The sequence below is a fragment of the Dyella flagellata genome (genome assembly GCF_030160275.1).
In the GTDB taxonomy this organism is placed as follows: Bacteria; Pseudomonadota; Gammaproteobacteria; order Xanthomonadales; family Rhodanobacteraceae; genus Dyella_B; species Dyella_B flagellata.
The window spans coordinates 1-56656 of sequence record NZ_BSOA01000049.1 but is presented as its reverse complement, the minus strand read 5'-3'; the positions used below and the strand labels follow the sequence as shown (position 1 = coordinate 56656).

Here is a 56656-nt window from a genome sequence, read left to right as displayed (position 1 = left end):
TTCGAACACCGCGTCAGGACGGTCCTTGAGGTGTACTGGGAATTTGGCGGGCTCCGGATCGAGGCCGACGCAGACCAGGGAGTTGCTGCGGGTCCATGCGGCTTGCAGGGAGGCCATGAAATGCATCGAATCTCTCCGGGGTCTTGCCTGATTGAGCCCCTCTCCGGCAAGGAGAGGGGCTGGGAGCGCATTAGGCCAGTTTCTTGTACTTCACGCGATGCGGCTTCGCAGCTTCGTCGCCGAGGCGACGCTTCTTGTCCGCTTCGTATTCGTTGTAGTTGCCGGGGAAGAATTCCACGTGCGAGTCGCCTTCGAACGCGATGATGTGCGTGGCGATGCGGTCAAGGAACCAGCGGTCATGCGAAATCACCATCGCGCAGCCCGGGAATTCCAGCAACGCGTCTTCCAGTGCGCGCAAGGTTTCGATATCCAGGTCGTTCGACGGTTCGTCCAGCAGCAGTACGTTGCCGCCTTGCAGCAGCGTCTTGGCCATATGCAGGCGGCCGCGTTCACCGCCGGACAGATTGCCGACGATCTTCTGCTGATCGGTGCCCTTGAAATTGAAGCGGCCGATATAGGCGCGCGACTGGATCTCAAAGTTGCCGATGGTGAGGATGTCCGAGCCGCCCGAGACTTCCTGCCACACGTTGTTCTTCGCATCGAGCGCGCCGCGTGACTGGTCGACGTAGGCGAGCTTGACGGTATGACCGATCTTCACTTCGCCGTTGTCAGGCTTCTCGACGCCGGTGATCAGCTTCATCAGCGTGGATTTGCCGGCGCCGTTCGGACCGATCACGCCGACGATCGCGCCCGGCGGCACCTTGAACGACAGGTCGTCGATCAGCAGGCGATCGCCGAAGGATTTGGTGACGCTCTTGAATTCGATCACTTCCTGGCCAAGGCGTTCGCCCGGCGGAATGAAGATTTCGTTGGTTTCGTTGCGGCGCTGGTATTCGACCGCGTTCAATTCCTCGAAGCGGTTCAGGCGCGCCTTGCCCTTGGACTGGCGACCCTTGGCGGCCGAGCGCACCCACTCCAGTTCCTTCTCGATCGCCTTCTGGCGCGATTTTTCCTGCTGCGCTTCCTGCTTCAGGCGCTGGTCCTTCTGCTCCAGCCACTCGGTGTAGTTGCCTTTCCACGGAATGCCACGGCCGCGGTCCAGTTCCAGGATCCACTCGGCGGCGTTGTCCAGGAAGTAGCGATCGTGGGTAACGGCCACCACCGTGCCCGGATAATCCTGCAGGAAGTGCTCCAGCCACTCCACCGATTCGGCGTCCAGGTGGTTGGTGGGCTCGTCCAGCAGCAGCATGTCCGGCTTGGACAGCAGCAGGCGGCACAGCGCCACGCGGCGCTTCTCGCCGCCGGACAGCGGACCGATCTTGGCGTCCCACGCCGGCAGGCGCAGCGCGTCGGCGGCCACTTCCAGCTGGCGCTCCAGCGCGTGCGCGTCGTTCACGGCCAGGATGTTTTCCAGCTGCTGCTGCTCAGCGGCGAGCTTGTCGAAATCGGCGCCTTCCTCGCCATAGGCGGCATAGACCTCTTCCAGCCGCTTCTGCGCGTCAAAGATCACCGATACGCCTTCTTCCACCGCCTGGCGCACGGTCTTCTCCGCATCCAGCTCCGGCTCCTGCGCCAGGTAGCCGACCTTGATGCCCGGCTGCGGCCGGGCTTCGCCCTGGAAGTCCTTGTCGACGCCAGCCATGATGCGCAGCACCGTGGACTTGCCCGCGCCGTTCAAGCCCAGCAGGCCGATCTTGGCGCCTGGGAAGAAGCTCAGCGAAATATCCTTGATGATCTGGCGCTTCGGGGGAACGATCTTGCTGACCCCGTTCATGGTGTAGATGTATTGCATGCTGGCTCCGTTGGCGTGCGCGTGGCCGCCCACGTGGACGGACGACGCGCAAGGGCGTGATGGGCGTAGGTATAAGCTCCTTAGTATAGCGGCTTATGCCTAGGCGCCGGTGACAGTTAAGGCGCCTTCGGCCGCCTTATTGGAAGCCGTTGGTCACGTGTTCGCCACTTTTCGCCGCCACGAGGCCACACTTTGCCGCCAGGCTGTCGGGCCATGCGAATCAGACCGATGGCGGGCGCCGCCCGAACCAATACCTTGGGCATGCTGCTGGCCTGGGACGAGCAGGCCGGCCATTGGGCACGGACGCGTGGCCGGGGCGCCGTCGCCATGCACGAATTCATTTGTTTCGGGTTGAAGCAGGCTGCTGCCTGCCTGTTCGGCGGCAGCATGGTGCTGTTGCTTGCGCTCAGTTGGGCGTTCTATCCCCCGGATGCGGCGCTGGCTCGCTACGACTTCCTTACCCTTGCCGCGCTGGCGATCCAGTGCGTGTTGATCGCCAGCCGGCTGGAAACCATCGAGGAGGCGAAGGTCATTTTGCTGTTCCATGGGGTGGGCACCGCGATGGAGATATTCAAGACCTCGATGGGTTCGTGGATCTATCCGGAACCGTCGCTGTTGCGCATCGGCGGCGTGCCGCTGTTCAGTGGCTTCATGTATGCATCGGTGGGCAGTTACATCGCGCGTGCCTGGCGTTTGTTCGATTTCCGCTTCACGCGGCATCCGCCGCTCGCCGCAACGGCGTGGCTGGCAGTTGCGATCTACCTGAATTTCTTCGCGCATCACTTCCTGCCCGATATGCGCTATGTGCTGTTTGCCGCTGTAGCACTCATGTTCGGGCGCACCTGGGTGTATTTCCGTATCCGCCAGGTGCATCGGCGCATGCCGCTGTTGCTGGGGTTCGTGCTGGTGGCCCTGTTCATCTGGTTTGCCGAGAACATCGGCACCTTCACTGCGGCATGGCGCTACCCCATCCAGCACCATGGCTGGCGAATGGTGCCGTTGTCGAAACTGGGGGCCTGGTTTTTGTTGATGATCATCAGCTACGTGATGGTCGGTGCAGTGGCGCGACCTACCGAGCACCGTGAAAACGGCAGGTCTTGAACGCCATCACGGTTTCCCCGATGCGGTGATCACGATTCCACCCTTTCCTCCAGGGAATTGCTATTTGTGCATTGATCGGTCATCCGAATCCCGGTTTTGATGGACCGCCGGTACAAGCCCGGCACCTCACTCTCCTACCAGGGGTACATCGCATGCTCAACAAGACCTTCGCTCGGCAGTCGCTGCGGCGTGGCGGCAAGATCCTCAGCGGAGTGCTGGTCGCCGCGCTGGCCAGCCTCGGCACCAACGCTAGTCACGCCGATCCGATCATCGTCTCCCCCAACCCCGGCGTGGTTTGCGGTTTCGATTCCACCATCGTATCGAACTTCAACGGCACGCCCATCGCGGCCGGCAACTCGCTGTGGTTCAACAGCGTGTTCAAGCTGCAGAACGCACCGAACAACGGCACCCCGGTCAATGTGTACTTGAACAATGCCTCGGTCACGTTCCAGGACAAGAGCGGCAACACCTACACGGTGCATGTACCGAACGCGAAGGTAACGTTCGATCCGGTGGCGACCACCGCGAGCACCAGTTTCGATTCGTACAGCAATACCTGGGTGACCGTCGTACCGTTCGGCCTGGGCGGCAATACGTTTCTCGATGGTGCGGCATTGCCGCTCGCCAGCAATCTGCCTGGCGGCATCAATCCCGTTTCCTGGAGTGGGCAGGTCACTTCCGATACCGCCGGCATCACCGTCGCGTGGCAATGGGCGACCGCGGCGTATACCAATTTCTCCGCCAATTACAGCCTGCTGGACGTGAAGCCGGTCGACAGCAACCAGGCCAGCGTGTACGCAAACTCCGATCACGCCGGCACACCTGAAGCCTACAAACCGTTTGTCATCGGCGGTGCTCGCGGCGGCGGCGGTTCCAACTGGACCGGCTCTTACAGCGGCACCATGAGTCAGAGTTGCCAAGCCGGTACGGCAACCACCGGCGGCGGCAGACCGCCCGCCTGATCCAGCAGTAAGTCCCGTCCGGTATGTTTCCAACGGCGAGTCCGGTTACATGCCGGACTCGTTTAGGCGGATTTGCGCGCAGATGATGCGTGATTCACGCTGGCCGCGCCGTGGCCCAAGTTCGTGCTCCCACAAGCAAAGTATTGAAAAAGCTACCTTATTCCTGCTGGCTTGGCCCAGCTGAGGCGTGGCATGTTGATTTGCAAGCAAAGCTGCAAGTCACGCGGTTTTTCCCGGTGCGGGCGTGTTGGCGAAAAGTGGGCGGTCATGCTGGTGGGTGGCCGACTACACCACCTGCCATTACACTTTCAAGTCTAACCCCCGTCCCACGCTATCCCACGAGGCCCGAATGTTCCCGAAGCAGCAAACGATTGCCGGCTATGACGAAGAGCTGGCCAAGGCCATTGCCGACGAAGCCCGCCGCCAGGAGGACCACGTCGAGCTGATCGCTTCGGAGAACTACGCCAGTCCGCGCGTGCTGGAAGCCCAGGGTTCGGTGCTCACCAACAAATACGCCGAAGGCTATCCCGGCAAGCGCTATTACGGCGGTTGCGAATACGTGGACGTGGCCGAGCGCCTGGCCATCGAGCGCTTGAAGAAGCTGTTCGGCGCCACTTACGCGAACGTGCAGCCGCATTCCGGCTCGCAGGCCAACCAGGCGGTGTACTTCGCGCTGATCAATCCCGGCGACACCATCCTCGGCATGAGCCTGGCGCATGGTGGCCACCTCACCCACGGCGCCAAGGTGAACCTTTCCGGCAAGATCTACAACGCCGTGCAGTACGGCGTGAACGAAGACGGCCTGGTCGATTATGACGAAGTCGAGCGCCTGGCCGTCGAGCACAAGCCAAAGATGATCGTGGCCGGTTTCAGCGCCTATTCGCAGGTCATGGACTGGGCGCGCTTCCGTGCCATTGCCGACAAGGTGGGTGCGTATCTGTTCGTGGACATGGCGCACGTTGCCGGCCTGATTGCCGCCGGCGTGTATCCCAGCCCGCTGCCCCACGCGCACGTGGTCACTTCCACCACGCACAAGACTCTGCGCGGTCCGCGCGGCGGCATCGTGCTGGCCAAGGATCCGGGCGAAGAGATCGAGAAAAAACTGCAGTCGATCGTGTTCCCCGGCATCCAGGGCGGCCCGCTGATGCACGTCATCGCCGCCAAGGCGGTGGCGTTCAAGGAAGCGCTGGAACCGTCCTTCAGGGAATACCAGGCGCAAGTGGTGAAGAACGCCAAGGTCATGGCCAAGACGCTGATCGAGCGCGGCTACAAGGTGGTCTCCGGCGGCACCGAAAACCACCTGATGCTGATCGACCTGATCGGCCGCGAAGTGACCGGCAAGGACGCGGAAGCCGCATTGGGCAAGGCGCACATCACCGTCAACAAGAACGCCGTGCCGAACGATCCGCGTTCGCCTTTCGTCACCTCCGGCCTGCGGGTGGGGACGCCAGCCATCACCACCCGCGGCTACAAGGAAGCCGATGTGGTCGAGCTTACCCATTGGATTTGCGACGTACTGGACGCACCTGGCGATGAAAGCGTGATTAAAGCCACGCGCGAGAAAGTCTCCGCCCAGTGCAAGAAATTCCCCGTTTACGGCTAAGCCAAGGCATCTTCGACCAACGTGCATTGCCCCTTTTGCCAGCATGAAGATACCCGCGTGATCGATTCACGCCTTGCCGACGACGGCGCCACCGTGCGCCGCCGTCGCGAGTGTCCGCAGTGTGGTGAGCGGTTCAATACGTTCGAAACGGCCGAGCTGAAACTGCCGGCGATCGTGAAAAGCGGCGAACGGCGCGAAAGCTTCGATGAGCGCAAGCTACGTACAAGTTTTGAGCGGGCGCTGCAGAAGCGGCCGGTAGCAAGCGATGACGTGGATGCCGCGGTGCGTGCGGTGATCGATGATCTGCGCAAGAGCGGCGAGCGCGAAGTGCCGTCGCGCCACGTGGGCGAGCTGGTGATGCGCGAGTTGAAGAAGCTCGATCAAGTGGCGTATGTGCGCTTCGCTTCCGTCTATCGCAAGTTCGAAGACGTGCATGCCTTCCGCGAAGAGATCGAGAAGCTGGAGCGCGATCTGCCGGGGCTGGAGAATTTGCAGCTTTCGTTGCTGGGTGAAGCCGGGGCGGCGGCAGCAAAGCGGGGACATCGCAAGCCCTGAGGTCCGTAGGCCGGGATGGCAATCCCAGCCTACTCACTGCCACTTCCTGTTATCCGCTCAAGCTACCCTTTGCTGGCTGTCCAAGCTCTCCAGCCATGCCTCATCCGATCCTTCCTCGACGCCTTCGAACAGGAAGGTGGACAGATACCGTTCGCCCGTATCCGGCAACATCGCCAGGATTACACTGCCTTGCTCGGCCTTTTCCGCATACTGAAGCGCGGCGGCCACGGTGGCCCCGGCGGAAATGCCGACAAAAATGCCTTCTTCCTTCGCCAGCCGCCGCGAGGTGTCACGGGCCACCACTTCATCCACCGGCAAGTCGATGTCGAACACCTCGCGGTTGAGCACCTCGGGTACGAAATCCGGCGTCCAGCCCTGGATCTTGTGCGGCTGCCACGGTTTGTCCTGCAGCATGGACGCGCCAGCCGGTTCGGAGACCACGATTTTCACGTCCGGGCGCGCCAGCTTGAGCATCTCGCCTACGCCGGTGAGGGTGCCGCCCGTGCCCCAGCCTGTCACGAAGGCATCGAGCCGCTTGCCGGCGAAATCGCGCAGGATTTCCGTTGCGGTGGTATTGCGGTGATAAGCCGGATTGGCCGGGTTCTGGAACTGTCGCGGCAGAAACCAGCCATGCTGTTTGGCCAGTTCCTCTGCGCGCCTTACCATGCCACTGCCACGCTCGGCAGCTGGCGTCAGGATCACTCTGGCGCCGTACGCGCGCATCAGCTTGCGACGTTCCACCGAGAAAGTCTCGGTCATGGTCGCCACGAAGTTGTAGCCGCGTGCCGCGCACACCATGGCCAGTGCCACACCCGTGTTGCCCGAGGTGGCTTCGACCACCGTATCGCCCGGCTTGAGCAAGCCTTTCTTTTCTGCGTCCAGGATGACCGCAATGGCCAGGCGGTCCTTGACCGAGCCACCCGGGTTGAAGGCTTCCACCTTGGTGTAAAGCGTCACGTGCGAAGGTGCCACGCGATGCAGACGAACGATGGGTGTATTGCCGATGGTGTCCAGGATGTTGTCGTAGATCATGGCTGCAACCCTTCCGCAAGATAAGATCTGCAGGCTACTCCCGATTTCCTCGCCGCGACAAATGCCATCCGCTCGCGCCCACTGACCATCTTGCATATCCATATTCAGAAGCTTCCATGACATCTTCCGGCGTCGATGCTATGCACATGGCGCAGGCGCTACGCCTGGCCGAACAGGGGCTTTGCACTACCCAGCCCAATCCACGCGTGGGCTGCGTCATAGCCCATGGCGAACGTGTGGTAGGGCAGGGCTGGCATGTGCGCGCGGGTGAGCCGCATGCCGAAGTGTATGCATTGCGTGAAGCGGGGGAGCAGGCACGAGCGGCCACCGCTTATGTCACGCTGGAGCCGTGCGCCCATCACGGACGTACCCCTCCTTGCGCCGATGCGTTGATCGCCGCCGGCATCGGGCGGGTGGTCATTGCCGCGGAGGATCCGTTTCCGCAGGTGGCCGGGCAGGGCATCGCCAAGCTGCGCGCCGCGGGGATCGCCGTGGAAAGCGGCCTTATGCGAGAGGCGGCACGGGAGCTCAACCTGGGCTTTTTCAGCCGGATCGAGCGCCATCGCCCCTGGGTACGCGTGAAGCTGGCGATGAGCCTGGACGGCCGCACCGCGCTCGCCAATGGCGAGTCGAAATGGATTACCGGTGAAGCTGCCCGGGCGGATGTGCAACGCTGGCGTGCGCGAAGTTCGGCCATCCTCACCGGCATGGGTACGGTGCTGGCTGACAATCCGCAACTGACGGTGCGGCTGCCTGTAGGGGAGTCGTCCCGCGGGTCGTTTTTGCCCACGCGGGTGATCCTCGATCGCCATCTGCGCACACCGGCCGGCAGCCATGTTCTGGACGGCCAAACACCTACCCTCGTTTTGCACGCCGCGTCGGCGGAGGCCACCGATGAGCGCTTTGCAAAAGTGGAGCGCATCGCCATGCCGGAGCTAGGCGATGCGCTCGATCTTGAGGCTATCCTCAGCCTGCTCGCCGAACGCCACTGCAGTGAATTGCACGTGGAAGCGGGTCCTACGCTCTGTGGCGCATTGTTCGCGGCAGGGCTGGCCGATGAGCTGCTGCTCTATATCGCTCCCATCATGCTGGGCGATCGCGCACGTCCATTGATGCATCTGCCCCCCTTGGCTGAGATGGCTTCGCGCTGGAAGTTGCGAGTGGTCGACCAGCGGCAGATCGGCAATGACTGGCGTTTGCAGTTGCGCCTTGCCTGAGTGTCATCGGGCGAAGCGTGTAGGCTGGGATGCCAAGCCCAGCTTTCCACACGGCATCTCGATGCTGGGATTGTCGTCCCAGCCTGCGCGCTATTTGGCGAAGTCGATGCCGATTTTCCCGAAGTGACGGCCGGCAAGCATGTGCTCGAACGCGGCGGGAAGTTCTTCAAAGCCGTAGGTCTTGTCGAGTACTGGTTGCAGCCGGGTGGCTTCGAGGGCGGCGACCATGCGTTCATGCTGCTCCAGTGAGGCGACCGAAATGCCTTGCACGTGCACACGCTTGAGGATTATCTGCGTGAGTGGGATCTGTGCATCGAGGCCACCCAAAAATCCCACCACCCCGACAAAGCCATGCATGCGTACGGCATCGAGCGATTGCGCAAAAGTCGACGCGCCGGCGGTTTCGATGACAGCATCCACGCCAATACCGGCAGTGATTTCGCGCACCGCGGCGCCCCACTGCGGCGTTTCGCGGTAATTGATGCCGACGTCCGCACCTAGCGCCTTGCCACGGGCCAGTTTTTCATGTCTGGAGGAGAGCAGGATTACTTTCGCGCCGCGCAGCTTGGCCAACTGCAAGGCGAACAGGGATACGCCCCCAGTTCCCAGCAACAGCACTGTCTGACCGGTGGTGATGTGCGCTTGCTCCAAGGCCTGCCACGCGGTGAGCGCAGCGATCGGCAGCGTCGCCGCCTGCAGGCTGTCCATATGCGAAGGTGCATGGGCGAGCGAGTACGCGTCGAAACAGGCCAACTCGCGCATCACGCCTTCGGCCGGGCCGCCGATTTCCTTGGCATCCCATTCCGGTCGTATGGCCCCGGCGAGCCAGCGCGACTTGTAGAACGTTGTAACGCGATCGCCCGGCTTGAAGCGCGTGACGGCTTCGCCGACCTCCAGCACCGTGCCCGCACCATCGGAGATCGGCACGATGGGCAAGGTCACGGCGCGGTAGAGATTGCCGCTCACCAGCAGGTGATCGCGGTAATTGAGCGAGGCCGCTTCCATCCGCACCAGTACTTCATTGGGCTTGGGGCGGGGCGCGGGCAAGTCGACGGGCTTTAGGTGATCGAGTCCGAAAGCAGTGAGCTGGATGCTGCGCATGGCGGTGTTCCTTGGGTTGGGATGGCGTCATGCTCCTACTTTCATCTAAGAATGATAATCTCATGCAAATACATATCTTTTATTCGTTTTATGAATAAATCATTCGAACTGACGCCGACCCGCCTCAGGGAACTTCGTGGTTTTGCCGCAGCCGCGCGCCTGTTGAATTTCTCGCAGGCGGCACGTGTGGCGGGCTGCACGCCTTCGGTGCTCAGCCGACGCATAGCCGCGTTGGAAAAGGCCACCGGCAGCGCGCTGTTCCTGCGCACCACGCGGCGCATGACGCTGACCGCGCGCGGCGAACAACTGCTCGCTTATTGCGAGCGGCTGGAAACGGTGATGGCCGAACTCGCCGTCAATCTGCGCCCTAGCTCGGGCGAGTTGGCCGGTCGGTTGTGCATGCACTTGCCCGCTTCGTATGGGCGCACGTGCATTGCGCCCTTGCTGGCCGAGTTCATGCGTAGCCATCCGCAGGTGCGGATCGACGCGAGTTACGACGATACCTATGTCGATCTGGTTGAGGCGAAGGTGGATCTGGCCTTGCGTGTGGGCAAATTGGCCGATGCCAGCTGGGTGGCGCGGCGGGTAGGGACGATGCGTCGTTATCTGTGTGCGGCGCCTGATTATCTGGCTTCAGCGCCGCCGTTGAACGATCCGTCCGATCTGAAACAGCATCGCTGTGTCGCCTTCAGCAGCTTGCGTACCGGCACCTTATGGCAGTTCATGCGGCAGCGACAGCGGCGCTCGGTGCGCATCGAGCCAATACTGACTTGCAACGATTCACAAGCCGTGCGCGACGCCATCCTGGCCGGGGTCGGCATCGGCATCCAGGGCGATTACATGGCGGACGGCCTGGTGGCAGAAGGACGCCTGGTCGAGGTGCTCACCGATTGGCCGCCCAGCAGTTCGCCGATTCATCTGCTGTGGCTACCCGGGGCGGATCGTGCCCCGGCCGTGCGCAGCCTGATCGATTTTCTGGTGCACGCGCTTACGGGCGAGTGACGCAGTGTTCCTCCCGGGTGAATAACGGGGAGCCGGTCAATCGGTGCTAAACTCCCCCGGCCGATTTTGGCACTTACAACAAACGTCTTCAGGGCGGGGTGTAATTCCCCACCGGCGGTAGGGGTCGCAAGACCTGAGCCCGCGAGCGCTTTCGTGGTCAGCGAAAGGTCAGCAGATCCGGTTCAATGCCGGGGCCGACGGTCATAGTCCGGATGAGAGAAGACGGCAGCATGCATCGCGCAAGCGGTGCGCGTGCCTTATGCCTTGGGGCGTTCCCACATCCGAGTATTCGTGGAGAACGTTCATGTCCATGCCTTTCCATCCTGTTCCAAGCACCTTCCTGGCGGAGGTGCGCTGATGTTTACCGGCATCATTCAAAGTGTTGGCCGCGTCGCGCGGCTGGAGCCGCGCGGCGGCGACGTGCGCTTGCACATCGATACGGCGCAGCTTGACCTTTCAGACGTGCAACTGGGCGACAGCATCGCGGTGTCTGGCGTGTGCCTCACCGTAGTCACACTTCATTCGGGCGGTTTTTCCGCCGATGTTTCCAATGAGACGCTGTCGCTCACCACACTGGGCAAGCACCAGGGTGGCGATCCGGTGAACCTGGAAAAAGCCCTGCGGCTAGCGGATCGTCTGGGCGGCCACCTGGTGTCCGGCCACGTCGACGGCGTGGGCAAGGTAGTTGCCATCACGGCCGATGGGCGTTCGCAGCGTTGGACCTTCGAAGTGCCGGCACAGCTTTCGCGCTACATCGCATCAAAGGGATCCATCTGCATCGACGGCACCAGCCTTACCGTCAATGAAGTGAACGGCGATCGGTTCGGGGTCAACCTCATTCCCCACACGGTGGAACATACCGCGTTCCATGCGAGGCGCACGGGCGATGTGGTGAATATCGAGGTCGACGTGATTGCCCGTTACGTCGAGCGTCTGATCGGCGGCGAAGCATCGCGGATCGACGAGGCATTTCTCAAACAACACGGTTTTGCGTGAGTCCTCAAGGAGCAGCACATGGCATTCAATACCATTCCGGAAATCCTCGAAGACATCCGCGCCGGCCGCATGGTCGTGATCCTCGATGACGAAGATCGCGAGAACGAAGGCGATCTGATCATGGCCGCGCAAATGGTGCGGCCCGAAGACATCAACTTCATGGTGCGCGAAGCGCGTGGCCTGTTGTGCCTGACACTCACCGAGCAGCGCACACGCCAGCTCGGCCTGCGCCCGATGGTGAGCGACAATACCTCGCCGTACCACACCAACTTCACCGTCTCGATCGAGGCGGCCGAAGGGGTCACCACCGGCATCTCTGCGCACGATCGCGCGCGCACTATCCAGGTGGCGGTGAAATCGGACGCCAAGCCGCAGGATCTCGCGCAGCCCGGTCATATCTTTCCGCTCACCGCGCAGCCCGGTGGTGTGCTGACGCGTGCCGGTCACACGGAAGCAGGCTGCGACCTTGCTGCGCTGGCTGGGCTGGAGCCGGCGGCGGTGCTGATCGAAGTGCTGCATGAAGATGGTTCGATGGCGCGCCGTCCCGAGCTGGAGGTCTTTGCGAACAAGCACGGACTGAAGATCGGCTCCATCGCTGACCTGATCCGCTATCGCCTGGAAACGGAAAAGACCGTGCAGCGGGTGTATGAGGAAGAAGTGCAGACCGAGTTTGGGGCCTTCCGCCTGGTGGCCTATCGCGATGCGATCCGCCACGGCCTGCATTTCGCCCTGGTGCGTGGCAGCGTGAATGACGGCCAGCCGGTACTCAGCCGCGTGCATGTGCGCAATACCTTGTCCGACGTGCTGCATCTGAAGCGCGAGGACCTGGGCATGACTGTTACGTCCGCCTTGCGCCGCATTGCGGACGAGAATCGTGGCGTATTGCTGGTGCTGTCGGGCGAGGACACGCCCGAAGCGTTGTTGCGTCGCCTCAATCGGCAGCCCGCTCCGCAGGAGCCTAGCGATCAGCACCAGCAATGGCGCCAGCTCGGCCTTGGCGCGCAGATCCTCACTGACCTGGGTGTGCATCACCTGCGCGTGCTGGGCACGCCGCGCAAGCTGGTGGGCTTGGCGGGGTTCGGGCTGGAAGTCGCCGAATACGCCGAATAGCGCGTGGATCGCCAACCCCTCTCCCCACGGGAGAGGGGTTGAAGTCCAAGCGCCATTCAGGGGGCGACCCGGCGGCCGCAAGGATCGTAAGGCCGGCTGGCCATATTCATCACTGCCACACGCTTTGCTTCGTGGCATCCTTCGTCCGGTTAAAACCAAACGAAGGGATCAGGATGAAGCTCGCCCACCTGCCGCGCACCGCCGCTTTTGCCCGCACCGCCTTGTTCACAGCGCTTTCGCTGACCGGCCTGACGCCGGCGCTCGCGCAGCAGGCCGCTTCATCCCCGGACCAGCGCGCCGCCCAGTTGCTCAAGCGTATGTCGTTGGAAGACATGCACCATATGGTGCAGAGCTACAACAACATGATGTCCCTGCAACAACCGTCCGGTGGCATCGGTGCGGCGGGCTACGTGCCGGCACTGCCGAAACTTGGCATTCCCGCTTTGCAGGAGAACGACGCCAGCATCGGGGTGCACAACTATCCGATCGACCAGGGACCGGGCAAGCAGCCGGCCCACGTACGCGGCGAAGCGGGCAACGCCACACCGCTGCCTTCGACGCTTGCCCTTGCTGCTACCTGGAATCCTGAGATCGCCTATGCCGGTGGACGCATGATTGCGGGCGAGGCGCACGATCAGGGCATCAACGTGTTGCTGGCCGGTGGTATCAACCTTACGCGCGAGCCTCGCGATGGACGCACCTTCGAATACCTCGGCGAGGATCCGCTGCTCGCGGCGCGGATCGACGGTGGCGAAATTCGCGGGATCCAATCGCAGCACGTGATTTCCACCATCAAGCACTACGCCTTGAACGACCAGGAAACCAACCGCCTTACGGTCAACGCCAACATCGACGAACGCGCCATGCGCGAATCGGACCTGCTCGCGTTCGAACTGGCCATCGAAGACGGCCATCCGGGTTCGGTGATGTGCGGCTACAACAAGGTCAACGGCGTGTGGGACTGCTCCAGCAAGCACCTGCTGGAAGACATCCTCAAGGACGATTGGAAATACCCGGGCTGGGTGATGACCGACTGGGGCGCCGATCATGGCGTGATGGATGCCATGGCCGGCACCGACCAGGTCTCCGGCATCGATGCGGGCAGCGGCTTCAGCCTGGGGCAGACGTCGAGCAGCTTCGGTGCGCCGCTACTCAAGGCGATCCAGAAGGGCGACATTCCGCGCAGCCGCCTGGAAGACATGACGCATCGCATCCTGCGCTCAATGTATGCAGTGGGCTTGTTCGAGCATCCGCCGGTGACCAAGCCGCTCGATGCCGAAGCCGACGCGCAGGTGGCGCAGCATGCGGCCGAACAGGCGATCGTGCTGCTAAAGAACGATCGCGATCAGCTGCCGCTGCACAAAGACGTCAAGACGGTGGCGATCATTGGCGGTCACGCCGATGCCGGCGTGTTATCCGGTGGCGGCTCCGCGCAGGTATGGCCGATCGGTGGCCCGGCCATCCCGGCGGTCAAGGGCCCGGATTGGCAGTGGAAAGTCTACGATCCCTCTTCGCCGATGAAGGCGCTTCAGAAATTGCTGCCGAACGCCAAGATCAGCTATGACGACGGCAGCGATCCGGCCAGGGCCGCGGCTCTCGCAAAATCGTCCGACGTGGCCATCGTATTCGCCACACAGTGGACCTGCGAAGGCGTCGATCTGGCGGATCTCGCGCTGCCTGACAAGCAAGACGCCCTGATCGACGCTGTCGCCTCCGCCAATTCGCATAGCGTGGTGGTGTTGGAAAATGGCGGGCCGGTAAAAATGCCGTGGCTGTCGAAGGTGGGCGCGGTGGTGGAAGCCTGGTACCCCGGCGCGCGTGGAGGTGAGGCTATAGCGGGTGTGCTCACTGGCAAGGTGAACCCATCCGGCCGCCTGCCCGTCACCTTCCCGCAGGACGAACAGCAGCTGCCGCGCCCGCGGATCACCCAGGCGCAGGAAGTCGACTACAACATCGATGGCGCTGCCGTCGGTTACAAGTGGTTCGACAAGAACAAGCTGCAACCGCTGTTCCCGTTCGGGTTCGGTCTTTCGTATAGTCACTTCGACTACAGCGACTTGCATGTGAGCACACAGGGCGATCGCGTCATGGTCAGCTTCAAAGTGAGCAATGCCGGCCAGCGCGAAGGCATGGATACGCCGCAGGTTTATGTGAGCTTGCCGGGCGAAAGCGGCGAAGCACCTCGCCGGCTTGCTGGTTTCCAGAAGCTGGCGCTGAAACCGGGACAGAGCCGAACAGTAACTGTCACGATCGATCCGCGCCTGCTGGCGACGTTCGATGTGCCAGGGCATCGGTGGACAATTGCCGCCGGAAGCTACCCGATCCAGGTCGGCCATTCGTCGCGAGACTTCGCGTTGAACTCAGCAGCGACGGTCGCTGCGGCGACGATTGCGCCCTGATGGATGGAGTCACGATCCCGCCTCAGCCTTGTCATGGCTGTTCCCCGTTGGCTTGGGTCGCATGATATAGAGTGCTTCCCTTGCCAACGGAATGCCGAAACGAGACGTGCATGCCAGCTCCCCCGTCCTGTCAAATCCGCCTGATCGCGCCTTCCGGCTACCCCCACGACCGTGAAGCCATGACGCGCGGCGTGCAGCGCTTGCGCGATGCCGGTTGCACGATGGATGGCTTGGAGGTGATCGATCGCACCGAGTTGCGTTATGCCGGTAGCGATGCTCAGCGCATGGCCGACATCAACAGCCTGGCAACACTGGATACGTTGCCGGATATCGCGCTGTCGATCCGCGGCGGTTACGGGGCAACGCGCTTGCTGGAGCATCTACGCTACGACGCTTTGCGCGAGCGCCTGACCGGCCAGCCTTGCGTGCTGGTCGGGCACAGCGACTTCACCGCGTTGCAGATGGCGCTGTATGCGAAAAGCGGGCTGGTCACTTTCGGTGGGCCGATGTTGGGGCCGGATTTCGGCGCGCACCGGCTGAGTCCGCTGACCTGGCGGCATTTCTGGCGCACGCTCAGCGCGCCGCATGGCAACGCGAGCTGGGATTGCGGGGAAACCGAGGAGCTGGCCGTGGAAGGGCCGTTGTGGGGCGGCAATCTCGCCATGTTGTGCAGCCTGCTGCAAACACCGTACTTCCCTCGCATCGAGGGCGGCATCTTGTTCGTGGAAGACATCGGCGAGCCGCCGTTCCGCATCGAGCGGCTGCTTTACCAGCTCCATCTTTCGGGCGTACTGAAGCAGCAGCGGGCGCTGATCCTGGCCGACTTTAGCCACTGCCGCCCGGCCCCGTACGACAACGGCTATGACCTGGCCGATGGCTTCAAGCAGATCCGTAGCATCGCGGGTATCCCGGTGCTTTCGGGCATGCCGTTCGGCCACGAAGCGGACAAGTTCACCCTGCCGTTCGGCGTACCGGCGCGCTTGCGCGTGGTAGGGCGGCGGGCCAGCCTGGACTTTCACGGCTATCCCCATCTACGCCAGGCCCACGAGCCCTCCATGGCCTGAACCTCCTGGGCTGGGACGGCATCCCCAGCTCTCAGGCGGTTTGCGTACGGGCTTTTTCGCTCCCGCCTACGCCCCCAGGTCCTCTGCAAGATGAGCAGTTCCGCCCGCAAACCCGTAAAATAGCGCGCTTGCAGCGGGCCAAGCGCCGCCCATCCACAGGAATTGAAGCCGTATGAACATCATCGAAGGCGATTTCGCCACGCCCAAGGGCCGCTTTGCCATTGTCGCCGCCCGCTTCAACGGCTTTGTGGTCGAATCGCTGGTGGCCGCCGCACGCGACACGCTGGTGCGTCATGGCGTAGGCGAGGATGCCATCGATCTGGTCCGCGTGCCCGGTGCATGGGAACTGGGTTCGACCGCGCACAAACTGGCGCACTCGGGCAAGTACGCGGCGGTAATCGCCCTTGGCGCAGTGATACGCGGCGGTACGCCGCACTTCGATTACGTCGCCGGCGAATGCGCCAAGGCATTGGCGCAGGCGGCGCTGAGTTCCGGCGTGCCGGTGGCGTTCGGCGTGCTCACCACCGACAACATCGAACAAGCCATCGAGCGTTCCGGCACCAAGGCCGGCAACAAGGGCGCCGACGCTGCGATGGTCGCCCTTGAGATGGTCAATCTGTACGGAAAGCTGTAATGCACCCGCGTCCCGAAGGCATCGATCTCGCCGCGCGCTCGCGCGCCCGCCGCCGCGCCCTGCAGGCTGTGTATGCATGGCAAATGAGCGGCAGCTCGATGAAATCAGTGATCGATCAGTTCCGTCACGAGCAGGACATGGAAGTGGCCGACCTGGAGTACTTCGAGGACCTGCTGCGTGGCGTGGAACAGCATCTGGCCGAGCTGGACGAAGCGCTGGCGCCCTACATCGATCGCGACGTGGAGCAGATCGATCCGGTGGAGCGTGCGGCGTTGCGACTGGCGGCCTACGAGCTGAAGCATCGGTTGGATGTGCCGTATCGCGTGATCATCAACGAGGCGATCGAGGTGACCAAGCGCTTTGGTGCGGATCACGGTCACAGCTATGTGAATGGCGTGCTGGACAAGCTGGCGGCGCAGGTCAGGGACGTCGAGAAAAAGGGTTGAGCCAATGGTTTCGTAGGCGGGGGTGCCACCGCTGCGCCCCGCATGGAAACATTGGCATCCGCGCCTTCGCCTACCGTAGCAATCAGTAGGGAAACCGATGGAATTCTCCCTCATCGACCGCATCCGCAAGCTCACCGCGCAAGGGCGTGACGATGTGCGCCTGGGTATCGGTGATGACGCTGCGCTGCTAGCTGTACCCACGGGCCAGGAACTGGCCGCAGCCATCGACACCATGGTCGAAGGCGTGCATTTCCCATCCGGCACTGCGGCGGCTGACATCGGCTGGAAAGCGCTCGCGGTCAATCTTTCCGACCTCGCCGCCATGGGCGCTACGCCGGCCTGGGCGTTGTTGGCGTTGAGCTTGCCGAATGCGGATGCGGTTTTTATCGATGGCCTTGCTACCGGTTTCGCGCAGCTCGCCCAGCATTATCGGCTTGCGCTGGTAGGCGGCGACACTACGCGCGGCGCGCTGACGATCAGTGTGGCAGTACATGGGTTCGTGCCGCCTGGAAAAGCACTCACCCGTGCAGGTGCGCGAGTGGGTGACACGGTGCTGGTCACCGGCACACTGGGTGATGCAGCAGGCGGATTGGAATTGATACAGCGAAAGCACGGTCGCGACGACGAGCAAACAGCCTATCTGGTTGAGCGCCTCAACCGACCCATGCCGCGAGTTGCAGCGGGCCTTGCCCTGCGTGAACGCGCAAGCGCATGCATTGACGTTTCCGATGGCCTGCTCGCCGATCTTGGCCACATTTGCACATCCAGCCGGGTCGGGGCGGAGATCGAGACGGCCTTGTTGCCGCGTTCGCCGGCCTTGCTCGATCTGTTCGGCGATGCTGCCTCGTGCGAATTCGCACTGGCCGGCGGTGACGATTACGAGTTGTGCTTCACCGTGCCGCCGCAACAGGTGGCGGCCGTGCAGGCGGATCTGGCCAGGCTGGGTTGCAGCGCTACGTGTATCGGCCGCATTGTCGAAGGCAAGGGTATCCAGATACTAGATCGCGAAGGACGTCCGTTGGCTCCGGGCCGCCAAGGTTGGGATCACTTCAGCGCATGAATGAACGCAAGGTTCTCACTCAAACGCAACGGCGCGCGCTGCTTTCGACGCCAACCGGCTGGCTTGCCTGTGGTTTCGGTTCCGGCCTTGCGCCCGTCGCGCAAGGCACCTTCGGCTCGCTCGCTGCGATTGGGCCGTGGCTGCTGCTGCGTCAGGGCTCGTTGTCGCTCAATCTGCTGGTAATCGTCATTGGCTTTGCCATCGGAGTGTGGGCCTGCGATGTCGCAGGTCGGGCATTGGGCGTGGACGACCATCGTAGCCTCGTGTGGGACGAATTCATCGGCCAGTGGATCGCCTTGCTGCCCGCGCTGTTGGCGCCATGGTGGGCGGTGGCGGCCGGCTTCGTGCTGTTCCGTCTGTTCGACGTGTGGAAGCCGTGGCCGATTCGCTACCTGGACAAGCATCTGAAGCGTGGGCTTGGTGTGATGATGGACGACGTGGTCGCCGGGATCTTCGCAGCCATCGTGCTGAAGCTGCTGCTGGCCTACGTGTGAGGCATGGCAAGCGGAGCCCGGTGAGCTGCCGCTTACTGAAGGTCGCGTGACCTTGTTATCGTAGGGGTCTCTACAAAGCATACGGGTGAGCGCCATGGGCATGGCATGGACGAAAGGGCTGGCGGCCTCGGCGGCGATATCTTTGTTCGCACTGACTTATGCGGCGCACGCACAAAATGCATCGCAAGCCGGTGGCGCAGATGGCTCGACTTATCTTACGCAGCACTTCAGTTTCGACTCGCTCAACCTCGACGTGCAGGCGGCGATCACTCGTGCGAATCTCGCGCCGGTGCCGTTCGCAAAAATCACGCTGCGCACGAGCGACTCCGTAAGCTCGCCGGAGCAGGCCAAAGCTTCGAGCTACACCACTGAGATCGCGCTGGAAAACGCCGGGCATGGTTTGGTGCGGCGTGTGCAAGCGATACAAGACAACAAGGCCAGCACGATCGCAACGCGCCTGGACCTTAGCTACCGTGGCTACTTTTCGTTCCTCTCGCAGGGCATTTCTCCGCAGGCCAAGAGCATTCCGCCGGTGCAGGAAGCGCGCAAGGTGTTGCGCTTCGATAGCGGCACTAGCGGTCACATAGCGTTCGTCTATCTATACGGCAGCACGGGGTCGCCGAGCTTCCAGGATCCGGGGCAGTTCCTGTGCGACAGCGGCAAGAGCTATAGCGCTTCGCAACTGAATCCGTCGATCCAAGGCCAGGCGCTTGAACTCAATTGCCGTGTCATCGACAGCAACGGCATCGAAACCGACAAACTCACGCTGGCTTATCTTGATAAATATGCCGTGGCTGTAACGCTGCGCGCCCATAATGGTCAGCGTACGGTGGATAGCACCATCGTTGATTTCAAGGTTCAATGACGGCTCGCCCTAACGCGTAATGGGAGTTCACCATGCAATACCGCCGCCTTGGTCGCACTGGCTTGCAGCTGTCCGCGCTGTCCTTCGGCGCCTGGGTTACCTTCGGTCGCCAGGTGGGCCGATCGGATGCGCGCGAACTGTTGGCGCTGGCCTGGGACCGGGGCGTCAATTTCTTCGACAACGCCGAGACCTACAACCACGGCGAGGCCGAACGCCTGATGGGCGACGTGCTGGCGGACCTGCGTTTTCCGCGCGATAGCTACTGCGTATCGAGCAAGGTGTATTTCGGCGCGGCAGAGAAACCGCGGCCGACGCAGCGCGGCTTGTCGCGCAAGCATGTGATCGAGGCCTGCCACCAGGCGCTGGAGCGCTTGCGCGTGGGGCATCTGGATCTTTATTTCTGCCATCGTCCCGATCCGGAAACGCCGATCGAGGAAACAGTGGCTGCCATGGACACGCTGATCCGCCAAGGCAAGGTGCTGTACTGGGGTACCAGCGAATGGCCGGCCGCGGCCATTCACGAAGCGCATCGCATCGCACAAGCTATGCACATGTACGCGCCGGTAGTGGAGCAGCCGCAATACAACTTGCTGCATCGCGAACGCGTAGAACAGGAATACGCACCGCTGTACGCCAGTTACGGCATGGGTACCACGATCTGGTCGCCGCTGGCGTCAGGCTTGTTGAGCGGCAAGTACAACCAGGGCGTTCCGGAAGGCTCGCGCCTGACGCAACCGGGTTACGAATGGCTGCACGACCTGGTGCTGGGCGAGGGTGGCGAACGCGTGGAAAAAGTGAAGCGCCTGCCGGCCATAGCCGCGGAAGTCGGGGCTACGCCAGCACAGCTGGCGATTGCATGGTGCCTGGCCAATCCGAACGTCTCGACCGTGCTGCTAGGCGCAAGTCGAAGGGAGCAGCTGGAGCAGAACCTGGGTGTGCTGGAATTGTTGCCGCGTTTCGATCTGGCGCTGAAGGAACGGATCGAGCAGGCGCTGGCCTGAACCTACGTTACTGGGGGGCTGATTTCGCCCGGCGTGGCGAGCTTGACTGATAAATGAGAATCATTATCATTCAAGCGTCCCCCTGACGATGGAGTTCAGCCATGTCCACGAGCGGTACGCTACTTACTCTTTCCCGCTTACAGCCACCGCCGACGCTGTCCCATCCGGACGGCGTCGCCATGACCCCGCCGGTGCGCCGCATTTCCAGCCAGCGACTGCTGGCCGGCGAGCGCGAACTGGTGATCCAGCATTTGGGCAGCGAATACCATCTGCGCCTCACGCGCAACGGCAAGCTGATCCTGACCAAATAAGGCGCCCGCGCCGCCCAAGTCTTACCACCCGTTCCGCCAGCCCGTTTACGCCAGCCGGGTCTTCATGCAGGAGATCGCCATGTTCGGCTGGCTTGCCACCCGTTCCTCTTCCCCTTGCCGCCGTGCAGCACGCGCTGTCGTATCACGGCGCGCAAGGCGCATCACTCCTCGGGCATTGATCGACATATTGCCCGGACTCGGCAGCGTGCTCTATCTCCAGGCTGTATCGAACACGGCGATGCCGACCGCCTTGCCGCCAGGCTTGCTGGTGATGCAGCACAGCTTCGCTCCCTTGCTGGACGTGCACTGGCTGGTCGCCATCAGCGCGGTCACCGATGATGGGCCGCGTGAATGGTGCGATTGCGTCGATTCGCTCGGCCGCACGCTGGCACGCTGGCATCTGTTGCCCGATACGGACTACCTCGCCTGGGACGCGCTGGCGGCATCCTGCAAGGCGAATGCCGATGCAGTTTTCCACACGCAACCTCTGAGGCCGCAGTACGCCAGGGTGATGAATTTCCGGCTGCGTGAGTTTGCTGGCTTGCTGTTGCTGGAGCGGGGTGCTTCCGTTGCGCTGTCGCCGCTTGGCGAGCGCATCGCCGGGCGCATCGCACAGGCCGAGTCCGCCGTCCTGCAGCCGTAGCGAATGCCGGCGTCTGTCCGCTGTCCGGCGAGTGTCCGCGGACAGCCGCAAGGATCATGATTGTAACTTTAAGTTACTGATCCTCTTGAATTAATTTGGCATTCGCGGGCTGGCACGCGGATTGCTGATCATGGGTGGGGGCCGCACTGTCCGCGGCCAAGGACCACACCATGATTCGTGACACTTCCGCCCAGGACCGCCTGATCCAGGTCAAGCCCAGTCCCAAGAAGAAACTCTTGTGGATCGGCGGGGCCGTGGCCGCCGTGATCGTCCTGGCCTTCTTTGCGCCAGCTGTCACGCGTCTTTTTTCCGCCGATTCCTCGGTCAGCGCTTCGCGATTGGCGTTCGCCACCGTGCAGCGCGGGCCGTTCGTGCGCGACATCGCGGCCGAAGGGCAGGTGGTCGCGGCGGTGAGTCCTACGCTGTACGCCACTTATGGCGGTGCCGTCACGCTGAAAGTGCACGCCGGCGATACGGTGAAGAAGGGCCAGGTGCTGGCGCTGATCGACAGCCCCGAACTGGTCAACAAGCTCGCCCAGGAGCAATCCAACGCCGATGCGATGGAAGTGGACTATCTGAGCGCCCAGATCGCCGCGCGCACCAACCAGTCGCAAATGCAGAAGGCGTACGACAACGCCAAGATCGACGAGGAAACCGCGGCACGCGATTTTGACCGCTATGAAAAAGCCTACCAACTCGGCGGCGTGCCACAGATGGACGTGGACAAGGCCAAGGACACGCTGAACAAGGCGAAGATCACCCTGGCGCACGCGCAGGCCGATCTCAATCTCGGCAACGACACCGGTACTTTCAACGTCAAGGCCAAGAAGCTCGCGCACGATCGTCAGGTGCTGATGGTGCAGGACCTGCAGCGACAGGTCGATAACCTCAATGTGCGTTCGCCGGTGGATGGCCAGGTCGGCCAGTTGTTCATCGCCGAACGTGCGACGGTCGCCAAGGATGCGCAACTGGTCAGCGTGATCGATCTTTCCGCCCTGGAGGTGGAAGTGAAGGTGCCGGAAAGCTTCGCTCGCGATCTCGCTGTGGGTATGGGCGGAGAAATCAGCGGCAACGGCAGCACCTGGAAGGGTATCGTCAGTGCGATTTCGCCCGAAGTGGTCAATGGCGAAGTGGCAGCGCGCGTGCGCTTCGATGGCGGCACGCCCAAGCAACTACGCCAGAACCAGCGCCTGTCCGTACGCATCCTGCTAGACCATCGCGATAATGTACTGACGGTGCAGCGTGGCTCGTTCGTGGACGAATCCGGCGGCAGCTATGCCTATGTGGTACGTGACGGCATTGCCACCAAGACGCCGATCCGCGCAGGCGAGAGCAGCATCGACAAAGTGGAGATTCTCGATGGACTGAAGGAAGGCGACAACATCGTGATTTCCGGTACCGACAATTTCAAAGGCGCACAGCGCGTCGTAATAAGCCGTTGACAGCCAAACCCAGAAGGAATGACACCCATGCTGAAAATGACGCATCTCTCCAAGGTCTATCGCACCGAAGTGGTGGAAACCTATGCGCTTCGCGATTTCAACATCGACGTGAAGGAAGGCGAGTTTGTAGCCGTGACCGGTCCATCCGGCTCGGGCAAGACCACCTTTCTTACGATCGCGGGCTTGCTGGAAACCTTCACCGGCGGTACCTATCACCTGGACAATCTTGACGTCAGCAATCTCGACGACAACGCACGCTCGAAGATCCGCAACGAGAAGATCGGCTTCATCTTCCAGGCCTTCAACCTGATTCCCGATCTGAATGTGTTCGACAACGTGGAAGTGCCGCTGCGCTACCGCGGCATGAAGGCGCCGGAACGCAAGGAGCGCATCATGGGCGCGCTGGAGCGCGTGGGTCTGGCCTCGCGCGCCAAACACTATCCGGCGGAACTATCCGGCGGTCAGCAGCAGCGCGTCGCCATCGCACGTGCACTTGCCGGCAGCCCGCGCTTGCTGCTCGCCGACGAACCCACCGGCAACCTGGATACGCAGATGGCCCGTGGCGTGATGGAGCTGCTGGAAGAAATCCATCGCGACGGCGCGACCATCGTGATGGTCACGCATGATCCGGAGCTGGCCGCGCGTGCGCAGCGCAACGTGCACGTTATCGATGGTCAGGTAGTGGACCTGGCAGAGGACCCGCGTTTCCACACCGCGTACGCCGCAGCGGCCGGACAAGTGCGTGGGTAACCAAAACTCCCTCCCCTGCTTGGCAGGGGAGGGGCAGTTCGCGGCAAGAACGGGGAACGCGCGCCGAACATCGGCAGCGTAAAAACTTTCAGCGATACGAGACACCTCTAACCATGCTCGCCTATTACCTCCAACTTGGTCTGCGCAGCCTCCGGCGCAACCCCATGCTCACGGCGCTGATGGTCATGGCGATCGGGTTTGGCGTATCGGCTTCGATGATCACCTACTCGGTGTTTCGCGCCGTATCCGGCAATCCGATACCAGACAAGTCTTCACGGCTGTTCGTACCACAGATCGACAGTTGGGGGCCGGGGCGGAACGAAAAGGGCGATCCGCCGGGCGCCTTGAACTACGTTGACGCGATGGCCTTGACAAGGGCGCATCAGGCTTCGCGCATGACGCTCATTTACCAGGTCGGGTTGTCAACGCTGCCCCGCGATGCCGACAGCGTGCCGATCGCTACCGAGGGTTATGCCGTAACGGCCGACTTTTTCACCATGTTCGATGCGTCGTTTCTCTACGGCAGCGGCTGGAGTACCGCCGATGACGATAGCCGCGCAGCCGATATCGTGCTTAGCGATGGCTTTAATCAACGCATGTTCGGGGGCGCCAACAGCGTCGGGCGGAAGATTACCCTTTCCGGGCATGACTACCGCGTCGTTGGCGTGACCAGGCACTGGGACCCATCGCCGCGTTTTTACGTTGCATGGATGGGGGCCGAATTCGACAATCCGCCTGATTACTACCTATTGCTCAACCGTGCGCTCGACCTGCAAATCGACAACGATGGCAGGAACAGCTGTCGCGGCGCGATTACCTACAAAAACTGGGGCGAATTCCTGCAAAGCAACTGCGTGTGGCTGATGCCATGGGTGGAGTTGGACACCTCCAGTGACGTTGCTCGCTATCGCAGCTTCCTTGAAAGCTATTCGGCCGATCAGCAGCGCGCGGGCCGTTTCGGCTGGGCGCCGAACGTGCGCTTGCCCGATGTGATGCAGTGGCAGGAGGTCCAGCATTCCGTTCCACCGGAGAGCCGTATTTCGCTGATCGTGGCCATGAGCTTTTTTGCCATCTGCCTGGTCAACACGATCGGCCTGCTGCTGGCAAAGTTCATGCGCCGCGCCGGCGAGATCGGTGTGCGTCGCGCGTTGGGCGCGACCCGGCACGAAATCTATGCGCAATATCTGGTCGAAGCCGCAGCAGTCGGACTGGCCGGAGGACTGCTGGGGCTGTTGCTCACAGCAGTGGGCATGTCGGGGGTGGGGCTGCTGTTTGAACCGGAGATTGCGCGGCTTGCGCATCTGGATGTGTCCCTGATCGGGCTAACCCTGGTGGCCGCCGTCTTCGCCACCATCGCGGCTGCGTTCTATCCAGCTTGGCGCGCCGCGCAGGTGCAGCCGGCCTGGCAACTGAAATCCAACTAAGGCGGGGAGAGTTCATGCATATTCAGCCCATTCTCGTCGCGCTGCGCCGTCACAAGGCGGGTACGGTCCTGATCGCATTGCAGATCGCTTTGACGCTGGCCATCGTCTGCAATGCCCTGTTCATTATCCATGAGCGCGTCGCGCACATCAGCGAGCCTAGCGGTGTGGACGAGGCCGATCTGTTTGTGATCGCGAACCAGTGGGGAGCGCAGTACTCCACACAGGAGACCGTGGAAAGGATCCAGCAGGACATCGCTACGCTGCGGCAATTGCCAAGTGTCCAGGAAGCTTCCGCCGCCAATAGCTATCCGATGAGAGGCGTAGGCTGGGATAACTTCATCACCATGCAACCGGATCAGCGCGCCCCGACCAGCGACGCGGCCTATTTCACCGGCGACGAAAACTTTTTGCGCACGCTCGGCGTCAAGCTGATCGCCGGACGTGACTTCCGGCCGGAAGAAGTGCAAAACATGGGCTTGAGGCAGAACGTCGCTACGCCCGTCGCCATCATCACCAAGGCGATGGCCGACAAACTGTTTCCCAAAGGTGAGGCGCTCGGCAAGACGTTCTATGCGATGACCAGCACGCCCATCACCGTAATCGGCATTGTGGACGTGCTGCATCGGGGCGATGTCAGTACCTGGAGCGCACCCTACGCGGGCGAATCGATGGTGGTGCCGATTCGGTTGGCGGTTCCCTCGGGGCTCTTCTACATCGTACGCGCCAAGTCCGGACAACTTGCCGCGGCAATGCGTGAAGCGCCGAAGGCGCTGTATGCGGAAAATCGCATGCGCATAATCGATCCCAAGGACGGTTTGCTCAGCTTCGCCCAAGTGCGTCATCGCGCGTTTGAAAGAGATCGTGGCATGGCAATCCTGATGGGCATCATTTGCGTGGTGCTGCTGGCCATTACGGCGGCCGGCATTGTCGGACTCACCAGCTTCTGGGTGGGGCAGCGGCGCCGGCAGATCGGAGTGCGTCGGGCATTGGGTGCCACGCATCGCGATATCCTCAATTACTTCATGACGGAAAACCTGCTGATCAGCCTGGGCGGCCTGGCGATCGGCGTGCTACTGGCGTTCGGCCTCAATCTCTGGCTGGTCACCCGCTTCACACTGGCCATGTTGCCGCTGACTTACGTATTGGGTGGCGTCGTCATCTTGTTGTTGTTGGGGCAGGGAGCAGTGTTTGCTCCAGCGCTGCGCGCATCGCGCGTCCCTCCCATCGAGGCGACACGTCCGGCATGAACATGCATCTGCTCGGGCAAGGGGCCGTGGGCGCCTGCGCTACGCGCACAGCGTGTAGCGCCTGTGGAGGCGACACGTTGGGTATGAAGGGCACGCTCGCAAGAGCGATGAATTGAAACGGGGAGGCAGCATATGCTGGGCTATTACCTTGATCTTGCAGTACGCAGTCTGAAACGAAGCCCGGGTCTTACCGCGCTGATGATACTGATCGTCGGTTTTGGTGTGGCCGCTTCCATGACCAGCTATTCGGTGTTCCGCGCGGTATCGGGCGATCCGATTCCCTGGAAGTCCTCGCGGCTGTTCGTGCCGCAAATCGACATCTGGGGGCCGAAAGGGCATTCGGACGGATCCAGCGGCAACGAGCCACCGGAAGCGCTGGACTACACCGATGCAGTAGCTTTGATGCGCGATCACCGCGGCAAATACCAGTCGGCGATGTATCGCGTTTCACCCTCGGTCGTTCCGCCCGATCCGCACATGCATCCGATCAACGTCGGCGGGCATGCGGTCTACAGCGAATTCTTCAGCATGCTCGACGTGCCGTTCCAGTTCGGCGGTGCATGGGGTGCCGATAGCGATGCGCAGCACGCCTCGGTGGTGGTGATCAATAGCAAGCTCAACCAGAAGCTGTTCGGCGGCGCCAACAGCGTGGGCAAGACCGTCAACATCGACAGCAAGGACTATCGCGTCGTAGGCGTGCTGGACAATTGGAATCCCAAGCCGACGTTCTTCGACGTGGTCAACACCGGCGGATTCACTACCGGGCAAGAGGATGTGTTCCTGCCCTTTACCCGGGCCATCGATGTCGGCATGGGTAACGATGGCAATACCAATTGCGCGGAAGTTCCCACGGGCTCAGGTTTCGTCGGGCTGCAGCAGTCGTCCTGCGTGTGGATCGCGTATATGGTGCAACTGGACGACAAGGCGGCGGTGTCCGCCTACAAGGATTACCTGGATGGCTATTTCCGCGATCAGAAGGCGTCCGGACGCTTCAATTGGGCCTTGAACAACCGCTTGCGCGACCTGCCGGCGTGGCTGGAGTCCGAGCATGTGGTGCCGAGCGACACCAAGATATCGCTGCTGGTGGCTTTGGGTCTGCTGATTGCCTGCCTGGTGAATACGGCCGGCTTGCTGCTAGCGAAGTTCCTGCGCCGCAGTTCCGAAATCGGCGTGCGCCGAGCTTTGGGCGCGCCGCGCATGGCCATCTATGTGCAATTCCTGGTCGAAGCCGGCACGGTCGGCCTGTCCGGAGGCTTGCTCGGCCTATTGCTGACCTGGGTGGGCATCCATGGCGTGAGCTGGGTGCTGCCCAAGGAAATCGCTTCCCTGGCACGCGTTGATTTGAGCCTGTTGGCGCTCACCCTGGCGATCGCGGTTCTTGCCACGATGCTGGCCGGCCTTTACCCCACCTTCCGTGCCTCGCGCGTACAGCCCGCGTTGCAGCTGAAAACGAACTAAGGAGACGCCGTCATGTCCTTGCCCCCCATGATCGCAGCATTGCGCAAGCACAAGGCCGGCGTGGTGCTGATCGCGCTGCAGATTGCCTTGACGCTGGCTATTGTCTGCAACGCGGTCTTCATCATTTATGCGCGCATCCAGAACGTGCAGCGACGGACCGGTCTGGATGAAACCAATCTGTTCCTGGTCACCCAGCAATGGGTGGGGGCGCCGAGCGGCGACAGTCCGGCCGACCTTGAGAAACTGGACACGATGTTGCGCGAGGACCTCAATGCTCTAGGCTCGATGCCGGGCGTCGAGTCCGTAACGCCCGTCAATTCGGTGCCGTTGTTTCCATCGAGCTGGAATGGCTCGGAGTCATTGAAGCCGGGCACCGATATGCGCGCGGGTAACGCACGCACGACCTTCTATTTTGGCGATGAGCAGCTGCTGAAGACGTTTGGCCTGCATCTGGTTGCCGGGCGTAACTTCACCGCGGCGGACGTGGCTCACAAGGCGCTGCGTGATTCTAGCGAGCCCAATGTCATCATCGTCACCAAGCCGCTGGCGGACAAGTTGTTTCCGCAGGGTGACGCGCTCGGCAAGGCCATTTACCTCGACGGTAGCAATACGCCGAGCACCATCGTCGGCGAAGTGGAACGTCTGCAGGTGCCCTCCGTGGGCAGTTGGGCCAGCAGTTTCGTATGGAACTCCACCATCGCACCGCTTCGCATGAATAGCAATTTCTCGCGCTATGCGGTGCGTACCAAGCCAGGGCGGCTCGAAGCGGTGATGCGTGCGGTGCCGTCAAAGTTGTACGCCGTCAATGCCATGCGCGTGCTCGATGACGACAGCGTCAAGTCATTCAAGGACATTCGTGCCGAGGCCTATCGCGCGGACATCGGCATGGCGGTGCTGATGGGGGTGATCTGCCTGATCCTGCTGGCCGTCACGGCGGCAGGCATTGTGGGCCTCACCAGTTTCTGGGTCGGCCAGCGCCATCGCCAGATCGGTGTGCGCCGCGCATTGGGAGCGCGCAAGATCGACATCCTGCATTACTTCCAGATGGAGAACCTGATGATCGCCGGCGGCGGCGCTCTGGTCGGCATAGTCCTGGCGGTCGCCTTGAACCGGGTACTGATGAGCAAGTTCGAAATGCAAAGCATGCCGGCCTACTACGTACTGGCCGGGCTGGCCGTGGTGGTGGCGCTGGGGCAGATCGCGGTGTTCGTGCCGGCGCGGCGTGCTTCGAACGTGCCGCCGGTGGTGGCGACGCGCTCGGTGTAGCGGACCCAAGGGACCGGCGAAAAGGAGCGTCCATGTTGTCCTATTACTTCCACCTGGCGATACGCAGCCTCAGGCACAACAAGGTGCTTACCGGCTTGATGGTGCTGGCGATCGCCGTCGGCATCGGGGCAAGCATGACCACGCTGACGGTCATGCATCTGTTGTCGGGCAATCCGTTGCCCGGCAAGAGCGACGTTCTTTTCTATGCACAGGTCGATCCGAACCCGAACGGTGCGGCCAGCCGTCATCAGGAGCCGCCGGACAAGCTGGATTATCAATCGGCTATCGACTTGTGGAGCAAACACAACGCGGATCGCCAGGCATTGGTCGTGGAGAGCCCGGTGAAGCTGTCGGCCCCCGACGTCAAGCGTCCTCCATCCATGGGGATGTTGATGTCCACCACGGCGGATTTCTTCACCATGTTCGACGTGCCGTTTCAGTACGGTGGTTCGTGGACCGGCGAAGATGATGCACGGCGAAGCCGGGTCGCGGTGATTTCCTCGGAGCTCAACGACAGGCTTTATGGCGGCGTCAACAGTGTGGGGCGAACGCTGCGGCTGCGTAACGACGATGTTCGCATCGTGGGTGTGCTCAAGCCGTGGCGTCCAGCGCCGCAGTTCTACGACGTGGCCGGCGGCCGCTTCAGCCAGGGGCAGACGGCCGACTACTATGCGAAGCCCGAAGATGCTTTTACGCCCTTCTATACCGGACTGGAGGTCAACGATGGCCATTTCGAACAGTTCAATTGCTGGGACGCTCCCAAGGTACCTGGGCATCTGATGGGTGCGGGTTGCGAATGGATCGGCCTGTGGGTAGAGCTCGATTCAAAGGCCAAGGTGACCTCGTATAGGTCGTTCCTTGCCAATTACGCTGCACAGCAGAAGGCATTGGGCCGGATCAGCTATGCGGACAATACGCGATTGCGCGATCTGATGGACTGGCTTCAGTTCAATCAGGTAGTGCCCAGCGACGTGCGCTTGCAGGCATGGCTGGCGCTTTCCTTCCTGGTGATTTGCCTGTGCAACACCGTCGGTTTGCTGCTGGTGAAGTTTCTGCGCCGTAGTGGCGAAATCGGCATACGCCGTGCATTGGGTGCTTCGCGTCGGCAGATTTTCGCCCAGTGCCTGATCGAGGCAAGCGTGATCGGCGTATTCGGTGGAGCCGGTGGATGGTTGCTTACGCTGGTTGGTTTGGGGCTGGTGCGCCGGCAGCCCGTGGCTTATGCGGACCTCGCGCATCTGGACGTTTCGATGTTCGGCCTGACGTTCCTGCTTGCCGTGTTGGTAAGTGCGTTCGCGGGCACTTTGCCGGCATTGCGCGCAAGCCGCATTGCGCCCGCATTGCAACTGAAGACGCTATGAGGTTGGCATGATGCAGATTCGACCGATACTGGCGGCCCTGCGTCGCCACCGCATTGCGACGTTCCTGATTGCCTTGGAGATCGCTCTGGCATGCGCGGTGTTGTGCAATGCCTGCTTCTTGATCGTCAATCGCATCCACGCCATGCATGTCGTGAGCGGCGTGGACGAAAAGTCGCTGGCCTATCTGGTCCTGGACGGTTACGACCGCGGCCGCACAAACGATCTGAATGCGCGCATCATCGCGGGTCTTTCAGCCATACCAGGCGTGAAGGGGGTCGGTGTTCTCAACACCATACCGTTTGGCGATAACAGCAGCATAAACGGCATCACCATCGATCCCGCGCGTCAGCGTTACAGCCACGAAATCAACACCTATATCGGTGACGCTGCAAGCTTGCGCGCGCTGAACCTGCGCCTGGTGGCAGGTCGCATGCCGACGACCGATGACTATCGGTCGATAGCGAACGGATTCGTGCCAAGGGATTCGATGGTGCTGATCACCCGTTCGCTGGCCGATTCCGTGTGGCCGGGAGAGAATCCCTTGGGCAAGGATTTCTGGTGCATCGATTTTCATTTCCGGGTGATTGGCGTGGTCGATCATCTCACCATTCCGGAGCCGGAGAGCCGGGCAGCGGCCGGACGCGATTTTTCGGCCTTCGTTGCCGCCACGCCAGGCAACGAAATGGGTGGCGGCTACGTGATCCAGGCCGACCCACGTGAGCTGCCGCGTGTTTTCCGCGAGGTGATGCTGGCGATCCCGAAAATCGCGCCGGAGGTCGTTGTCGACCACGACGGTAGTGGATTGCTCAGCGATTTGCGTGAGCGCTACTTCCTTAACGATCGCGCCATGGTCGGCATACTGCTTGGCGTGATTGCCGCACTAATGCTGGTGACGGCATTGGGCATCGTTGGCCTGGCAAGTTTCTGGGTGCAACAGCGCCGCAAGCAGATTGGCATTCGCCGCGCCATTGGTGCGACGCGTGGCGACGTACTTCGTTACTTTCAGATCGAAAATTTCCTCATCGTGACGATGGGCATTCTGTTCGGCGTCTTGCTGGCCTATACCTTGAACCTGGTGCTGATGAAGGCTTACGAGGTCACCCATCTGCCAGCCGCTTACCTGGTGACGAGCGCCATCGTGCTGTGGCTGCTCGGCCAGCTCGCCGTACTGGGCCCGGCCCTGCGTGCAGCGGCGGTACCCCCGGTTGTGGCGACGAGATCCGTATGAACGACCGGACGACATAAACTGAAGAGGAAGCAATAAGAATGCGATTCACATGGCTGTTGCCCATTGTTGCACTGGTGCCGCTGCTCGCTATGGCCGCAACATCTGAGGTTGTTCCGGCACAAGACAAGGGCGAGACGATGACCCGCACGGAGGTCACGCGGATCATCGCCAATGCAAACCGTATCGTGGCGCCCAACGGCGTCCAGGAGCTGGTGAAAGTACCCATCAATGGTATCGATCAGTGGCTCTCGATTCGCGGCCGGGATCGCCGCAATCCGATTTTGCTGGTACTGCACGGTGGTCCCGGTTCGCCGAACATACCGGACGATTACCTCTATCAGTCGCCGTGGGAGGACTATTTCACGGTAGTGCAGTGGGACCAGCGTGGCGCCGGCAAGACCTATGCGGCGAATGCCGAGCAGCAGATGGCGCCCGGCATGACCGTCGAAGGCATGACGGATGACGCCGCCCAAGTGGTGCAATATCTGCGCACACGCTTTGACAAGCAGAAAATTTTCCTGATGGGCCATTCATGGGGAACCGTACTGGGAACGCGGCTGGCACAGCAGCATCCCGATTGGTTCTATGCCTATATCGGAGTGGGCCAGGTGGTGAACGTTCGCCGAAACGAGGAGCTGGGATATGCCTTCGCGTTGCAGCAGGCGAAAGCCAGCGGCAACGCAGCCGCGCTGAAAGAATTGCAGGCCATCGCGCCTTATCCCGGGACGGCGCCGCTTACGCTCGAGCGTCTGGGCGTGCGCAGCAAATGGGAGATGTATTACGGCGGCCTGACCTATGGACGACAGAATCTCGACTACCGATCCGATGTCGAAGAGTTGTCGCCCGATTACAGCCTGAAGGAACTGGATGCGATCAACAAGGGCGGTGCGTTTTCGATCCGGCATTTGAAGTCTGCTCTGATCGATATCGATTTTGACAACGCCACGCGCTTCGGCTGCCCGGTCATCCTGTTTGTGGGGGCGCATGACGAAACCACTTCACATGTGCTGGCTGAGCAGTGGTTCGACAAGCTGCAGGCGCCGTCGAAGCACTTGGTAATGTTCGCCGACTCCGCGCATATGGTGATGGAGGAGCAGCCTGGCCGCTTCCTGATGCACCTGGTGGATGATGCGCTGCCGTTGGCGCAAAAGGCGGGCGACGCGGCGCCGGCCGAGGTGGCGAGGGACCGGTGAACGTGCAGGCCGGGATTCGGCGTTTTTTGCTATAAGTCAGGTCGTCTGGCGTGGTTGCCGTTATGCGAGGGCGGCACCATGCGATCAATCCTTCAGGAGGCCAAAGCTCATGAGCAAATGGATTCGCCTTGCCTGGTTGCCAATTTTCGCAGCCTGCGTGCTCCCTTCGTTACCGGCGCGGGCACAAGGCATGCCGGAGGCCGCGCGCCAGATCGTGGTCGTCACCACCGCTGACTGGAACAGTGTTAGCGGCACTCTGCAGCGGTTTGCGCGCGATGGATCAAACGACAAGTGGACTGCCGTCGGACAACCGTTTCCCATCGTGGTGGGCAAGACCGGGCTGGCATGGGGGAGCGGCTTGATCCCTGCCAAACGGCTGGGCGCCGATGCCGGTGATCCAGTCAAGCAGGAAGGGGATGGCAAAGCGCCGGCGGGTATGTTCTCGCTGGGGACGGCATTCGGGTACGAACCGCAACCGCTGGCCGGTTCGCGGATGTCGTACATGCCTCTAACTTCATCGGTAGAGTGCGTGGATGATGCCAAGTCGCAGTACTACAACCGCATTGTCGACCGTCGGAACATCGGCGCGCCGGATTGGAACAGCTCCGAACACATGCTGCGGGATGACGAGCTCTATCACTGGGGCGCTTACGTCAACCACAACGCCCATCCGACCAGGCCCGGTGGCGGCTCGTGCATCTTCCTGCATATCTGGCGCGGAGCCGGGCAGGGCACGGTTGGCTGCACCGCCATGCCAAAGGAGGATATCCAGCAACTGCTCGAGTGGTTCGATCCGGCGAAGTCGCCCCTGCTGGTGCAAATGCCGCGTGGCCGGTACGAGCAAGTACGTCAGCGTCTGGGATGGCCCAAGCTCCCGGCTGGCGAGTAGGCGACGGCAGATGACCACGCCAGGTTTTACTTAAGGCCGCTCGGCATGGCAACCTTTTCGGCGGGAGCGGCATCCATGCCTGCATGTGTAGACGACGAATGCGTACCGTACTGATCATCGACGACAATCCGGCCGTGGGCGAGGCGCTTTCGCTGCTGCTTTCGCTGCACGACGTGCGCCCCCTGGTGACCCTGACGCCCGAGGAGGGGTTGGCGACGCTGGCGCGCCAGAGCGTGGACGTGGTGATCCAGGACATGAATTTCACGGCCGACACCACCTCCGGCGAGGAGGGCGTGGAGCTGTTTCGCGCGATCCGCCAGCGCTACACCGATCTGCCGGTCATTTTGCTGACCGCATGGACGCATCTGGAAACCGCGGTGGAGCTGGTGAAGGCCGGTGCAGCCGACTATCTGTCCAAGCCCTGGGACGATGCCAAGCTGCTGGCGACGGTGGAAAACCTGCTGGAGTTGTCCGAGTCCACGCGTGAAGTCAACCGTACGCGGATGGAGCGCCGCAAGCGTCGCGAAGACCTGCAACGCCGCTACGAGCTGGATGGCCTGGTCTTCGCCTCCGAAGCGATGGCGCGCACGATCGACCTGGCCTGCCAGGTCGCGCGCTCTGACGTGCCGGTGCTGATCACCGGCCCCAACGGCTCGGGCAAGGAGCGTATCGCGGCCATCGTGCATGCCAATTCCGCGGTGAAGAACGGCCCCTTCGTGGCGGTCAACTGCGGCGCCTTGCCGGGCGAGCTGATCGAGGCTGAGCTGTTCGGTGCCGACGCGGGGGCTTACACCGGCGCCAACAAGGCGCGCGAGGGGCGCTTCGAACTGGCCGATGGCGGCACGCTGTTCCTGGATGAAATCGGCAACCTGCCTTTGCCCGGCCAGATGAAACTGCTGCGCGTGCTGGAGACCGGGCAATTCGAACGGTTGGGTTCCGGTCGCACGCGCAAGGTGAAGGTGCGTGTGCTCAGTGCCACCAATGCCGATCTGAAGGGCATGATACGCGCCGGTACGTTCCGCGAGGATCTGTATTACCGCCTCAACGTGATCGACGTGAACCTGCCGCCACTGGCCGAGCGCATTGACGACATCCTATTGCTGGCCGAGCATTTTCTGGCCGGCCGCGCGCAACTCAGCGATGCCGCACGCGAGGCCATGCTGGCTTATCCGTGGCCGGGCAACGTGCGCGAGCTGAAAAATGCCATCGAACGTGCCGCCTTGTTGGCCGGCAACCAAGCCATCACCCCCGAGCTGCTCAACCTGCCGCAGCAAGCCGGTCCCGCGGCGGTACGCAACCTCGACGAGCCCAGCCGTGAAGTGGTGGAGGCGGCGCTGCACAAGGCGGAGGGTGTGGTCAGCCGCGCGGCGCAGTCGTTGGGTTTGTCCCGGCAGGCGTTGTATCGGCGCATGGAACGCTATGGCTTGATGACTCAGGCGTAACGCACGCTTTGCCAGTCCAGCGCGTAGGCTGGGATGGCAATCCCAGCATCGGGATGTTGCGTAGAAAGCTGGGATTGTCATCCCAGCCTACGCGCTGCGTGCAGCAGGGAGGAGGTGCCAGCACGCGCAGACTGTATTCCGGCAGTGGTGTCCAACACTCACAACGTGTAGAACAGCCGCAATCCATCAAGAGATCGGCCATGCCGCAGCGCGCACGTCCAAGCAGGAACCCCCTATGCGCCTGAGATCGCTGGAGGCGCGCTTCACCCTCTGGCTGGCCGTGGCCGCGTTGACGGGGGCGTTGGTCTGCATTGGCGTTACGCACTGGCCTTTGCCGGAAATCCTCGCGTGGCTGCATCACGAGCTGGGGCTTGAAGTCGCCACGCCCAATCGCAGTGAGGCGGCGGTGATCTGTGCTGCCATCCTGGCCCCGCTATCGTGGTGCTTCGCGCATATCGTGATGAATCCGGTAAAACGCCTGCTGCGCGCGCTGGAAAGCGCCGTGGCGAGTTATCGCGATGGCGATTTCAGCATTTCCATCGCGCTCAACCGGCGCGATGAACTGGGTGACCTGGTGCGTGTGCACAATGAACTGGGGCGGACCTTGCGCGAACAGCGCCAGAATCTCACCCAGCGCGAGCTGTTGCTCGATACCGTGGTGCAGAACACGCCGGTGGCCTTGGTGCTGACCGATACCAGCGGCCGCGTTGCGTATGCCAATATCGCGGCACGGCATTTGTTCCATGAAGGCCGCAGTCTCAACGGCCTGCATTTCGCCACGCTGATAGCCGACATGCCTGAGGCGTTGCGCAAGGCGACGGAAGGCGCCGAAGACGCCTTGTTCAGCGTGGAAATGGACGGTAGCGAAGAGACGTTCCATCTTTCGCAGCGCGCTTTCCGCTTGCAGGGACGGCCCCATCGACTGCAATTGTTCCGCCGCATGACACGTGAACTGTCACGCCAGGAAGTCGCGGCGTGGAAGCGAGTGATCCGAGTGGTCAGCCATGAGTTGAACAATTCGTTGGCGCCGATTTCGTCCATGGCGCATTCGGGTGCCGAGCTGGCGCGACGTGGTGACTTGGAGCGGCTGCCGGGCGTGTTCGCCACGATCGGCGAGCGTGCGCGACACCTGCATGGTTTCATCGACGGTTACGCGCGTTTCGCCAAACTGCCCGCGCCGCGGCCGGTAACGGTGGAATGGCCGCCGTTCCTGGATGCGCTCACCTTGCATTGCCAGTTCCAGCTGCAAGGCCAAGCACCGCCGCAACCAGGCTGGTTCGATCCGGTGCAGATCGAGCAGGTGCTGATCAACCTGGTGAAGAACGCGCACGAGTCGGGCAGCCCGCCGGAAGGCGTTACCTTGGGGCTAAGCCTCATCGGGCATGAACTGCGGATCGAAGTCGCCGACCGCGGCCCAGGCATGAGCGAAGCGGTGCTGGCGCAGGCGCTGCTGCCGTTCTATTCCACCAAGCGTTCCGGCACGGGGCTGGGCCTGGCTCTGGCGCGCGAGATCAGCGAGGCGCATGGCGGCCGTATTGCCTTGGCCAATCGCGAAGATGGCGGCTTGCGCGTGACGCTGTTGCTGCCGCAGCCGGGCCCCTCGACGTCGTAGCTCGGGGGTTGCAGCACAACCTGCGCATGGCGGCCTCTGGCTCGGCATTCAGGGAGGGCGCACATTGCGGCCATCGCCGATGGCATCACCAAGCGCCCAAACCGACATACCCAAGCGACGCGCTTCCGGTAAGAATGGCGCCATGCCTCAATCCGCCATTCGATCGCCCTTGCCATCCTTCGCCACCACGGCGATCAATACCCGCATCGCCTTCCTGGTGGAATTGGCCACCCGGCTGCACAAATACGGCGCCTCTTCGCCGCGCCTGGAGATGGCGATCAGCGGTTCGGCGCAACGTATCGGCCTGAGCGCCGACGTATGGTCCAGTCCCACGGCGATCATCATTTCCTTTGCCGATCTCGCGCATGGCGAAGATGCGCGTCTGGCGCAGGTCACCCAGGTGATCCGCCTGCTGCCGGGCGACGTGAACCTGGACAAGCTGTGCCGGGCCGACGAGATTGCCGATCGGGTGATCGCCGGCGAACTGGACCTGCGCGAAGGCTTTCGCCTGCTACGCGCACTGGAGCTACCGGATACGCCAAGCCAGCAAGCCAGCGTGATAATCAGCTACGGTTTGTCCGCGGCGGCAATCGACGCCTTGTTCCTGCATAGCTCGTGGGTGGATCTATGCGTGGCCGCTTTCGTGGGCCTGATCATCGGCGCTATCACCATCCTGTCGGGCACGCGCCCGCGCCTGCAGGTGGCCAGCGATGCGATCTGCGCCATGGTGGCCACCCTGGTCGCCATCGTCTTCAGCGCCTTCGTAATACCGCTGGCGATCAAGTCGGTGGTGCTGGCCGGCCTGATCGTGCTGGTGCCGGGGATGTCCTTGACTACGGCGGTACGCGAGATATCCAGCCAGCACCTGGTGGCTGGCATGGCCCGCATGGGTGGCGCGATGTCGACCCTGCTCAAGCTCACTTTCGGTACGGTGGCGGCCACTCAGATCTGCGCCGTGCTTGGCATCGAGCCCCGCGATTTCGCCTTGCCGGCCTTGCCGTCGTGGATGGACTATCCCGCCCTGCTGGTGGCGGCGATCGCCTTTGCGATGCTGTTCCGCGCCGCTTGGCGCGATTGGCCGGCGGTGATTTTCGCGGTGATCGTGGGCTATGTCGCTACGCGACTGGGCGGTACCGTTTTCGTCAAGTTGCCGGGTGCCCCGTTTGGCGTGTTCCTCGGCGGATTGTTGCTCAGCGCGCTGGCGAATGTGTATGCGCGCTACGCCGGGCGCCCCGGGGCGGTCATCCGCGAGCCTGGCATCTTGCTGCTGGTGCCAGGCAGCGTGGGCTTTCGCAGCGTTTCGTATCTACTTGATCGCAATGCGACGCTGGGCTTCGACTCCACCGTGCTGCTGGTGACGATCTTGATTTCGCTGGTGGCGGGATTGATGTTCGGCGAATTGCTGATTGCGCCGAGAAGGTCGTTATAGGTTGGGATTACCATCCCGGCCTACGCAAAACAACAACGCCGGCTCTAGGCCGGCGTTGCGCGTGCGACCCGGATAAATTCAGATCGCCAGATCCTTTTCCTTCTTGCCGGCCTTCAATGCATCGTTGAACCAGCGCGGACGCTTGCCACGGCCGGACCAGGTCTGTTCCGGATCGGCGGGGTTGCGGTATTTGGGCGCTACCGAACCCGTGGCGCGGCGCTTGCCGCGTACGGCGGCACCGCCACCGAATACTTCCTCGAAGCTGATGCCTTCGGCCTTCAGCAAGGCTTGCACCTTTTCGCGCACGCGGGTGACTTTTTCCTTCTCCAATTCCTGTTGGCGCGCCTGCGCCTTCTGGATCAGGTCATTGAGTTGGTTATGGTTGAGGCTCTTGATATCAATGGCCATGAAGCGGACTCCGGTAAAGAGAATGAATAGGACATTGCGGGCTGTTGGATTTGGAAATAAATGCCCGCATGTATTTTTGATTCTCTCCCATTAAAGACAAAATTGTAAAGCGCGCTTGCGTCAAGAAAATGCTTTTCAGCGCTTGCGAAGCTAAGAAAAAGGCCGCGCTAGGCGGCCTTATCCATAACGGGGATTAGCTCAATATCTCAAATAGCTCGTCGCGCGTAATGGCGCTGCTTTCGCTGGCAGTACGGGCGCGATATTCCAGCGTGCCGGCGGACAGGCCACGCTCGCTTACCACCACGCGATGCGGAATGCCGATCAATTCCATGTCGGCGAACATTGCGCCGGGGCGTAGGCCTCGATCGTCCAGCACGCTTTCGATGCCGCGCGCGCTGAGTTCGTTGTACAGCGACTCGGCAGCAGCGTTCACTTCTGGCGCGTTCTTGGGATTGATCACGCACACGGCCACGCGCCACGGCGCCATCGGCTCGGGCCAGATGATGCCCGCTTCGTCGTGGCGCTGCTCGATGGCAGCGGCGACGATACGGCTGACGCCGATGCCGTAGCAGCCCATCAGCATCACCTGCTTCTTGCCCTGGTCGTCGAGCACGGTGGCATCCAGCGCTTGCGCATATTTGTTGCCAAGCTGGAACACATGGCCCACTTCGATGCCACGCGCGATCTGCAGGCTGCCGTGGCCGTCCGGCGAAGGATCGCCCACCACCACCTGGCGAATGTCTTCCACGCGCGTGATGCGCGCATCACGTTCCCAATTGGCGCCGGTGTAGTGCGTATCGTTGAGATTGCCGCCGCATACGAAATCGGCCAGCACCGCAGCGCTGCGATCGACGATCACGGGAATGGAGTCGGGCAGTCCGGCCGGTCCGATAAAGCCCGGACGCACACCTACCGCGGCGAGGATTTCCTCATCGGAGGCGAGTACGGATTCGCCGGGCAGCTCCGGCAGCTTGCTGGCTTTCACTTCGTTGATGTCGTGGTCACCGCGCAGGCACAAGGCGACCAGGCCTGCTTGACCACGCACCAGCACGGTCTTCACGACGCGATCGGCTGTGATGCCGAAATGCCGGGTGACTTCTTCCACCGTACGTACGCGTGGCGTATCCACGCGCTGCAGCGTTGCCGCAGGCGCAGGGCGGGTGCCGGCGGGCGCCATCGCCTCGGCTTTTTCAAGGTTGGCGGCGTATTCGGAGGCATCGGAGAAGGCCAGCAAGTCTTCGCCAGATTCGGCCAGCACCTGGAATTCATGGCTGGCGTTGCCGCCAATGGCGCCGGTATCGGCCTGCACCGCGCGGAACTTAAGTCCCAGGCGCGTGAAGATACGCGCGTACGCCTGGTACATCACCTCATAAGTTTCAGCTAGCGATTCCTGCGTGAGATGGAAGGAATAGGCATCCTTCATCAGGAATTCGCGCGCGCGCATCACGCCGAAGCGTGGGCGGATCTCGTCGCGGAACTTGGTCTGGATCTGGTAGAAGTTCACCGGCAGCTGCTTGTAGCTCTTCAGCTCATTGCGCGCGAAATCGGTGACGACCTCTTCATGCGTAGGGCCGTAGCAGAACTCCTGTTCCTTGCGGTCCTTGATCTTCAGCAGCTGGCCGCCGAATTTTTCCCAGCGGCCGGTTTCCTCCCACAGCTCGCGCGGCTGCACCGAGGGCATCAGCATTTCGATCGCGCCGGCGCGGTTCATTTCCTCGCGCACCACGTTTTCCACCTTGCGCAGCACGCGCAGGCCCAGCGGCGACCAGGTGTACAGGCCGGCGGCGAGCTTGCGGATCATGCCGGAGCGGATCATCAGCTGATGGCTGGAGATCTCCGCATCGGCGGGAACTTCCTTGACGGTGCCCAGGTGGAATTGGCTTAGGCGCATGAGAGGCTGGTCGGCTGTCGGAGTAAAGGGACGATTATAGCCGGCAGCTTGGGGCAAGCTGGGAAGGCAATAGGCAAGCTGGGTAGGTCGGGATGACCCTCCCAGTAAGGTCATCAGAGCGCTGGGATTGCCATCCCAGCCTATGTCCACCGATTTTCGCCCTACTGATTGGCGCAGAACTGGCTGTATTGCGACTGGCTGGCGTCCAGTTGCTGCTTGCGCTGGTCGGCGTTGAGCAACTGCTGCTGTCCGCCATTGCTCATCACCACCGGGCCCTTGCCCTCCAGGGTGCCGATGCTGGCTTTCAGCGTGGTGCAAAGCTTGGCGCGGTTCTCCGGCGTGTCTTGCATGGGTGCCTGCGGCGCGCTGCTGCCGCTACCCGATGAGCTGGAACTGCTGCTCGATGCGGCGGCGGGTGAATTTTCCTGAGCGGCCGGCGCGGAAGTGCCGGCGTTCACGCTGACCTGGCTGTACTTGGTGCCGGTCGGCGGGGGCGTTTCTGAGTAATGGACGGTGCCGTGGGCGTCGGTCCATTTGTAAACCTGGGCGCAGGCCAGGGGCGCGATCAGCAGCAGCGCCAGGGCGATGGACAGTCGACGCATGGGTAGACTCCGGGAAGGGATGAAGGGAAACACGGCTAGTTAACAACCGGCGCGGCCGGGACTCAAGCGGGCGACGTGCACGGAGTGTGTGGAACGTGCTTGTAAGCACGTTTGGGCCGAGATGGACCGGACCAGGCAAGCGGGAACCGGTCATGGCCGATGCCTGGCCGGAGCAATTCCGACGCCCCCGCCCCATGCGCTGGACAGGGGCTTCGTTCCCATCCCTGGACTTCGCCACCACCCTGCTAAACTGCCGGCCATTCCATCACGGATGGCTTCATGAGCGAGACGACCCCCGCACGGGCGCCGCGGCATCGCGGTATCTATCTACTGCCGAACCTGTTCACCACCGGCGCGATGTTCGCCGGCTTCTACGCCATCGTGGTGAGCATCGGGGGACGTTTCACGGACGCTGCCATTGCCGTGTTCGTGGCCGCCCTGCTGGACGGAATCGACGGCCGGGTGGCGCGGCTTACCCATACGCAAAGCGAATTCGGCGTGCAGTATGACTCGCTGTCGGACCTGGTGAGTTTTGGCCTGGCGCCATCGCTGGTGATGTACAACTGGTCGCTCTCCAGCCTGCGTGAATATGGGCCGCTGCCAGGTAACATCGGTTGGGCGGCGGCATTCATCTATGCCGTATGCGCCGCGCTGCGCCTGGCGCGCTTCAATACCCAGGTGGGCGTGGCCGACAAGCGTTACTTCCAAGGCTTGCCCAGCCCCGCGGCGGCGGCGGTGTGCATGTCGTTCGTGTGGAGCATGGAGCGCTGGGGCCTTCACGGTGACGAGCTGAACAATGTCATGCCGTTCATGGCGTTGATCGTAGGCTTGCTGATGGTGAGCCGCTTCCGCTACTACAGCTTCAAGTCCTTGCCGATGGGCGACAAGGTACCGTTCCTGTGGATCTTGATGGCCGTGCTGATCCTGGTGCCTTTCTTTGTCGATCCACCGGACGTGCTGCTGGCGGTGTTTTCCCTGTTCCTGCTGTCGGGGCCGATCGTGACCATGTGGGGCCTCGCCACGCACCGCAGGCGCCCGCGTCGTGGAGCGGCATGAACGCAGTCATTGCCAGTCCCGCGCATCGAGCCCGCGTGCTGCGTGCGCTGGGCGTGGTGGCGTGGCAACGGCGTGCGGTTTCCGAGGCCGAGCCGGCGCAACCAGCTGCCAAGCCGATCGAGACTCAGCCGGCGCCAGCCAACGCTGGTGTGGTGGTGGTGCTGCCGCCCGGCTGCGCAGTGCGTGAACTGGACCTGCTGGGGCGCGCGCTGTCTGCCTTTGGTGCGCAGCTTACACGTGCGCCGCGTATCGAGGCGCTGGATGGTGAGGCCATGCAGGTGCCGCATGCTCCGGCCTATCTGGTGTTCGGCCAGGCCCAGGCGCATGCGCTGGGGCGTGGCCTGCCGGCGCAGGTGATGCGTGATGCGCATATCGTGCTGGCGGATGCGCCAGCGGAGATCCTGACGCAGGCCAGCGCCAAGCGGCGGTTGTGGCAGGCCATGCGGGCTCTGCGCCGCGCACTGGCGGCTGGAGGCCGCTAATGGTTGCGGTCGCGCGCCCCTCGCTGGAGATGCGTGCGATGCGGCGGGAAGACCTGCCGCGAGTCAGCGAACTGGAACATGCTTCCTACGATTTTCCCTGGAGCCAGGGCATTTTTGGCGATTGCCTGAAAGCCGGGCATCCTTCGTGGGTGTTGTGCCTGGATGGCGACATCATCGGCTACGGCATCCTTTCGACCGGCGCCGGCGAGGCGCATGTGCTGAACGTGTGCATTGCCCCGAATCAGCGCGGACAGGGCTTTGGTCGCCATCTGATGAAACGCCTGCTGGATATCGCGCGCTGGAACGGCGCCGAGCGCGTGTTCCTGGAAGTACGGCCGTCCAATCCCAATGCGCAAGCGTTGTATGCGTCGCTGGGTTTTCACCAGATCGGGCGCCGGCCGCGCTATTACCCGGCGCATGAGGGGCGTGAGGATGCGATCGTCATGGCGTTGGAGTTCGAGCTGCGGTAAGCAGCTTCGCGCGAGGTCTACCCCTCACCCCAACCCTCTCCCCGGAGGGGAGAGGGAGGGAATTTTGCGGGTTATCCAAGCTTGCGCATCTGCTCCCGCAACGCGCCGAGTTGCGTGCTCCAATCGGCAATACGCTGACGTTCCTGCGCCACCACTTCCGCCGGTGCATTCGCCACGAAGTTGGCGTTGCCCAGCTTGTTCTCGCACTTGCTGATCTCGCTTTCGATTTTCGCGATTTCCTTGCCGAGGCGCGTTTTTTCGGCAGTGAGATCGATCAAGCCGGCGAGCGGAATCAGCACGCGCAACGAACCGACCACGGCTGCCGCGGCGGCGGGTTCATCGGCACCGGAAGCAATCCACTGCGGCGCTTCCACGCGTGCGAGGAAGCTGATTTGCGCCGCGAACTTTGCCGCGCGCGCGCGATCGCCGGCATCGCCGTCGGCCAACAGCAGCGGAATAGTCTTGCCGGGGGCGATGTTCATTTCCGCGCGAATGCGACGAATGCCGCTGAGCACATTCTTGAACCACTCGATCTCGGCGGTGGCCGCTTCGTCGGCTGTGATTTCGCCGGCGTCCGGCCACGTGCATTGCAGGATGCTGTCAGCCTGGATGCCGAGCTTGGGCGCCACCGATTGCCAGATTTCCTCGGTGATGAACGGCACGATCGGGTGCAGCGCGCGTAGCACCGTTTCCAGCACCACCAGCAAGGTATGGCGCGTTGACGCCGCCGCGTCTGCGTCATCGCCATTCAAGGCTGGCTTGGACAGTTCCAGGAACCAATCGCAGTATTCGTTCCACACGAATTCGTACAACGCCTGGGCCAGCAGGTCGAAGCGGTAGGTCGCAAAGTGCTGTTCCACTTCGAGCAGCGTGTGCTTCAGCCGCGTCAGGATCCAGCGTTCGGCCTCGGTGACAGGGCCTTTGGCCGGAGCCGGCAGCTCGCCTTCCGGCAGGTTCATCAGCACGAAGCGCGCCGCATTCCACAGCTTGTTGCAGAACGCCTTGTAGCCTTCTGCGCGCTTGATGTCGAAATTGATCGTGCGGCTGTAGCTGGCCAGCGCGGTAAAGGTGAAGCGCAGCGCATCGGTGCCGATGGCCGGAATGCCTTGCGGATAATCCTTGCGGATACGCTTTTCGACTTTCTCGCGCACTTGCGGAATCAGCAGCGACTTGGTGGATTTTTCAACCAGCGGCGCCAGCTCGATACCGTCGATCAGGTCCAGCGGGTCCAGCGTATTGCCCTTGGACTTGGACATCTTCTGGCCTTCCGCATCGCGCACGATGGCGTTTATGTACACCTCGCGGAACGGCACCTGTCCGGTGAAGTACAAGGTCGCCATCACCATGCGCGCGACCCAGAAGAAGATGATGTCGAAGCCGGTGACCAGCACGGCGCTGGGCAGGAAGATCTTGTCGTGGTCCCAGTTGGCGACCACTTCGCCGCGCTCGTTTTGCACCGGTCCGTTGAACGGCCAGCCCAGCGTGGAGAACGGCCACAAGGCGGAGCTGAACCAGGTGTCGAGCACGTCTTCATCCTGTTTCAACTTGCCGACCGGCTCGACGGCGGCATGCTTGCGCGCGTCGGCCTCGTCCTCACCGACGAAGATATTCCCGGCCTCGTCGTACCACGCGGGAATGCGATGGCCCCACCACAGCTGGCGGCTGATGCACCAATCCTGGATGTTCTCCAACCATTGCGTATAGGTGGTGGTCCAGTTCTCCGGTACGAACTTGACCGCGCCCGAACGCACCGCATCGAGCGCGGGTTCGGTGATGGCCTTGCGGCCGCCCGGGCGTCCGTCCTTTTGCGTGTCACTGGTAAGGTCGACGAACCACTGGTCGGTGAGCATCGGTTCGATTACCGCGTCCGAGCGCTGGCTTACCGGCACCTGTAGCTTGTGCGGTTTGGTTTCCACCAGCAGTCCGGCCGCTTCGAGATCGGCGAGCACGAGCTTGCGCGCTTCGTAGCGATCCATGCCCTGATACTTCGCCGGCGCGTTGCCGTTGACCTTCGCGTCGAGCGTGAAGATATCGATCGGCACGAGCGCGTGACGCTGGCCGATGGCGTAGTCGTTGAAGTCGTGCGCTGGTGTGATCTTCACGCAGCCGGTACCGAACTCGCGGTCGACGTAATCGTCGGCGATCACGGGAATCTGGCGGCTGGCGAGGGGCAGGGTGAGCGTCTTGCCGATCAGGTGCTGATATCGCTCATCTTCCGGATGCACGGCCACGGCGACGTCGCCCAGCATGGTTTCCGGACGGGTAGTGGCGACGACGAGGCTTTCGTTGCTATCGGTGACCGGATAGCGGATCGACCACATGTGTCCATCACGCTCGACGTTGTTCACTTCCAGGTCGGACACGGCGGTGCCCAGCACCGGGTCCCAGTTCACCAGGCGATTGCCGCGATAGATCAGGCCCGCGCGATACCAATCCACGAACACCTTGCGCACCGCGGCGGACAGGCCTTCGTCCATGGTGAAGCGTTCGCGTGTCCAGTCGGCGGCCACGCCGAGGCGGCGCATCTGATTGGTGATGGTGGAGCCGGATTCCTCCTTCCATTGCCATACGCGTTCCACGAAGGGCTCACGACCCAGGTCGTGGCGAGTCTTGTTTTCGACGGCGAGCTGGTTTTCCACGATTTTCTGCGTGGCGATGCCGGCGTGGTCGGTGCCGACCTGCCACAGCGTGTTCATGCCGCGCATGCGCTGGTAGCGGATCAGCATGTCCATCACCGTCTGCTGGAACGCATGGCCCATGTGCAAGGTGCCGGTGACGTTCGGCGGCGGCAGCTGGATGCAGTACGGCTCGCCGCGGCCGGATGGCTGGAATACGCCGCTGCGTTCCCAGCGGGCATACCACTTCGACTCGATCGGGCGGGGCTCGAAACTCTTTTCCATCGGGGACTCTTCAATGGCGCGCCGGCTGCCGGCGCGCGTGGACAGGCATACAAACCTGCATTGTAAGGGGCGCGGGCGAGGCAGCCCAAGCGTTGGCGGCTTTTGCGCCCCCTCCGGGTGCTGCGAAGCCCGCCCCGGACCGGGAGCAGGGTCGGGGGAGCGGCCCGCCCCCGCCCTGCTGGGCCTCACCCCGACCTACCGAACATCATCGAAAGACAAACGTAGTCACCGAATAGGGCGGCAACGCATAGCTGAGGCCATTGCTCAGCGCGAGACTCGCCACGAGCTGCGGCGCCTGGAACGGCGCGTTGTTGTCCGTCTGCCATACATCGACGGTGCTTGCCGTGGTTCCGCTGGCTTGCACAATCGCGGTTTGCGTGGTGGCGGGGTCCTTGTTGATCATCACGATGTTCTGCCCGTTCGTCGAGGCGAATACCTCGACATTGGCGAGCGCGGTGGAAGCCGACACGGCGATGCTGCCGAAGGGGCGGAACAAATGGCCGCCGCTGAACATGCGCAGGCCCTGGTAGATCGGCATCGGCGCATCGATCTGCTGGCCGTAGTAGGTGGCATCGCTTTGTTTTTCGAAAGTGAGGCCGAGCGCACCGTTCTGGTCGGAGTACTGATGGCCACGGCCGCCGGCACGCATGATGTGCCCGGCCACGGACGCCGACCATACCGTGACCACGCCCTGATAGAAGCGGTCGTCACCGTTCCGTCCGGGATAGCCGTCGCCCGTACGCCATGACCAGTTGTACTCGCCGACCTGAATCTCGATCGCCGCAGCCCGCTGCGGCACGGTGGCGTTGATCATCTGCCGCAGCTGGGTGATTTCGTTTTCCCAGTCCGACGTCTGCGCCAGCGCTGTCGCATTGTCGAGATAGCTGCTACCCATGGCGTAGTGGTGATAGTCGATCACATCCACCTTCGATCCCGCGCAATCGAGAAAGGCCTGCAGGTCGCTTTGGTTGTAGTGCGACCATGCCGGCCCCGCGACCTTGATGGTGGGATCGACCGCTTTCATCTTGTCCACAGTGGCGTTGAACAGCGTGCAATACGCAGCCATGCTCATGTGATCGTTGTCGGGCTCGTTGCCGATTACCCAGTAGGCGACCGGATTGCCGGGATTGAAGTGCTGCACCAGCGCCGCGGCATCATCGGGAGAGAAGTTGTTGTTGCTCGATCCTGCCACCACAATCATCGGCTGCGCGCCCAGGTTTTTGATGCCGCTGACCCATTGGTCGCCGGAAATATTGGTAGGTCCATAGGCAGCGCCGGAAATGATGTTGCCGCCGTTCCACTGCAGGGGAACCCGATACAGTCCAAGGCCGAGGCCGGCAAGATTGCTGCGTTGCGTCGCACTGGCAATGATCGAGCCGCCGTTCTGGCCATAGGTGGAAATCGAACTGGAGAAAGGATCGGGGGCGAGCGCCTGCGGCAGCGGCGTGCCGAAGTCGACGTAGGTGTTGGCGGTTTGCGCGAGCGCTGGGGTTGCGGTCGCGGCGAAAAGCGACAACAGGGCCATCGCCCGTATCATCGGGGACGTGAGCATGGTTTCTTCATCCTTACGAAACGTTGATGGGTGGCTGCAAGGCTGTTGCACTATGAAGAGTTAACCGCAGCAAGATTGCGATGAGCTTCGCAAGGATCGCGGTGGCCGGTTACTCCATTTGCCGCAAAGCCTGAGCCGTTTGCTCATCGGCAGGTACGAAGGCTTCCAGCGCAAGTTCCGACAAGGTGATGTCCACTGGGCTGCCGAATACGGTGGTGGTACTGATCATCGACAATAGCTGGCCACGCACTTCAAGTTGCATCGGCACGGCGATCGCAGAAGCGGGGCTGCGTACCGGCGTGTCAACGGGGGTGGGAAACGCCTGCACTTCGCGCTGCAAGGCGAGCAATTGCGGATCGTGGGTGGCCTCGATCTGCTGTTGCAGGCGATGCAGCAGGTGAGCACGCCATTCGCCCAGGTTGTGGATGCGCGGAGCCAGGCCGGCCGGATGAAGGCTCAGTCGCAGCACATTGATTGGCGCTTGCAGCAGCTCCGCTGCAATGCCGTCGAGCAGGCGCAGCGTCGCCCGGTTGCTCGCCACCAATTGCCAATGTCGGTCGATGGTGAGGGCCGGATAAGGCTCGAAGCCTTGCAGCAATTGATCGATCAAGCGACGCGCCGCTTGCATCGAGGCGTCTTCCAGCGGCCGTTGCGGATAGGCTGGTGCGAAACCTGCGGCAACCAGCAGGGCGTTGCGTTCGCGCAAGGGAATTTCCAGGTACTGGGCCAGGTGCAGGATCATGTCGCGGCTGGGTTGGGCGCGGCCCGATTCCACGAAGCTCAGATGCCGCGTGGAAATCTCGGCGTGAGTGGCAAGATCTAGCTGGCTCAGTCGGCGATGCCGGCGCCATTCGCGCAGCAGGTCGCCGACTGGACGTTGGTGTGGGATGTGGATGGCATGCATATATCCGATCATGCCGTGCGAAAGATGAGGCTGTCCTGGGCCGTTTGGCATTGTTCGGCGAGGCAGTGGCGAACAGACGTTCCCGATGCGTGTGATAAAGGCCATGCGGTACCCCGGTCTTCATAGTTGATACCAGTGCGGTCGCTGGTTTCGAACATCGGCATGGTCAGGTACTCCTCGAAGGAGCCGCGCGCTCCTGGCGCGCGGCGGAAATGGGTCAGGCGGCTACCGGCACTTTGTCGAGGAAACCGCAGACGTGGCTGATGCGGCCGTCTTCCAGCACGGCGACGTCGAAGCCGATCACCAAGGGCTCGTTCGCGCCCGGTTCGCTGAGCTGCCAGCGAAAACGCATCATGTCGTGATGCGCGTCCACTTCGCCGAGCAGGCCGAAGACATGCCCGGGAAACATCTTCTGCACCGCGCTGATGGTGGCATTGATCGCTTCCCATCCCGTGGACGTAATCATCGGGTCGGTATAGCGGGCATGTTCCGTGTAGATCTCTTCCAGCAGGGCGAGGCGGCGCAGCGAATCGGTTTCGTTCCAGCTGCGGATATAACGAGTGGCGAGGGTGTGTGCTTCGGTCATGGCTGATCTCCTTGGGTTGGTGGAGAAAGCTTGCAGCCGGTTCCGCGGCGCGGCGATTACTTGGGAGGTAATGACCTGGGGGCGTGTAGGCTGGGATTGGTATCCCAACCTACGCACAAGCAGCATGGACGCCGTGCGAGAATGCGCCTATGAATCTGCTAGCCCTGGAAACCGCCACCGAAGCCTGTTCCGTCGCGCTCGTGCACGGCGAAACCATCATCGCCCGCACCGAGCTGGCGCCACGTCGTCACGCTGAGCGCGTGCTGCCGATGGCCGACGAACTGCTGGCAGAAGCGGGCATCGGCAAGCATGCGTTGGATGCCATCGCGGTAGGGCGCGGCCCCGGTGGCTTCACCGGCGTGCGTTTGGCGATGTCATTGGCGCAAGGCATGGCGATGGCATTGGATCGGCCGGTAGTTCCCGTTTCCTCGCTGGCGGCGCTGGCGTTGGAGGCACCGGAGGACGATGCCGCGATCCTGGCGGTGATCGATGCGCGCATGGGCGAGATCTATGCCGCCAGCTACCGGCGCGATGGTGAAGGCGGCTTGCTTGCCCTGGACGAAGAGCGCGTATGCACACCCGATACGCTGGTGTTGCCGCCGGCAGATGCATGGAATGTGGCGGGCACCGGTTGGGCGACATATCGTGAAGCGTTGTTTGCCCGATTGGGCATGCAGCCTCGTTCGGCCGACGGCAGCTGCTACCCGCAGGCGCGCCATGTAGCGACGCTGGCGGTAGCTGAATTCCGCGCTGGTCGCGCGGTGGCGCCGGAGCAGGCCTTGCCGGTGTATTTGCGCGACAAGGTGGCACTGACGCTGGCGGAGCAGGGGAAGGTCCGCGGATCCTGAGCGCAGGTTGCGGGGCAACTGGAACTACAGCTGCCCGATCACCAACTGAACCAGCAGGCTGCTGATCGACACCGCCGCCCACACACCCAGTCCGAGCAGGATCGGCCGCACGCCGGTCGAGGCCATCTTGCGCAGGTTGGCCGACAGGCCGATCGCGGTGAGCGCCACGATGATCATGAACTCCGCGCTCAGGTGAATGGCCGGCTGGATCGCGGTCGGCACCAGGCCCGCCGTGCGCACGGCCGAGGCGACCAGGAACCACAGGATGAACCACGGAAAGATGCGGCGCAGGCTGAAATCGCCGGTTACGCCATCCTGCTTTGCAGCGCGCTTGTGGCGCATCGCTACCACGATGGCAAGCACCAGGCAGATCGGGATGATGAGCGTGGCGCGCGTCAGTTTCACGATGGTGGCGTAATCGCCCGCCGCCGTGCTGTAGCTGTAACCGGCGGCCACCACCGAGGAGGTGTCGTTGATCGCCGTGCCGGCCCACAGCCCGAAGCCAAGATCCGACAGGTGCAGCGCGTGCCCCAGCAAGGGAAACAGCAGCACAGCGACGATGTTGAACAGGAAGATGGTGGAGATCGCAAAGGCGGTGTCGTGGTCATCCGGCTTGATGATTGGCGTGACCGCGGCGATCGCCGAGCCGCCGCAGATCGCGGTGCCCACGCCGATCAGCACCTGGAGCTTGTCATGCACTTTCATCGTCCGGCCCAGCAGCCATGCCGACACGAATGCCACGGTCATGGTCACCAAGGTCACGGAGAGCGATTCCAGCCCGGTCTTGGCGACCTGGGTGAGGCTCAGCCCGAATCCCAGCGCGATGATCGACCACTGCAGGATCTGCTTGCTGGCGAACTGGATGCCCGGGTTGAAGCTATCCCCCGGCGAGAGCAGGTTGCGTACGGCAATGCCGATCACGATGCCGAACACCGGGCCACCGATCAGCGGCACCAGGCGTCCCAGCCACCACGCCGCCATGGCAATGCCAATGGCCAGCAACAAGCCTGAAGCGCGAACGCGCAGACTGGAGGAGGGGAGGGGGAGCGATATGGCATTCATGACGGATGGCCGTTGGGGACGGGGGTATTTTCCAATTCGTCATGTATTAGGAAAAATTGAAATATCTGATCAATTGTATAAAATATGCTGATGCTTAATGTCAGCTTGCGTCAGCTGGATGTATTCGTGCAGATCGCCCTGCACGGCAGCGTGCGTGCCGCTGCCGAACAGCTGCATCTCACCCAGCCGGCCGCCAGCATGGCGTTGGCGGAAATGGAGCGGCAGCTTGATGCCCCGGTGTTCGATCGTGAGCGAGGCAGGCTGCGGCTGAACGCGCGCGGCCGCGAACTGTTGCCCTTGGCGCAGGAGCTGCTGGAGCGCCACGCCGAATTCGGTCGCCGCGCCGCCGGTAAAACCGCCGCGCTGGCGGGCGAGTTGCGCATCGGTACCAGCAATACGGTCGGCAACTACCGCGTGGGTGAATTACTGGGCGAGTTCGCGCGCAGCCATCCGCAGGTAGCCATCCGCCTACGCGTGGCCAACACCGATAGCATCGCCTCGGCCGTGCTCGATCACAGCCTCGACGTCGGTTGTGTGGAAGGACCTGTCGCGCATCCCTTGCTGGAGGCGCATTCCTGGCGCGACGACACGCTGGTGGTCTGTGCACCGCCTGAAGATCCGCTCGCCAAGAAGCACGGCCTGAAGCCCGAACATTTCGCTGGCGCCCGTTGGGTTTTGCGCGAACCCGGCTCCGCCACGCGAGCCATCAGCGAGCGGGCGTTGGGGCAGTTGCCGCCGGGCGAAATCGTGATGGAGCTGGATCAGATCGAAGCGATCAAGCAGGCGGTCGCAGCCGGACTGGGCATTGCCTGTCTGCCGGAAGTGGCGGTAGCCGATGCGCTGGCGACGGGGCGATTGGTGGCGCTGAAAACACCGTTTCTCGATTTACGGCGAAAACTCTCGATTCTGCTGCACCGGGAGAAATATCGTGGTGCGGCGCTGGAAGCGTTTTTGCGCACTGTTACGTAGGCTGGGATGACAATCCCAGCATTGCCATGCACGCTGCATTCCGATGCTGGGATTGTCATCCCTCTAGGACGCGTGGCAATTGTTGGTGATCGCCGCCAGCATCGACTCCGCCTCTTCATGCGTATGCGCACGGATCAGGCGCGGTGCGAAGGCGCGCAACCTGGCGTGATCGAGCGTGGCGAGACGATCTCGCACATGCAGGATGCGGCTGGGGTGCATGCTGAATTCGCACAAGCCCAGGGCGAGCAACAGGGCGGTGAAATTCTCGTCGCCGCCGATCTCGCCGCACAGGCTCACCGGTTTGCCCGCGCGGCGACCGGCGGAGATGACGTGCGAGAGCAAGCGCAGCAGTGCGGGCTGCAACGGGTTGTAGATGTTTTCCAGCGCATCGTTGCCGCGGTCGGCGGCAAGCACGTACTGGGCAAGATCGTTGGTGCCAATGGCGAGGAAATCGGAGTGTTCGAGCAAGGCACGCACGTTGATCGCGGCGGCAGGCACTTCGATCATGGCGCCCAGCGGAAGTTTTTCCGGCAGGTCGATGTTCTCGCGCTTGAGTTCCTGGCGCGCAAGCTTGAACAGCGTACGCACGGCTATGAGTTCATCGGGCTGCGTAACCATCGGCACTAGCACGCGTACAGGCCCGTAGCAGGCAGCGCGCAGAATGGCGCGAATCTGCGTTGTGAATACGGCCGGATGGCGCAGCGACAAACGCACGCCCCGCACGCCCAGGGCGGGATTTTCCTCGCCGCGGATGACCAGCCCCGCGGCGTCGGCCTTGTCGGCGCCAAGGTCGAGTGTGCGAATCGTCACCGGCGCACCGCCCATGCCCAACACTACGTCGCGATAGGCGATGAACTGCTCGTCTTCCGAGGGCAGGCCCTTGTGGCGCAGGAACAGGAATTCCGTGCGATACAGGCCCACGCCATCGGCGCCGCGCGCGCGGGCGAGCGCGACATCGCCGGGCGATTCGGCATTGGCCAGCAGGCGAACGTCCACGCCATCGCGCGTACGTGTGGGTGCGTTCGCCAGACTGGCGAGGCGGCGGCCCTCCTGCACGGCTTCGCGCTGCCACGCACGGTAACGAGCGAGGTCTTGCGCGGTCGGATGCACCACGGCTTCGCCGCGCTCGGTATCGAGCAGGATCAAATCATCGTCGTGGATGGTCGACAGCGCATCGCGCGTACCCACCAGCATCGGCAGGTTGAGGCTGCGCGCGAGAATCGCGCTGTGCGAATACGGACTGCCGGAACTGGTGATGACGCCCAGCAGGCCATTGCCGGCCAAGTGCGCCATGTCGGCCGGCGCGATGGTGTCGGCGACGAGAATTTCGCCGACGCGCGAGGCGAGCTTGCGCTCCTCCACGCTGGTCTGGCGTTGCAGCGCTGAAATAACCCTGCCGATCACCTGGTCGACGTCTTCCATGCGGCTGCGCAGATACGGATCGTCCATCGCACTGAACACGCCGGCCAGGCGATCGCGCTGTTTCTTCAACGCGGCGCCGGCGCGATAGCGGCCGATGGTGATCATTTCGTCCAGGCCGCGCAGCAGCTCGGCGTCGTCCAGCAGGAGGCTGTGTGCGTCGATGAACTCGTTGACTTCACGCGCCAGCGCGCCATGCAGCTTGCCGCGCAACTCGCGCAGCTCCTGCCGCGCGGTTTCCAGCGCGGTATGCAGGTGTTCGAGTTCGGAAGGAATTTCCTCCTCGGCCAACGGGCGTGTATCGACCAGGTAGCGGCTGGGCTGCACCAGCCGGGCACGGCCCAGGGTCATGCCGCGCGAAGCCATGGCACCGGCAAGGATTTGCCTCATGGGCGGCACCTCCCGGTGGAGCTGCACGGGACGAGTAACAAGCAACAGGGAGCGTGAGCGACGCACGAGCGTACGTCACGCCGCGGACGTGATGTTCCCCGTTCCCCGTTTGCCGTGCCTTGCTTCATTCACATCCCTTCGTCGAATTTGCGGTCGAACAGATCCACCACCGCCGAGATCGCGGCCGATTCGTCCGGACCGTCCACGCGAATGGTCAATGGCGTGCCGATCCCGGCGGCCAGCATCATGACGCCCATGATGCTTTGTGCATTCACTTCGCGGCCCTTGCTGATCAACCACACCGTGGATTTGAAACTCTGCACCAGTTGCACCAGCTTTGCCGATGCGCGGGCATGCAAGCCCAATTTGTTGGAGACGACGATTTCTTTTTCAAGCATGATCGATGAAGATTCCCCCGCGACCGCCACTGGCCGCGATTTCAGCAAGTTCGTCCAGCGGCTTGTCGGCGTAGTTCAGTACGCGCAGCAGCATGGGCAGGTTCAACCCAGAAACACAGCGCAGCCTTACGCCTACCGTAGCCAGCGACAGTCCGATGTTGCAGGGAGTCGCGCCATACAGATCGGCCAGTACCAGCACGCCCTCACCTTGATCCAGTTCGCGCGCATGCTTGGCGGTGAGCGTGCGCATGACATCCGGATCGGCCAGTGCGGGCACTTCCACGGTGGCGACTCGCAGCGGCAATTTCGGCAACACGTGACGTGCTGCCTTCACCAGCGCCTGGCCAACCGACTCGTGGGTCATCAGAAGCACGCCGACGCTCATGGCGCGGCGGCTTCGTTGGGATGGGTGAAAGACAACATAAACATCACTCAAGTTCGCGATGGAAAGTGAGAACCCCTTCGCGCGTGGTGCGATAGTGCGCGGCGAGTTTCTCGACCAGATAGACCGAGCGGTGGCGGCCACCGGTGCAGCCGATGGAAATGGTGACGTAGCTGCGGTCGTCCGCCTCGAAGCGGGGCAGCCATGCATCCAACCAGCGGGCGGTGTCGGCAAAGAATTCACCCACCACGGGCTGGCGCTCCAGGAATTCGCGCACCGGCGCGTCCTTGCCGGACAGTGGTCGCAGCGTCGGTTCCCAATGGGGGTTGGGCAGGCAGCGCGCGTCGAACACGAAGTCCGAATCCAGCGGCAGTCCGCGCCGGAACGCGAACGATTGAAACATCAGCGTAAGGCCGGTGGTGGTTTGCGCGTAACCGGTAGCGATCAGGCGGCGCAATTGATGCACGTTCAAGTCGCTGGATTCGATCACGCGTTCGGCGATCGCCATCAGTGGACGCAGCAGGCGGCGTTCCTCCGCAATGGCGTCGGCGAGCGATACCCCGCGCACGGCCAGCGGGTGACGGCGGCGCGTCTCCGAATAACGCTTGATCAGTGCGGCGTCGTTGCAGTCCAGAAAGATCAGATGCACCTGCACCGTCGCCGCCAGCGAGGAAAGGACCTGCGGCATGTGCTGGAAATCGTCGTCCCGGCTGCGTACGTCCACGCCCACCGCGATGCGACGGCGGTGGCTGTCGCCGCGCGTAGCCGCTTGCACCAATTGCGGCAACAGTGCGCTGGGCAGGTTGTCGACGCAGTAGAAGTCCAGGTCTTCCAGCGCCCGCAGGGCGACAGTCTTGCCGCCGCCGGACATGCCGGTCAGCACCACCAGGTGGATGGCGTCCGAGTCGTCGTGGGCAAGCAGGCCTTCGTATTGGTTCATAAGATTCGGGTCACGGGTCACCATGGGGGCAGCCTGCGCATCTGGTGGGCCTGGCGGTCCATGAAGCTTTGCGCCGGATCGATGCCCTTGCTCTTCAACATATGGCTGCGCACCGCCGCTTCCACCAGTACCGCCAGGTTGCGGCCGGGGGCGACGGGCAAGGTGATCATCGGCACGTTCACATCGAAGATTTCGCGATGGCCCACGTCGCCGGTGAGGCGGGTGAGCGCGTCGACGTTCTCGCCGTCGCGCAAGGGCTTGAGATGGATCACCAGGCGCAGATACTTGGACGTCTTGACCGAGGTGTGGCCGAACATCTCCCGTACATTGAGCACACCCAGGCCCCGTACTTCGAGCAGATCCTGCAACAGCTCGGGGCAGGCGCCGTCGATCACGTCCGGGGCGATCAGGGTGAATTCCGGGGCATCGTCGGCGACCAGGCGATGCCCGCGGCTGATCAGCTCCAGCGCCAGCTCGCTTTTGCCTGAGCCGGCTTCGCCGGTGATCAGTACGCCGATGGAGAACACTTCCAGCAGTACGCCGTGCAGGGTGAGACGTGGCGCCATGGTGCGCGCCAGGTGGTACTGCATCCAGGTGAGCAGTTCATGGCCGCGCTTGGCGCTGATCCACAGCGGCGTATCGGTTTCTTCCGCCACTTCGCGCAGGTCGGCCGGTATCGCCTGGTCCTTGGTGACGATGAAGGCCACCGGGTGGGTGGCGGCGGCCTTGTGGATCACTTCCCAGCGCTGGCGGGAGTCCAGGCCATCGAGATAGCTCAGCTCCTCGGTGCCGACGATCTGGATCTTGTTGGGGTAGATCACATTGAGATAGCCCACCAGCGAGGGGCGGCGGGCCGGGGTGGAGCCGTATTCGAGCACGCGCGTTTCGCCGCGCATGCCGGCCACCCAGCGCAGCGCCATGCGCTCGTGGATATCGTCGAAGAGTTGTCGTGCAGTAAGCCGGTCCAAGGAGGTTCCCTTTATGCCGCGTGGCTGCCTGGGCGGGGGCGGCGGCGGGGAACATTGTGCCAGTTTTAGGGTTTTGGTCTTAAGTGCCGCGAGAGGGCGGCCGCAGGGGGCGCTTCAACGGCGCCAGATGCTGCTCAAAGCCGAGGCCACATCCGGCCTGATCCCATCCCTCCCCCGGACCTGATTAGCGTCGAGTCTCAGCTGGGTTTCGCAAATCCTGCTCGGTCCTGGAGCAGGATT

General features: G+C 62.5%; 53 protein-coding genes and 1 riboswitch (1 of these 54 cut by a window edge). Of the genes, 36 read left to right on the top strand and 17 right to left on the bottom strand.

Going from position 1 to position 56656, the window contains the following annotated elements; translation table 11 throughout:
* On the bottom strand, window positions 1-126 hold the 5' portion of the coding sequence (gene pyrF, locus QQJ96_RS20385) for an orotidine-5'-phosphate decarboxylase (protein WP_284333869.1). The gene continues 687 nt to the left of window position 1, outside the view; only the first 126 of its 813 coding nucleotides appear in the window; it begins with the start codon at window positions 124-126; its stop codon lies beyond the left edge, outside the window.
* Between the two features lie 64 nt (window positions 127-190).
* A complete protein-coding gene (gene ettA / locus QQJ96_RS20380; protein WP_284333868.1) occupies window positions 191-1852 on the bottom strand; it encodes an energy-dependent translational throttle protein EttA in 1662 nt (553 codons plus the stop codon).
* Between the two features lie 213 nt (window positions 1853-2065).
* Between ettA and QQJ96_RS20375 the strand changes: the two genes are divergently transcribed.
* The 4 genes from QQJ96_RS20375 (at window position 2066) to nrdR (ending at window position 6073) form a co-directional block, all read left to right on the top strand.
* A complete protein-coding gene (locus tag QQJ96_RS20375) occupies window positions 2066-2953 on the top strand; it encodes a DUF817 domain-containing protein (protein WP_284333867.1) in 888 nt (295 codons plus the stop codon).
* A gap of 152 nt (window positions 2954-3105) precedes the next feature.
* Window positions 3106-3915, top strand: coding sequence for a hypothetical protein (locus QQJ96_RS20370; RefSeq protein WP_284333866.1), 810 nt, complete (start codon window positions 3106-3108; stop codon window positions 3913-3915).
* A gap of 349 nt (window positions 3916-4264) precedes the next feature.
* Window positions 4265-5518, top strand: coding sequence for a serine hydroxymethyltransferase (glyA, locus tag QQJ96_RS20365; RefSeq protein ID WP_284333865.1), 1254 nt, complete (start codon window positions 4265-4267; stop codon window positions 5516-5518).
* 21 nt (window positions 5519-5539) lie between these two features.
* The gene (nrdR, locus tag QQJ96_RS20360) at window positions 5540-6073 is read left to right on the top strand and encodes a transcriptional regulator NrdR (protein WP_284333864.1); all 534 of its coding nucleotides are present in this window, start codon (window positions 5540-5542) and stop codon (window positions 6071-6073) included.
* A gap of 57 nt (window positions 6074-6130) precedes the next feature.
* Here the strand turns inward: nrdR and cysK are convergent, their stop codons facing one another.
* The gene (gene cysK, locus QQJ96_RS20355) at window positions 6131-7105 is read right to left on the bottom strand and encodes a cysteine synthase A (RefSeq protein WP_284333863.1); all 975 of its coding nucleotides are present in this window, start codon (window positions 7103-7105) and stop codon (window positions 6131-6133) included.
* Between the two features lie 116 nt (window positions 7106-7221).
* Between cysK and ribD the strand changes: the two genes are divergently transcribed.
* Window positions 7222-8322: a bifunctional diaminohydroxyphosphoribosylaminopyrimidine deaminase/5-amino-6-(5-phosphoribosylamino)uracil reductase RibD gene (gene ribD / locus QQJ96_RS20350; RefSeq protein WP_404649334.1), complete on the top strand. Its 1101-nt coding sequence runs from the start codon at window positions 7222-7224 to the stop codon at window positions 8320-8322.
* 90 nt (window positions 8323-8412) lie between these two features.
* Here ribD and QQJ96_RS20345 read toward each other — a convergent pair whose 3' ends face one another.
* Window positions 8413-9423, bottom strand: coding sequence for a zinc-dependent alcohol dehydrogenase family protein (locus tag QQJ96_RS20345; protein WP_284333862.1), 1011 nt, complete (start codon window positions 9421-9423; stop codon window positions 8413-8415).
* A 90-nt stretch (window positions 9424-9513) separates the two neighbouring features.
* Here QQJ96_RS20345 and QQJ96_RS20340 point away from each other — a divergent pair, with 90 nt between their 5' ends.
* The 26 genes from QQJ96_RS20340 (at window position 9514) to QQJ96_RS20215 (ending at window position 38189) form a co-directional block, all read left to right on the top strand.
* The gene (locus QQJ96_RS20340) at window positions 9514-10425 is read left to right on the top strand and encodes a LysR family transcriptional regulator (protein WP_284333861.1); all 912 of its coding nucleotides are present in this window, start codon (window positions 9514-9516) and stop codon (window positions 10423-10425) included.
* Window positions 10426-10505: 80 nt separating this feature from the next.
* Window positions 10506-10653, top strand: a riboswitch (FMN riboswitch).
* Window positions 10654-10782: 129 nt separating this feature from the next.
* Window positions 10783-11421 (top strand): riboflavin synthase, encoded by a 639-nt coding sequence (locus tag QQJ96_RS20335; RefSeq protein ID WP_284333860.1) that lies wholly within the window; start codon window positions 10783-10785, stop codon window positions 11419-11421.
* 18 nt (window positions 11422-11439) lie between these two features.
* Window positions 11440-12531, top strand: a complete 1092-nt coding sequence (ribBA, locus tag QQJ96_RS20330) for a bifunctional 3,4-dihydroxy-2-butanone-4-phosphate synthase/GTP cyclohydrolase II (RefSeq protein ID WP_284333859.1) — start codon at window positions 11440-11442, stop codon at window positions 12529-12531.
* Window positions 12532-12704: 173 nt separating this feature from the next.
* Window positions 12705-14930: a beta-glucosidase gene (locus tag QQJ96_RS20325; RefSeq protein ID WP_284333858.1), complete on the top strand. Its 2226-nt coding sequence runs from the start codon at window positions 12705-12707 to the stop codon at window positions 14928-14930.
* A gap of 110 nt (window positions 14931-15040) precedes the next feature.
* Window positions 15041-15994, top strand: a complete 954-nt coding sequence (gene ldcA / locus QQJ96_RS20320; RefSeq protein WP_284333857.1) for a muramoyltetrapeptide carboxypeptidase — start codon at window positions 15041-15043, stop codon at window positions 15992-15994.
* Window positions 15995-16166: 172 nt separating this feature from the next.
* The gene (gene ribH / locus QQJ96_RS20315; protein WP_284333856.1) at window positions 16167-16628 is read left to right on the top strand and encodes a 6,7-dimethyl-8-ribityllumazine synthase; all 462 of its coding nucleotides are present in this window, start codon (window positions 16167-16169) and stop codon (window positions 16626-16628) included.
* The gene (nusB, locus tag QQJ96_RS20310) at window positions 16628-17074 is read left to right on the top strand and encodes a transcription antitermination factor NusB (RefSeq protein WP_284333855.1); all 447 of its coding nucleotides are present in this window, start codon (window positions 16628-16630) and stop codon (window positions 17072-17074) included. Before ribH ends, nusB begins: the two co-directional genes overlap by 1 nt.
* A gap of 97 nt (window positions 17075-17171) precedes the next feature.
* Complete coding sequence (gene thiL / locus QQJ96_RS20305; RefSeq protein ID WP_284333854.1) at window positions 17172-18134, top strand: thiamine-phosphate kinase; 963 nt, start codon at window positions 17172-17174, stop codon at window positions 18132-18134.
* A complete protein-coding gene (locus tag QQJ96_RS20300; protein ID WP_284333853.1) occupies window positions 18131-18628 on the top strand; it encodes a phosphatidylglycerophosphatase A family protein in 498 nt (165 codons plus the stop codon). The genes thiL and QQJ96_RS20300 overlap by 4 nt, the downstream gene beginning before the upstream one ends.
* 100 nt (window positions 18629-18728) lie before the next feature.
* Window positions 18729-19493: a hypothetical protein gene (locus tag QQJ96_RS20295; RefSeq protein ID WP_284333852.1), complete on the top strand. Its 765-nt coding sequence runs from the start codon at window positions 18729-18731 to the stop codon at window positions 19491-19493.
* Between the two features lie 32 nt (window positions 19494-19525).
* Window positions 19526-20494, top strand: a complete 969-nt coding sequence (locus tag QQJ96_RS20290) for a potassium channel beta subunit family protein (protein WP_284333851.1) — start codon at window positions 19526-19528, stop codon at window positions 20492-20494.
* Between the two features lie 101 nt (window positions 20495-20595).
* Window positions 20596-20805 carry a hemin uptake protein HemP gene (hemP, locus tag QQJ96_RS20285; RefSeq protein WP_284333850.1) on the top strand — a complete coding sequence of 70 codons (210 nt, stop codon included), beginning with the start codon at window positions 20596-20598 and terminating at the stop codon, window positions 20803-20805.
* Window positions 20806-20884: 79 nt separating this feature from the next.
* Entirely contained in the window at window positions 20885-21448 is a 564-nt protein-coding gene (locus tag QQJ96_RS20280; protein WP_284333849.1) for a hypothetical protein, read from the top strand.
* 170 nt (window positions 21449-21618) lie between these two features.
* The gene (locus tag QQJ96_RS20275) at window positions 21619-22890 is read left to right on the top strand and encodes an efflux RND transporter periplasmic adaptor subunit (protein WP_284333848.1); all 1272 of its coding nucleotides are present in this window, start codon (window positions 21619-21621) and stop codon (window positions 22888-22890) included.
* Window positions 22891-22917: 27 nt separating this feature from the next.
* Window positions 22918-23640, top strand: a complete 723-nt coding sequence (locus tag QQJ96_RS20270; protein ID WP_284333847.1) for an ABC transporter ATP-binding protein — start codon at window positions 22918-22920, stop codon at window positions 23638-23640.
* A gap of 113 nt (window positions 23641-23753) precedes the next feature.
* Window positions 23754-25064, top strand: a complete 1311-nt coding sequence (locus QQJ96_RS20265) for an ABC transporter permease (protein ID WP_284333846.1) — start codon at window positions 23754-23756, stop codon at window positions 25062-25064.
* 14 nt (window positions 25065-25078) lie between these two features.
* Window positions 25079-26311 (top strand): ABC transporter permease, encoded by a 1233-nt coding sequence (locus tag QQJ96_RS20260; protein ID WP_284333845.1) that lies wholly within the window; start codon window positions 25079-25081, stop codon window positions 26309-26311.
* A 132-nt stretch (window positions 26312-26443) separates the two neighbouring features.
* Entirely contained in the window at window positions 26444-27769 is a 1326-nt protein-coding gene (locus QQJ96_RS20255; RefSeq protein WP_284333844.1) for an ABC transporter permease, read from the top strand.
* 12 nt (window positions 27770-27781) lie between these two features.
* Complete coding sequence (locus QQJ96_RS20250; RefSeq protein WP_284333843.1) at window positions 27782-29035, top strand: ABC transporter permease; 1254 nt, start codon at window positions 27782-27784, stop codon at window positions 29033-29035.
* 32 nt (window positions 29036-29067) lie between these two features.
* Complete coding sequence (locus QQJ96_RS20245) at window positions 29068-30396, top strand: ABC transporter permease (protein WP_284333842.1); 1329 nt, start codon at window positions 29068-29070, stop codon at window positions 30394-30396.
* Between the two features lie 10 nt (window positions 30397-30406).
* On the top strand, window positions 30407-31624 hold the full coding sequence (locus QQJ96_RS20240; RefSeq protein WP_284334040.1) for an ABC transporter permease: 1218 nt from the start codon (window positions 30407-30409) through the stop codon (window positions 31622-31624).
* Between the two features lie 38 nt (window positions 31625-31662).
* Window positions 31663-32817 carry an alpha/beta fold hydrolase gene (locus QQJ96_RS20235; protein WP_284333841.1) on the top strand — a complete coding sequence of 385 codons (1155 nt, stop codon included), beginning with the start codon at window positions 31663-31665 and terminating at the stop codon, window positions 32815-32817.
* 109 nt (window positions 32818-32926) lie between these two features.
* Window positions 32927-33706 carry a L,D-transpeptidase family protein gene (locus tag QQJ96_RS20230; protein WP_284333840.1) on the top strand — a complete coding sequence of 260 codons (780 nt, stop codon included), beginning with the start codon at window positions 32927-32929 and terminating at the stop codon, window positions 33704-33706.
* Window positions 33707-33804: 98 nt separating this feature from the next.
* Complete coding sequence (locus QQJ96_RS20225) at window positions 33805-35148, top strand: sigma-54-dependent transcriptional regulator (protein WP_284333839.1); 1344 nt, start codon at window positions 33805-33807, stop codon at window positions 35146-35148.
* A 235-nt stretch (window positions 35149-35383) separates the two neighbouring features.
* Window positions 35384-36760, top strand: a complete 1377-nt coding sequence (locus QQJ96_RS20220) for a sensor histidine kinase (protein WP_284333838.1) — start codon at window positions 35384-35386, stop codon at window positions 36758-36760.
* Between the two features lie 142 nt (window positions 36761-36902).
* A complete protein-coding gene (locus QQJ96_RS20215; RefSeq protein ID WP_284333837.1) occupies window positions 36903-38189 on the top strand; it encodes a threonine/serine exporter family protein in 1287 nt (428 codons plus the stop codon).
* Window positions 38190-38267: 78 nt separating this feature from the next.
* On the opposite strand, the gene QQJ96_RS20210 is transcribed toward QQJ96_RS20215, so the two are convergent.
* From QQJ96_RS20210 to QQJ96_RS20200, 3 genes are all read right to left on the bottom strand, one after another.
* Window positions 38268-38597 (bottom strand): H-NS histone family protein, encoded by a 330-nt coding sequence (locus QQJ96_RS20210; protein WP_284333836.1) that lies wholly within the window; start codon window positions 38595-38597, stop codon window positions 38268-38270.
* A 193-nt stretch (window positions 38598-38790) separates the two neighbouring features.
* Window positions 38791-40488, bottom strand: coding sequence for a proline--tRNA ligase (locus QQJ96_RS20205; protein WP_284333835.1), 1698 nt, complete (start codon window positions 40486-40488; stop codon window positions 38791-38793).
* Window positions 40489-40649: 161 nt separating this feature from the next.
* The gene (locus tag QQJ96_RS20200; protein ID WP_284333834.1) at window positions 40650-41090 is read right to left on the bottom strand and encodes a DUF4124 domain-containing protein; all 441 of its coding nucleotides are present in this window, start codon (window positions 41088-41090) and stop codon (window positions 40650-40652) included.
* A 279-nt stretch (window positions 41091-41369) separates the two neighbouring features.
* On the opposite strand from QQJ96_RS20200, the gene pssA reads away from it, so the two are divergent.
* From pssA to rimI, 3 genes are read left to right on the top strand one after another with little or no spacing between them, the layout of a single operon-like run.
* Window positions 41370-42146, top strand: coding sequence for a CDP-diacylglycerol--serine O-phosphatidyltransferase (gene pssA / locus QQJ96_RS20195; protein ID WP_284333833.1), 777 nt, complete (start codon window positions 41370-41372; stop codon window positions 42144-42146).
* A complete protein-coding gene (locus tag QQJ96_RS20190) occupies window positions 42143-42628 on the top strand; it encodes a hypothetical protein (protein WP_284333832.1) in 486 nt (161 codons plus the stop codon). The genes pssA and QQJ96_RS20190 overlap by 4 nt, the downstream gene beginning before the upstream one ends.
* Window positions 42628-43098 carry a ribosomal protein S18-alanine N-acetyltransferase gene (rimI, locus tag QQJ96_RS20185; RefSeq protein ID WP_284333831.1) on the top strand — a complete coding sequence of 157 codons (471 nt, stop codon included), beginning with the start codon at window positions 42628-42630 and terminating at the stop codon, window positions 43096-43098. Before QQJ96_RS20190 ends, rimI begins: the two co-directional genes overlap by 1 nt.
* Before the next feature lie 71 nt (window positions 43099-43169).
* Here rimI and QQJ96_RS20180 read toward each other — a convergent pair whose 3' ends face one another.
* From QQJ96_RS20180 to QQJ96_RS20165, 4 genes are all read right to left on the bottom strand, one after another.
* A complete protein-coding gene (locus QQJ96_RS20180; protein WP_284333830.1) occupies window positions 43170-45998 on the bottom strand; it encodes a valine--tRNA ligase in 2829 nt (942 codons plus the stop codon).
* A gap of 205 nt (window positions 45999-46203) precedes the next feature.
* Window positions 46204-47550 carry a GH39 family glycosyl hydrolase gene (locus QQJ96_RS20175; RefSeq protein ID WP_284333829.1) on the bottom strand — a complete coding sequence of 449 codons (1347 nt, stop codon included), beginning with the start codon at window positions 47548-47550 and terminating at the stop codon, window positions 46204-46206.
* A 109-nt stretch (window positions 47551-47659) separates the two neighbouring features.
* A complete protein-coding gene (locus QQJ96_RS20170) occupies window positions 47660-48454 on the bottom strand; it encodes a helix-turn-helix domain-containing protein (protein WP_284333828.1) in 795 nt (264 codons plus the stop codon).
* A gap of 217 nt (window positions 48455-48671) precedes the next feature.
* On the bottom strand, window positions 48672-49040 hold the full coding sequence (locus tag QQJ96_RS20165; RefSeq protein WP_284333827.1) for a nuclear transport factor 2 family protein: 369 nt from the start codon (window positions 49038-49040) through the stop codon (window positions 48672-48674).
* Window positions 49041-49189: 149 nt separating this feature from the next.
* On the opposite strand from QQJ96_RS20165, the gene tsaB reads away from it, so the two are divergent.
* Window positions 49190-49888, top strand: coding sequence for a tRNA (adenosine(37)-N6)-threonylcarbamoyltransferase complex dimerization subunit type 1 TsaB (gene tsaB, locus QQJ96_RS20160; RefSeq protein ID WP_284333826.1), 699 nt, complete (start codon window positions 49190-49192; stop codon window positions 49886-49888).
* A 24-nt stretch (window positions 49889-49912) separates the two neighbouring features.
* Here the strand turns inward: tsaB and QQJ96_RS20155 are convergent, their stop codons facing one another.
* Window positions 49913-50950 carry a YeiH family protein gene (locus QQJ96_RS20155; RefSeq protein WP_284333825.1) on the bottom strand — a complete coding sequence of 346 codons (1038 nt, stop codon included), beginning with the start codon at window positions 50948-50950 and terminating at the stop codon, window positions 49913-49915.
* 90 nt (window positions 50951-51040) lie between these two features.
* On the opposite strand from QQJ96_RS20155, the gene QQJ96_RS20150 reads away from it, so the two are divergent.
* Window positions 51041-51919, top strand: a complete 879-nt coding sequence (locus QQJ96_RS20150; RefSeq protein ID WP_284334039.1) for a LysR substrate-binding domain-containing protein — start codon at window positions 51041-51043, stop codon at window positions 51917-51919.
* 63 nt (window positions 51920-51982) lie between these two features.
* On the opposite strand, the gene ptsP is transcribed toward QQJ96_RS20150, so the two are convergent.
* The 5 genes from ptsP to hprK form a co-directional block, all read right to left on the bottom strand.
* The gene (gene ptsP, locus QQJ96_RS20145; RefSeq protein WP_284333824.1) at window positions 51983-53728 is read right to left on the bottom strand and encodes a phosphoenolpyruvate--protein phosphotransferase; all 1746 of its coding nucleotides are present in this window, start codon (window positions 53726-53728) and stop codon (window positions 51983-51985) included.
* A 128-nt stretch (window positions 53729-53856) separates the two neighbouring features.
* Window positions 53857-54126 (bottom strand): HPr family phosphocarrier protein, encoded by a 270-nt coding sequence (locus QQJ96_RS20140; RefSeq protein ID WP_284333823.1) that lies wholly within the window; start codon window positions 54124-54126, stop codon window positions 53857-53859.
* Window positions 54119-54511 (bottom strand): PTS sugar transporter subunit IIA, encoded by a 393-nt coding sequence (locus QQJ96_RS20135; RefSeq protein ID WP_345782719.1) that lies wholly within the window; start codon window positions 54509-54511, stop codon window positions 54119-54121. The genes QQJ96_RS20140 and QQJ96_RS20135 overlap by 8 nt, the downstream gene beginning before the upstream one ends.
* Before the next feature lie 43 nt (window positions 54512-54554).
* Window positions 54555-55448, bottom strand: a complete 894-nt coding sequence (rapZ, locus tag QQJ96_RS20130; RefSeq protein ID WP_284334037.1) for an RNase adapter RapZ — start codon at window positions 55446-55448, stop codon at window positions 54555-54557.
* A gap of 17 nt (window positions 55449-55465) precedes the next feature.
* Window positions 55466-56416: an HPr(Ser) kinase/phosphatase gene (gene hprK, locus QQJ96_RS20125; protein WP_284333822.1), complete on the bottom strand. Its 951-nt coding sequence runs from the start codon at window positions 56414-56416 to the stop codon at window positions 55466-55468.
* Window positions 56417-56656 lie beyond the last annotated feature (240 nt).

Coding starts and splice junctions, on each gene's coding strand:
- ettA (WP_284333868.1), bottom strand. CDS start 1,852: ATGCAATACATCTACACCATGAACGGGGTCAGCAAGATCGTTCCCCCG.
- QQJ96_RS20375 (WP_284333867.1), top strand. CDS start 2,066: ATGCGAATCAGACCGATGGCGGGCGCCGCCCGAACCAATACCTTGGGC.
- QQJ96_RS20370 (WP_284333866.1), top strand. CDS start 3,106: ATGCTCAACAAGACCTTCGCTCGGCAGTCGCTGCGGCGTGGCGGCAAG.
- glyA (WP_284333865.1), top strand. CDS start 4,265: ATGTTCCCGAAGCAGCAAACGATTGCCGGCTATGACGAAGAGCTGGCC.
- cysK (WP_284333863.1), bottom strand. CDS start 7,105: ATGATCTACGACAACATCCTGGACACCATCGGCAATACACCCATCGTT.
- ribD (WP_404649334.1), top strand. CDS start 7,222: ATGACATCTTCCGGCGTCGATGCTATGCACATGGCGCAGGCGCTACGC.
- QQJ96_RS20345 (WP_284333862.1), bottom strand. CDS start 9,423: ATGCGCAGCATCCAGCTCACTGCTTTCGGACTCGATCACCTAAAGCCC.
- QQJ96_RS20340 (WP_284333861.1), top strand. CDS start 9,514: ATGAATAAATCATTCGAACTGACGCCGACCCGCCTCAGGGAACTTCGT.
- QQJ96_RS20335 (WP_284333860.1), top strand. CDS start 10,783: ATGTTTACCGGCATCATTCAAAGTGTTGGCCGCGTCGCGCGGCTGGAG.
- ribBA (WP_284333859.1), top strand. CDS start 11,440: ATGGCATTCAATACCATTCCGGAAATCCTCGAAGACATCCGCGCCGGC.
- QQJ96_RS20325 (WP_284333858.1), top strand. CDS start 12,705: ATGAAGCTCGCCCACCTGCCGCGCACCGCCGCTTTTGCCCGCACCGCC.
- ldcA (WP_284333857.1), top strand. CDS start 15,041: ATGCCAGCTCCCCCGTCCTGTCAAATCCGCCTGATCGCGCCTTCCGGC.
- ribH (WP_284333856.1), top strand. CDS start 16,167: ATGAACATCATCGAAGGCGATTTCGCCACGCCCAAGGGCCGCTTTGCC.
- nusB (WP_284333855.1), top strand. CDS start 16,628: ATGCACCCGCGTCCCGAAGGCATCGATCTCGCCGCGCGCTCGCGCGCC.
- thiL (WP_284333854.1), top strand. CDS start 17,172: ATGGAATTCTCCCTCATCGACCGCATCCGCAAGCTCACCGCGCAAGGG.
- QQJ96_RS20300 (WP_284333853.1), top strand. CDS start 18,131: ATGAATGAACGCAAGGTTCTCACTCAAACGCAACGGCGCGCGCTGCTT.
- QQJ96_RS20295 (WP_284333852.1), top strand. CDS start 18,729: ATGGCATGGACGAAAGGGCTGGCGGCCTCGGCGGCGATATCTTTGTTC.
- QQJ96_RS20290 (WP_284333851.1), top strand. CDS start 19,526: ATGCAATACCGCCGCCTTGGTCGCACTGGCTTGCAGCTGTCCGCGCTG.
- hemP (WP_284333850.1), top strand. CDS start 20,596: ATGTCCACGAGCGGTACGCTACTTACTCTTTCCCGCTTACAGCCACCG.
- QQJ96_RS20280 (WP_284333849.1), top strand. CDS start 20,885: ATGTTCGGCTGGCTTGCCACCCGTTCCTCTTCCCCTTGCCGCCGTGCA.
- QQJ96_RS20275 (WP_284333848.1), top strand. CDS start 21,619: ATGATTCGTGACACTTCCGCCCAGGACCGCCTGATCCAGGTCAAGCCC.
- QQJ96_RS20270 (WP_284333847.1), top strand. CDS start 22,918: ATGCTGAAAATGACGCATCTCTCCAAGGTCTATCGCACCGAAGTGGTG.
- QQJ96_RS20265 (WP_284333846.1), top strand. CDS start 23,754: ATGCTCGCCTATTACCTCCAACTTGGTCTGCGCAGCCTCCGGCGCAAC.
- QQJ96_RS20260 (WP_284333845.1), top strand. CDS start 25,079: ATGCATATTCAGCCCATTCTCGTCGCGCTGCGCCGTCACAAGGCGGGT.
- QQJ96_RS20255 (WP_284333844.1), top strand. CDS start 26,444: ATGCTGGGCTATTACCTTGATCTTGCAGTACGCAGTCTGAAACGAAGC.
- QQJ96_RS20250 (WP_284333843.1), top strand. CDS start 27,782: ATGTCCTTGCCCCCCATGATCGCAGCATTGCGCAAGCACAAGGCCGGC.
- QQJ96_RS20245 (WP_284333842.1), top strand. CDS start 29,068: ATGTTGTCCTATTACTTCCACCTGGCGATACGCAGCCTCAGGCACAAC.
- QQJ96_RS20240 (WP_284334040.1), top strand. CDS start 30,407: ATGCAGATTCGACCGATACTGGCGGCCCTGCGTCGCCACCGCATTGCG.
- QQJ96_RS20235 (WP_284333841.1), top strand. CDS start 31,663: ATGCGATTCACATGGCTGTTGCCCATTGTTGCACTGGTGCCGCTGCTC.
- QQJ96_RS20230 (WP_284333840.1), top strand. CDS start 32,927: ATGAGCAAATGGATTCGCCTTGCCTGGTTGCCAATTTTCGCAGCCTGC.
- QQJ96_RS20225 (WP_284333839.1), top strand. CDS start 33,805: ATGCGTACCGTACTGATCATCGACGACAATCCGGCCGTGGGCGAGGCG.
- QQJ96_RS20220 (WP_284333838.1), top strand. CDS start 35,384: ATGCGCCTGAGATCGCTGGAGGCGCGCTTCACCCTCTGGCTGGCCGTG.
- QQJ96_RS20215 (WP_284333837.1), top strand. CDS start 36,903: ATGCCTCAATCCGCCATTCGATCGCCCTTGCCATCCTTCGCCACCACG.
- QQJ96_RS20210 (WP_284333836.1), bottom strand. CDS start 38,597: ATGGCCATTGATATCAAGAGCCTCAACCATAACCAACTCAATGACCTG.
- QQJ96_RS20205 (WP_284333835.1), bottom strand. CDS start 40,488: ATGCGCCTAAGCCAATTCCACCTGGGCACCGTCAAGGAAGTTCCCGCC.
- QQJ96_RS20200 (WP_284333834.1), bottom strand. CDS start 41,090: ATGCGTCGACTGTCCATCGCCCTGGCGCTGCTGCTGATCGCGCCCCTG.
- pssA (WP_284333833.1), top strand. CDS start 41,370: ATGAGCGAGACGACCCCCGCACGGGCGCCGCGGCATCGCGGTATCTAT.
- QQJ96_RS20190 (WP_284333832.1), top strand. CDS start 42,143: ATGAACGCAGTCATTGCCAGTCCCGCGCATCGAGCCCGCGTGCTGCGT.
- rimI (WP_284333831.1), top strand. CDS start 42,628: ATGGTTGCGGTCGCGCGCCCCTCGCTGGAGATGCGTGCGATGCGGCGG.
- QQJ96_RS20180 (WP_284333830.1), bottom strand. CDS start 45,998: ATGGAAAAGAGTTTCGAGCCCCGCCCGATCGAGTCGAAGTGGTATGCC.
- QQJ96_RS20175 (WP_284333829.1), bottom strand. CDS start 47,550: ATGCTCACGTCCCCGATGATACGGGCGATGGCCCTGTTGTCGCTTTTC.
- QQJ96_RS20170 (WP_284333828.1), bottom strand. CDS start 48,454: ATGCATGCCATCCACATCCCACACCAACGTCCAGTCGGCGACCTGCTG.
- QQJ96_RS20165 (WP_284333827.1), bottom strand. CDS start 49,040: ATGACCGAAGCACACACCCTCGCCACTCGTTATATCCGCAGCTGGAAC.
- tsaB (WP_284333826.1), top strand. CDS start 49,190: ATGAATCTGCTAGCCCTGGAAACCGCCACCGAAGCCTGTTCCGTCGCG.
- QQJ96_RS20155 (WP_284333825.1), bottom strand. CDS start 50,950: ATGAATGCCATATCGCTCCCCCTCCCCTCCTCCAGTCTGCGCGTTCGC.
- QQJ96_RS20150 (WP_284334039.1), top strand. CDS start 51,041: ATGCTTAATGTCAGCTTGCGTCAGCTGGATGTATTCGTGCAGATCGCC.
- ptsP (WP_284333824.1), bottom strand. CDS start 53,728: ATGAGGCAAATCCTTGCCGGTGCCATGGCTTCGCGCGGCATGACCCTG.
- QQJ96_RS20140 (WP_284333823.1), bottom strand. CDS start 54,126: ATGCTTGAAAAAGAAATCGTCGTCTCCAACAAATTGGGCTTGCATGCC.
- QQJ96_RS20135 (WP_345782719.1), bottom strand. CDS start 54,511: ATGAGCGTCGGCGTGCTTCTGATGACCCACGAGTCGGTTGGCCAGGCG.
- rapZ (WP_284334037.1), bottom strand. CDS start 55,448: ATGAACCAATACGAAGGCCTGCTTGCCCACGACGACTCGGACGCCATC.